Origin of the sequence: Andreprevotia chitinilytica DSM 18519 (genome assembly GCF_000711875.1) — a bacterium.
GTDB classification, from domain to species: domain Bacteria; phylum Pseudomonadota; class Gammaproteobacteria; order Burkholderiales; family Chitinibacteraceae; genus Andreprevotia; species Andreprevotia chitinilytica.
In genome coordinates, this window is record NZ_JONM01000029.1 from 1 (window position 1) to 41,113 (window position 41,113).

General features: G+C 60.4%; 44 protein-coding genes and 2 tRNA genes. 29 read left to right on the forward strand and 17 right to left on the reverse strand.

Going from position 1 to position 41,113, the window contains the following annotated elements; translation table 11 throughout:
- Positions 1-439: 439 nt before the first annotated feature.
- Both BR41_RS19720 and BR41_RS19725 read right to left on the reverse strand, forming a co-directional pair.
- Positions 440-2,359, reverse strand: a complete 1,920-nt coding sequence (locus BR41_RS19720; protein ID WP_035060554.1) for a bifunctional diguanylate cyclase/phosphodiesterase — start codon at positions 2,357-2,359, stop codon at positions 440-442.
- Positions 2,360-2,411: 52 nt separating this feature from the next.
- Positions 2,412-3,086 carry a transglutaminase-like cysteine peptidase gene (locus BR41_RS19725; RefSeq protein WP_051711421.1) on the reverse strand — a complete coding sequence of 225 codons (675 nt, stop codon included), beginning with the start codon at positions 3,084-3,086 and terminating at the stop codon, positions 2,412-2,414.
- Positions 3,087-3,263: 177 nt separating this feature from the next.
- Here BR41_RS19725 and BR41_RS19730 point away from each other — a divergent pair, with 177 nt between their 5' ends.
- Complete coding sequence (locus BR41_RS19730; RefSeq protein WP_169741336.1) at positions 3,264-4,820, forward strand: TolC family outer membrane protein; 1,557 nt, start codon at positions 3,264-3,266, stop codon at positions 4,818-4,820.
- Between the two features lie 90 nt (positions 4,821-4,910).
- On the opposite strand, the gene BR41_RS19735 is transcribed toward BR41_RS19730, so the two are convergent.
- Entirely contained in the window at positions 4,911-5,708 is a 798-nt protein-coding gene (locus BR41_RS19735) for an inositol monophosphatase family protein (protein ID WP_051711426.1), read from the reverse strand.
- A gap of 304 nt (positions 5,709-6,012) precedes the next feature.
- On the opposite strand from BR41_RS19735, the gene BR41_RS19740 reads away from it, so the two are divergent.
- Positions 6,013-7,068 (forward strand): SGNH/GDSL hydrolase family protein, encoded by a 1,056-nt coding sequence (locus BR41_RS19740; protein WP_051711428.1) that lies wholly within the window; start codon positions 6,013-6,015, stop codon positions 7,066-7,068.
- Between the two features lie 144 nt (positions 7,069-7,212).
- Here BR41_RS19740 and BR41_RS19745 read toward each other — a convergent pair whose 3' ends face one another.
- From BR41_RS19745 to gloA, 3 genes are all read right to left on the reverse strand, one after another.
- A complete protein-coding gene (locus tag BR41_RS19745; protein ID WP_035060557.1) occupies positions 7,213-9,612 on the reverse strand; it encodes a phosphoketolase family protein in 2,400 nt (799 codons plus the stop codon).
- A 279-nt stretch (positions 9,613-9,891) separates the two neighbouring features.
- Complete coding sequence (locus tag BR41_RS19750; protein ID WP_035060560.1) at positions 9,892-11,286, reverse strand: sodium:proton antiporter; 1,395 nt, start codon at positions 11,284-11,286, stop codon at positions 9,892-9,894.
- A 48-nt stretch (positions 11,287-11,334) separates the two neighbouring features.
- Positions 11,335-11,724 (reverse strand): lactoylglutathione lyase, encoded by a 390-nt coding sequence (gene gloA / locus BR41_RS19755; protein WP_035060569.1) that lies wholly within the window; start codon positions 11,722-11,724, stop codon positions 11,335-11,337.
- A 154-nt stretch (positions 11,725-11,878) separates the two neighbouring features.
- On the opposite strand from gloA, the gene BR41_RS19760 reads away from it, so the two are divergent.
- A tRNA-Lys gene (locus tag BR41_RS19760) sits at positions 11,879-11,954 on the forward strand.
- Positions 11,955-11,987: 33 nt separating this feature from the next.
- Positions 11,988-12,063 (forward strand) — tRNA-Lys (locus tag BR41_RS19765).
- Between the two features lie 73 nt (positions 12,064-12,136).
- Here BR41_RS19765 and BR41_RS19770 read toward each other — a convergent pair.
- The 10 genes from BR41_RS19770 to BR41_RS19815 form a co-directional block, all read right to left on the reverse strand.
- Positions 12,137-13,207: a tyrosine-type recombinase/integrase gene (locus tag BR41_RS19770; RefSeq protein WP_035060571.1), complete on the reverse strand. Its 1,071-nt coding sequence runs from the start codon at positions 13,205-13,207 to the stop codon at positions 12,137-12,139.
- Between the two features lie 3 nt (positions 13,208-13,210).
- Positions 13,211-13,477, reverse strand: a complete 267-nt coding sequence (locus tag BR41_RS19775) for a hypothetical protein (RefSeq protein WP_035060573.1) — start codon at positions 13,475-13,477, stop codon at positions 13,211-13,213.
- A gap of 17 nt (positions 13,478-13,494) precedes the next feature.
- Positions 13,495-14,637 carry a DNA cytosine methyltransferase gene (locus BR41_RS19780; RefSeq protein ID WP_035060574.1) on the reverse strand — a complete coding sequence of 381 codons (1,143 nt, stop codon included), beginning with the start codon at positions 14,635-14,637 and terminating at the stop codon, positions 13,495-13,497.
- A complete protein-coding gene (locus tag BR41_RS19785) occupies positions 14,634-14,936 on the reverse strand; it encodes a hypothetical protein (RefSeq protein WP_035060576.1) in 303 nt (100 codons plus the stop codon). Before BR41_RS19785 ends, BR41_RS19780 begins: the two co-directional genes overlap by 4 nt.
- Positions 14,937-14,950: 14 nt before the next feature.
- Positions 14,951-15,208: a hypothetical protein gene (locus tag BR41_RS19790; protein WP_035060578.1), complete on the reverse strand. Its 258-nt coding sequence runs from the start codon at positions 15,206-15,208 to the stop codon at positions 14,951-14,953.
- On the reverse strand, positions 15,205-15,387 hold the full coding sequence (locus BR41_RS19795; RefSeq protein WP_035060580.1) for a hypothetical protein: 183 nt from the start codon (positions 15,385-15,387) through the stop codon (positions 15,205-15,207). The genes BR41_RS19790 and BR41_RS19795 overlap by 4 nt, the downstream gene beginning before the upstream one ends.
- Entirely contained in the window at positions 15,384-15,572 is a 189-nt protein-coding gene (locus BR41_RS19800) for a hypothetical protein (protein WP_156970811.1), read from the reverse strand. Before BR41_RS19800 ends, BR41_RS19795 begins: the two co-directional genes overlap by 4 nt.
- Positions 15,556-16,002, reverse strand: coding sequence for a hypothetical protein (locus BR41_RS19805; RefSeq protein ID WP_156970812.1), 447 nt, complete (start codon positions 16,000-16,002; stop codon positions 15,556-15,558). The genes BR41_RS19800 and BR41_RS19805 overlap by 17 nt, the downstream gene beginning before the upstream one ends.
- Positions 15,995-16,378, reverse strand: a complete 384-nt coding sequence (locus tag BR41_RS19810) for a hypothetical protein (protein WP_156970813.1) — start codon at positions 16,376-16,378, stop codon at positions 15,995-15,997. Before BR41_RS19810 ends, BR41_RS19805 begins: the two co-directional genes overlap by 8 nt.
- Positions 16,379-16,509: 131 nt before the next feature.
- Positions 16,510-17,184, reverse strand: coding sequence for an XRE family transcriptional regulator (locus tag BR41_RS19815; protein WP_035060589.1), 675 nt, complete (start codon positions 17,182-17,184; stop codon positions 16,510-16,512).
- Positions 17,185-17,259: 75 nt separating this feature from the next.
- On the opposite strand from BR41_RS19815, the gene BR41_RS19820 reads away from it, so the two are divergent.
- From BR41_RS19820 to BR41_RS24380, 20 genes are all read left to right on the forward strand, one after another.
- On the forward strand, positions 17,260-17,499 hold the full coding sequence (locus tag BR41_RS19820; protein WP_169741337.1) for a helix-turn-helix domain-containing protein: 240 nt from the start codon (positions 17,260-17,262) through the stop codon (positions 17,497-17,499).
- Positions 17,500-17,628: 129 nt separating this feature from the next.
- Positions 17,629-18,075 (forward strand): phage regulatory CII family protein, encoded by a 447-nt coding sequence (locus BR41_RS19825; protein ID WP_051711430.1) that lies wholly within the window; start codon positions 17,629-17,631, stop codon positions 18,073-18,075.
- Positions 18,076-18,078: 3 nt separating this feature from the next.
- Positions 18,079-18,288, forward strand: a complete 210-nt coding sequence (locus BR41_RS19830) for a hypothetical protein (protein WP_035060594.1) — start codon at positions 18,079-18,081, stop codon at positions 18,286-18,288.
- Positions 18,269-19,132, forward strand: coding sequence for a hypothetical protein (locus BR41_RS19835; protein ID WP_035060595.1), 864 nt, complete (start codon positions 18,269-18,271; stop codon positions 19,130-19,132). Before BR41_RS19830 ends, BR41_RS19835 begins: the two co-directional genes overlap by 20 nt.
- Complete coding sequence (locus BR41_RS19840) at positions 19,086-19,751, forward strand: HK97 family phage prohead protease (RefSeq protein WP_035060597.1); 666 nt, start codon at positions 19,086-19,088, stop codon at positions 19,749-19,751. The genes BR41_RS19835 and BR41_RS19840 overlap by 47 nt, the downstream gene beginning before the upstream one ends.
- A 15-nt stretch (positions 19,752-19,766) precedes the next feature.
- Complete coding sequence (locus BR41_RS19845; protein WP_035060599.1) at positions 19,767-20,957, forward strand: phage major capsid protein; 1,191 nt, start codon at positions 19,767-19,769, stop codon at positions 20,955-20,957.
- 64 nt (positions 20,958-21,021) lie between these two features.
- The gene (locus tag BR41_RS19850) at positions 21,022-21,426 is read left to right on the forward strand and encodes a hypothetical protein (protein ID WP_035060601.1); all 405 of its coding nucleotides are present in this window, start codon (positions 21,022-21,024) and stop codon (positions 21,424-21,426) included.
- Positions 21,427-21,516: 90 nt separating this feature from the next.
- Positions 21,517-22,065: a head-tail connector protein gene (locus tag BR41_RS19855; RefSeq protein WP_051711432.1), complete on the forward strand. Its 549-nt coding sequence runs from the start codon at positions 21,517-21,519 to the stop codon at positions 22,063-22,065.
- Positions 22,065-22,394 (forward strand): phage head closure protein, encoded by a 330-nt coding sequence (locus tag BR41_RS19860; RefSeq protein WP_035060603.1) that lies wholly within the window; start codon positions 22,065-22,067, stop codon positions 22,392-22,394. Before BR41_RS19855 ends, BR41_RS19860 begins: the two co-directional genes overlap by 1 nt.
- On the forward strand, positions 22,391-22,846 hold the full coding sequence (locus BR41_RS19865) for an HK97-gp10 family putative phage morphogenesis protein (protein ID WP_035060605.1): 456 nt from the start codon (positions 22,391-22,393) through the stop codon (positions 22,844-22,846). Before BR41_RS19860 ends, BR41_RS19865 begins: the two co-directional genes overlap by 4 nt.
- Positions 22,843-23,178, forward strand: coding sequence for a tail completion protein gp17 (gene gp17, locus BR41_RS23230; protein ID WP_051711434.1), 336 nt, complete (start codon positions 22,843-22,845; stop codon positions 23,176-23,178). The genes BR41_RS19865 and gp17 overlap by 4 nt, the downstream gene beginning before the upstream one ends.
- 85 nt (positions 23,179-23,263) lie before the next feature.
- On the forward strand, positions 23,264-24,064 hold the full coding sequence (locus BR41_RS19875; RefSeq protein ID WP_035060607.1) for a hypothetical protein: 801 nt from the start codon (positions 23,264-23,266) through the stop codon (positions 24,062-24,064).
- A gap of 72 nt (positions 24,065-24,136) precedes the next feature.
- Entirely contained in the window at positions 24,137-24,775 is a 639-nt protein-coding gene (locus tag BR41_RS19880; RefSeq protein WP_035060609.1) for a ubiquitin-activating E1 FCCH domain-containing protein, read from the forward strand.
- A gap of 9 nt (positions 24,776-24,784) precedes the next feature.
- A complete protein-coding gene (locus BR41_RS19885) occupies positions 24,785-25,183 on the forward strand; it encodes a hypothetical protein (protein ID WP_035060611.1) in 399 nt (132 codons plus the stop codon).
- A gap of 86 nt (positions 25,184-25,269) precedes the next feature.
- Positions 25,270-25,512: a phage tail assembly protein T gene (locus tag BR41_RS25670; protein ID WP_444541693.1), complete on the forward strand. Its 243-nt coding sequence runs from the start codon at positions 25,270-25,272 to the stop codon at positions 25,510-25,512.
- A complete protein-coding gene (locus BR41_RS19890) occupies positions 25,484-28,297 on the forward strand; it encodes a tape measure protein (RefSeq protein WP_035060613.1) in 2,814 nt (937 codons plus the stop codon). Before BR41_RS25670 ends, BR41_RS19890 begins: the two co-directional genes overlap by 29 nt.
- Positions 28,294-28,641, forward strand: a complete 348-nt coding sequence (locus BR41_RS19895; protein WP_035060615.1) for a phage tail protein — start codon at positions 28,294-28,296, stop codon at positions 28,639-28,641. Before BR41_RS19890 ends, BR41_RS19895 begins: the two co-directional genes overlap by 4 nt.
- On the forward strand, positions 28,638-29,339 hold the full coding sequence (locus BR41_RS19900) for a phage minor tail protein L (protein ID WP_035060616.1): 702 nt from the start codon (positions 28,638-28,640) through the stop codon (positions 29,337-29,339). The genes BR41_RS19895 and BR41_RS19900 overlap by 4 nt, the downstream gene beginning before the upstream one ends.
- Position 29,340: 1 nt before the next feature.
- Positions 29,341-30,114: a C40 family peptidase gene (locus BR41_RS19905; protein ID WP_051711438.1), complete on the forward strand. Its 774-nt coding sequence runs from the start codon at positions 29,341-29,343 to the stop codon at positions 30,112-30,114.
- A 115-nt stretch (positions 30,115-30,229) separates the two neighbouring features.
- Positions 30,230-31,042, forward strand: coding sequence for a hypothetical protein (locus BR41_RS24380; RefSeq protein ID WP_156970816.1), 813 nt, complete (start codon positions 30,230-30,232; stop codon positions 31,040-31,042).
- A 309-nt stretch (positions 31,043-31,351) separates the two neighbouring features.
- On the opposite strand, the gene BR41_RS19915 is transcribed toward BR41_RS24380, so the two are convergent.
- Positions 31,352-32,173 carry a DUF5677 domain-containing protein gene (locus tag BR41_RS19915; RefSeq protein ID WP_035060620.1) on the reverse strand — a complete coding sequence of 274 codons (822 nt, stop codon included), beginning with the start codon at positions 32,171-32,173 and terminating at the stop codon, positions 31,352-31,354.
- A 302-nt stretch (positions 32,174-32,475) separates the two neighbouring features.
- Between BR41_RS19915 and BR41_RS19920 the strand changes: the two genes are divergently transcribed.
- The 5 genes from BR41_RS19920 to BR41_RS19940 are packed head-to-tail and all read left to right on the forward strand — an operon-like array spanning position 32,476 to position 40,984.
- On the forward strand, positions 32,476-33,066 hold the full coding sequence (locus tag BR41_RS19920) for a tail assembly protein (RefSeq protein ID WP_035060622.1): 591 nt from the start codon (positions 32,476-32,478) through the stop codon (positions 33,064-33,066).
- Positions 33,066-36,887, forward strand: coding sequence for a TipJ family phage tail tip protein (locus BR41_RS19925; protein WP_051711440.1), 3,822 nt, complete (start codon positions 33,066-33,068; stop codon positions 36,885-36,887). Before BR41_RS19920 ends, BR41_RS19925 begins: the two co-directional genes overlap by 1 nt.
- 15 nt (positions 36,888-36,902) lie before the next feature.
- Positions 36,903-37,112: a hypothetical protein gene (locus BR41_RS19930; protein ID WP_035060626.1), complete on the forward strand. Its 210-nt coding sequence runs from the start codon at positions 36,903-36,905 to the stop codon at positions 37,110-37,112.
- Positions 37,109-38,092 (forward strand): collagen-like triple helix repeat-containing protein, encoded by a 984-nt coding sequence (locus tag BR41_RS23240; protein ID WP_051711442.1) that lies wholly within the window; start codon positions 37,109-37,111, stop codon positions 38,090-38,092. The genes BR41_RS19930 and BR41_RS23240 overlap by 4 nt, the downstream gene beginning before the upstream one ends.
- The gene (locus BR41_RS19940) at positions 38,093-40,984 is read left to right on the forward strand and encodes a hypothetical protein (RefSeq protein WP_035060627.1); all 2,892 of its coding nucleotides are present in this window, start codon (positions 38,093-38,095) and stop codon (positions 40,982-40,984) included.
- Positions 40,985-41,113 lie beyond the last annotated feature (129 nt).

The window sequence follows — 41,113 nt, forward strand, 5'->3', positions numbered from 1 at the left end:
GCCCGCGATGCCGGCCTTGGTGTTGTCGATGACTTTGGTCTTGCGTTTGCCGGCTGCTACGTCAACGAGCAGGCAGCAGTCGAGTTTGGCTTTGGAAACGTCGATACCGAGAAAGTGCATGATGAGAAAAGATCGAGAAGATGAAGAAAGTGCCACGTCGCCCACTTGCCTTGTGCATACAGGGTCGCGCCCTTGGCTACCGTTCAGTGTCTAATTGGCGAGGAAGGTGAGGCAGCGGGCTTGATCTACGTCGCAAGGTCCAGGCCTTCAGGGTGGGTCCAAGCTGCCGCTGCCTCGTGTGATGGGAGCTAACCATCACGGGAAGCAAGATACAAGGATGGGTCGAGCGTAGCGATACCCATCGGCCACACGTACGAAAGCAGCATGGGTATCGCTTTGTGCTCAACCCACATCCTATGAGCGCTGTTTCAACGTCCCCTCACCCCGGCCATTTCGCCGCCGGCCCTGTATACCCCGTCACCCCCAATCCGTTGAGCGTGACCCATTCCGCTTCGGTTTGCACCCGCTCGGCGATCACTTGCAGGCCGTGGCCGCTGGCGATGCCGGCGATGGCTTTCACGAGGTCCTGGTTGCCCTTGTTCTGGTCGATGTCCTGGATGAAGCTGCCGTCGATTTTCAGGTAGTCGAGCTGCAGTTCGTACAGCTGCGGCAGGCTGCCGAAGTAGCGGCCGAAGTGTTCGATGCCGAGTTTGCAGCCGAACGGGTGGACGCGCAGGGTGAAGGCGGCCAGCGTTTCCAGTTGGTCGCGGAAGCCGAATTCGTTGACTTCGAGCCACAGCCGGCTGGCGTTGGCGCGGTTCTTTTCCAGCAGGGCGAGCAGGCCGCTGACGAAGACGGCATCGCCGAGCGAGCCGGGCGAGAGGTTGACGGCGAGGGCGTGCTCGGTCTTGGTGAGCGCCTCGAAGGCGAGCCGGACGGCGGCCAGATCCACCTGGCCGGCGAGGTTGAAGCGGCTCACGTAGGGCATGAATGCCCCGGCGGTGAGGAGTTCGTTGCTGTCCGGCCGGCGCAGGCGCAGTACCACTTCGTGGTGCAGGAGTTGCTGCTTGGCATCCAGCGCCGGGAAGCTCGCGAGTTCGAAGCGATTGTTGGCGAGGCTGTCGCGCAGCAGTTGCTGCCAGTCTTGCGCCGGCATGCTTTGCACGCTGTCGCCGCCGAGGATGCCGACGCCGTTCTCGTTGCTGCCTTCTGCTTGTGCCAGTGCGCTGTCGCAGCGCGAGAGCAGGGCGCCGATCTTGTCGCCTTTCTGGTAGCTGGCGATACCCAGCGCGGCGAAGTCGTTGGTGTCGACATGGCCGCTTTGGCGCAAATCGGCCAGGCGGCCCTGTAGGGCTTGGCCCACTGCCGGGGCGTCCGCCAGTGTCTTGTTGGGCATCAGCAGCGCGTAGTCCGGCCCGTTCATGCGGGCGGCCAGCCAATCGGTTTCGTGGCTGGCCATGGTGGTGAGGTGGCCGGCGATCATTTGCAGCAGCCGGTCGGTGCCTTCGCGCCCGAGTCGCTGGTTGATGCCGCCGAGGTCTTTAAGCCGCAGCAGCAGCAGCAGGCCGTTGGGCGCGGCTTCTTCTTCCTCCAGCGCCTGGGCCAGCCGGCCCATGAAGAAGCCGCGGTTGGGCAGCTGGGTGAGCGCATCGCGGCTGGCTTCGCTGCGCAGGGCGTCGATGCGGGCAGATTGCTCGGCGAACATGGTCTTCACGCGGTCGACCATGGTGTTCATTGCGCGTACCACGGGTTTGAGTTCGAGGATGCGCGGCTCGGGCAGGGTGAAGAATCGCCGCTCCGAGATGGCTTCGGCCTGACTGACCATCTGCATCATCGGCCGCTTGATCCAGCCCAGCACCAGTTGCAGCAACAGTCCGCCCGTTATGCCGCCGGCCACGATCCAGGCGGCGAGCGCGAGCGCGTTGTGCCACAGCGATTGATAGGCGAACTTGGAGTGGGCAATCACTGACACGCTGCCGGCCTGTTTCCAGCCATCGGTGACCAGCGCGTGGCCGGTGGCGATTTCGATCGGGAAGGCGCGCATGAACCAGCCCGGTACGTTCTCCGGCGCTTGGGTGTTTTCACGGTCGACGACGGTTTTGCCGTGCACATCGGCATAGCGCACCAGCGCGAAGTGGCCGGTATCGAACAGCGCGGAGACTTCCAGCTCGACCACGGCGCGGTCCTTGGTCTGCTGCGACATCGAGAGCGCGAGCGAGGCGGCGTTGTCGTTGCTTTGCGTGTAGAGCTGCTGTTCCAGATAGTGGCGCGCGGTGTACATGCTGATGAGGAAACAGCCGAGGAAAGCCAGCAAGGTGGCGATCACGGTCATCAACCAGAGTTGGCGGAAGAGTGACATTGGTTTTCCTCTCCTTCATGTGCCCCGATCCGTGCACGGATCAGGACACGGGTCAGAACTTGAAGCCCTCGGCGCGTGCGCGCTCCAGCAGGTCTTTCCAGCGTGAGAGCCGGTCGATCGAGGCGGTGGCCTGGTTGGTGCCGGTATAGACACCAGCGGTGTTGAAGCTGAATACCGGCAGCAGATCGGGCCGGCGCGATGCGGGGCGGATTTCGGTCAGCAGGTTGTCCAGCACCAGCGGTTCGGCATCCGGCGTCGGGTAATAGGCCAGCACCATATGCGCTTGCGTGACATTGCTATCCGCGCCGCCCAGCTTGGCCCGCACATAAGTCAGCCGCATTTTTTCCTCGGGCACGCCCATTTCCTTGAGCGTGAAGAACTTGATCAGGGTGAAGCCTTTGCAATCGGCCGCATTCTTGCCCAGCGTTTCCATCGGTGTCGCCCAGTAATCATCCTTGCCCCAGACCGCCAGGTTGGTATCGAAGGTGATGCGGCGATTGATGTATTCGTTGACGCGCTTGAGCTTGTCGGCTTCTGCCCACGTTTTGCCCGCCGCCACCAGCGTTTGCCATCCTTGCAGGGCTTGGGCGCTGCCCGCGCCGAAGCGCTGGGTAATCGTCTGCAGCAGTTTGTCCTGATCAACCTCGGACCTGACCGGCCATGCCAGCGCTGCCAGCAACAGGGCTGCCAGTGCGTATGCGCTTGCCGGAGAAGATCTGAACGTCATCGGTATGCGTTCCGGATTTGCAAAAGCCGGACGTAACAAGGCCGCTCCACGCCGTCAGCCAACGGGAGTGACACTCGTCGGGTGGACCGGCGATTTGAAGGTTTCTTTCCAGCATAAGACTGCTTAAACGGTATGCAGATGACATCACTGACCATTCGTCAGATCGAGGAGGAAGCAATGACCCATATCCATCTAACTGCATACCGTTTACCAACATGCTTTACCACGCGGCATGTCGTGCAGGCCGTGCTGCTGGCGTTGTGCGGTGCGGCGGTTGCAGGGAGTGCTCAGGCGTTGACGCTGAACGAGGCGGTCGGGCAGGCGGTGACGCATCAGCCGGATACGCGTTCGCGGATGTATGACTATCTGGCAGCGGGTCATGAGGAGGCGGCCGCCAAGGCCCGTTACTTGCCCCGTGTCGATCTGCAGGGGGCGGTGGGGCATGAATGGCAGCGCTCACCCATTACCGATCCGGTGAGCTTCAATCACCCCAGCGTGGGTATCCAGCTGCGCGAAACCGTGTTTGACGGTTTCTTCCGCGAAGGCGAAATCCGCCGCCTGGGCTACGCCCGTCAGACCCGGTTGTACGAGGCGCTGGCTGTCAGTGATCAGACCGCCAGTGACGCGGCCAAGGCGTATTACGACGTGCTGCGTTACCGCAAGCTGGTGAGTCTGGCGCAGGATAACTACGCCACGCACAAGGAAATCCACGACCAGATCCAGGAGCGGGTGAAGGCCGGCGTGGGCCGGCGCGTGGATCTGGAACAAGCGGCCGGTCGTCTGGCCTTGGCGGAGTCGAACTGGTTGATCGAGGTCTCGAATGCGGATGATGTGTCGGCACGTTACGCCCGCATCATCGGCAGCGAACCGGTGCCGGACATGCTGGAGCCGGAGAACCTTGAGGCATCCATGCCCAAGCCGGATGACTTGCTGGCGAATGCGATCAAGAACAATCCGTCATTCCTGGCGGCGATTGCGAATATCCGCTCGGCGCGGGCCAAGATCGAAACGCAGAAAGCCAACAATTATCCGGTGATCGAATTCCAGGCCAGCAAAGCCATCGACGACAACCGCAATGGCATCAATGGCCGCTATCACGATGCGATCGTGCAACTGACGCTGAACTGGAATCTCTACAACGGCGGCGCTGATCTGGCGCGGACCCGGCAAAGCGGCGAGGAATACAACAAGGCGCTCGAACAGCGCGATGTGGTGTGCCGCGACGTGCGCCAGACCACGCAGATCGCCTTCAACGACGTGAACCGGTTGCGCGAGCAGTACAAATACATGGATCAGCATCAACTCTCGACCGAGAAAGCACGCGATGCTTATCGCAAGCAGTTCGATATCGGCCAGCGCACCTTGCTCGATGTGCTCGACAGCGAAAACGAGTTGTTCGATGCCAAGCGCACGCTGGTCAATGCCGACTACGACCAGCGCATCGCCGTGGTGCGCTTGCTGGCGCAGACGCACACCCTGTTGCCGACCTTGAAGCTCAATTCACTGGTAGATGGCGAGCAGCCGGAGCAGCTGAAAGACGTGAAGATGGAGGATGAGCAGATCGGCTGTTCCACCGCGCTGCCGGCCGCCGGCAAGCTCGACCGCGAAGCCGCCATGATCGGCCGCGCACCGGTAGCGCCGTTGCCGGCCAAGGTGGAAGAGCCTGCGCCTGCGGTGAAGGCCGCGCCGGCGCCAGCCAAGCCGATGCGGAAGAAAAGCCAAAGCGGGTGGTGATGGCGGTAACGTTATTCCCCCTTCAAAAAGGGGGAAGTAACACCTTGAAGCGCTTCGAATACGCGGTTTTGCAAGATCGTAAACAGACTCTTACCGGTTCTGCTCCACCCAATGAAACCAGGGCTCGAACAGCGCTTCATTGCGTGCGGCGACTGCCGAGCGTGCCCAGATGGTATCGCCCCAGTAATCCCGGCCATGCAGGGTGCCCAGTGCGCAGCCGGCTTCCTGAGCGATGAGCGCGCCGGCGGCGTAGTCCCACAGCCGCTGCGCGCCGTGCAGCATCAGATCAAAGCGGCCGGCGGCGAGGTAGCACCAGTCGATGGTGGATGCGCCGTAATTGCGCAGGCTGCCAAATGGCGCAACACAGACCACGCGGGTTGGCAGGCGGCCACCGAGGTATTTGGGTTCGACGACGGCAACGGTATCGGCCAACGCGGCAGGGGCTTCGCCGTGGCCGATCTTTTCGCCATTCAGCCATGCGCCTTCCCCGGCCGCCGCAGCGAACATTTCGTCCAGCACCGGCAAATAGACCGCGCCCAATACCGAGCGGCCCTGGCGCATCAATGCGACCGAAACGGCGAAATACGGCAGGCCGTGCACGAAATTGGTGGTGCCATCGATGGGGTCGACCACCCATAGGCCATCCGGATTGGCATCCCACAACGCTTGTTGTTCGGCCACGGTCATTTCCTCGCCCAGCACCGGGTAGGGCGCGATTTGCGGTAGTTGCGCGGCGAGGGCGGCTTGGGAGGCCAGATCGGCTTCGGTGAACAGGCTGCCGTCGAGTTTCTTGCCAGCCGTCACGCGCTTGAAACGGGGCATGACTTCCTCACGGGCGATGGCGCGGGTAAGGGCTTGCAGGCGGGTGAGGGTATCGAGATTGGACATGGCGGCAAGGCTGGACAGGGCAGCAGCTGGTAAGCAATACGGATGATTCTATCGTGCGATGGCTTGGCCGTTGCGGCTAAAACGATTGTTTTTTAAGCTCAAATTCATACGGGCGAAATCCAACGGCATTCCTAGGGAAATCCCCCGTTATGTGTAACTGAAAACTCCACACTACAATCAACTCACTTTGTGCCATTGACAAAGTTTGGTGCAGCGTTCGCACCAAGCTTGAAGCAAGCGACCCGGGAGATGGGCAAGAGTGGTCTGGCACATGGCGTCGATAACCGAATAACGAGGTTCCGGAATGAAGAATCAAGTCTGGCAAAAGTGGGTCGCGGTCAGTGCATTGAGCGTGTTGCTGGCTGCTTGTGGTGGTGGCGGTGGATCAGATACACCCGCGCCGATATCGAGTAAGGCATCGATCAGCAGCGTGGTCTCGTTCGGGGATAGCCTGAGCGACGCAGGCACCTATGTGGCGGCCAAGGCGGCGGGCGGTGGCAAGTTCACCACCAATCCCGGCAAAGTGTGGGTTGAAAATGTAGCTGCCTACTATGGCATTACGATTGTGCCGGCTGAGACCAGTGGTTTCGGCGTGCCAACCACCACCAACCCGAACGGTTATGCCTATGGCCAGGGTGGTTCGCGGGTCAGTGATCCGAACGGGATCAATCATGCAGGCGGCGCGACCACGCTGCCAATCACGTCACAAATGGCCAACTACCTGACCAACCACACCGCATTCAATGCCAAGCAGCTGGTGTTGATTCAGGGCGGGCCGAACGACATCTTCACGCATTTGGCGATTCTGGGTGCTGGCGGTGAAACGCAGAATGCCGCGCAAACTGCCATCATCACTGCCGCAACCCAGTTGGTTGGCGTCGTACAGACGGCGGCCACCAAGGGGGCACAATACATCGTGGTTGCTGGCGTACCCGATATGGGCTCCGCGCCACTATTTGCTGGTAATCCAACTGGGGCGGCCGGTGCAACCAGTCTCTCGCTGGTGTTCAATACCGCTCTGCAAACGGGGTTGGGTCAGCTGAAAGCTGCGCTGCCTAGCACGATCAAGATCATCTATATCGATGCCTTCACCTACATTGATTACGTGGCGGCACACAGCGCAGACCCGGCATTTGGCTTCAAGCATTCGCTTGATGCCGTGGCATGCGATGCAGCCAAGATCAATGCGATCGCACCGACTGCTGGCGGCAGCTCGCTGTTCTGCTCGGCCAATACCTTGACCGAAGCGGGCGCGGATCAGACGTATATGTTCGCCGACGGCATCCACCCGACGACCAGGCTGCATAGCCTGATATCGGACTACGTGATTGGCCGGGTCGAGGCGGCGTTCAATCCGTAGCAACGTTGAGCCCATTGGGCTCCAGTCGGGATTTCCGCTGGAGCCTGATTGGAACAAGTCATCGCAGTAAACAAAATAGCCACCCCAAGGGGTGGCTGTTTTGCTTTGGTGGCGGCGGGTTAGCCGCCAACCAAGCTGGCTAAATCAATACGGCCAGCTCCAGTTCTTCACTTCCGGCATGTCATCGCCATACTCATTGATGTAGTGCTTGTGCTCAATGAGTTTGTCCTCGAACTTCTGGCGCACGTGGGCACCGATCTTCTTGAGGTGCGGCACGCGGTCGATGACGTCGATGGCGAGGTTGTAGCGGTCCACCTGATTCATCACCACCATGTCGAACGGCGTGGAGGTGGTGCCGTTCTCGATGTAGCCGCGCACGTGCAGGTTGTCGTGACCGTTGCGGCGGTAGGTGAGGCGGTGGATCAACCACGGGTAGCCGTGGAAGGCGAACACGATCGGTTTGTCGGTGGTGAACACGGCATCGAATTCGTGATCGTCCAGCCCGTGCGGGTGTTCGCTCTTCGATTGCAGCGTCATCAGATCGATCACGTTGACGAAGCGGATCTTGATATCCGGGAAGTGCTGGCGGATCAGATCGGTCGCGGCCAGTGCTTCCATCGTCGGCACGTCGCCGGCGCAGGCGATGACCACATCCGGCTCGCCACCTTCATCGTTACTCGCCCAATCCCAGATGCCCAAGCCCTTGGTGCAATGCTTGATGGCCTGATCCATGGTCAGGTATTGCAGCGCAGGCTGTTTGCCGGCCACGACGACGTTGACGTAATGACGGCTGCGCAGGCAGTGGTCGGTGACCGACAGCAGCGTGTTGGCATCAGGCGGCAAGTAGACGCGGATCACCTCGGCCTTCTTGTTCACCACGTGATCGAGGAAGCCGGGATCCTGGTGCGAGAAGCCGTTGTGATCCTGCCGCCAGACGTGGCTGGTGAGCAGGTAGTTGAGCGACGGAATCTGGCGACGCCACGGGATGTCCTTGGTCGTCTTCAGCCACTTGGCATGCTGGTTGAACATCGAATCGATGACGTGGATGAAGGCTTCATAGCAGCTGAAGAAGCCGTGGCGGCCCGTCAGCAGGTAGCCTTCCAGCCAGCCTTGGCAGGTGTGCTCGGAGAGGATTTCCATCACGCGGCCGTTCTGCGAGAGGTGGTCGTTCTCTTTGTCTTCCGGCAGGTAATCCGCCTGCCACTGCTTGCCGGATTCATCGAACACGTCGGCCCAGCGGTTGGATGCGGTTTCATCCGGCCCGAAGATGCGGAAGTTCTGGGCGCTGTCGTTTTCCTTCATCACGTCGCGCAGCAGCTTGCCCATCACGCGGGTGGCCTCGGCGACGACGGTGCCGGGCTTGTCGAGCTTGACCGCGTATTTGCGGAAGTCCGGCATCTTCAGATCGCGGCTTACCAAACCATGCACGAGCGGGTTGGCGCTCATGCGCAGCGCGCCAGCCGGGGCGAGTGCGGCCAGCTCTGGCTTGAGTGCGCCGTCCTCGGTGAACAATTCCTTGGGCTTGTAGCTCTTCAGCCATTTTTCCAGCGCGGCGATGTGGTCTGGCGTCATGTCCGAGAACGGCACCTGATGGCTGCGCCAGTAGCCTTCGACCTTCTTGCCGTCGATTTCCTTCGGCCCGGTCCAGCCTTTGGGCGAGCGCAAGATGATCATCGGCCAATGCGGACGGGTGATCGGCTTGCCGGCCTTCTCTTCCTTTGCCGCCTTGGCGCGCAGGTCGCGGATTTCGTCGAGCACGGTATCGAGGGTACTGGCGAAGGCTTGGTGCATCGTCGCGTAGTCATCGACATCCGCGCCGGTTTCGACGTAATGCACCTTGTGGCCATAGCCCTCGAACAGCTTGGTCAGCTCGTCCTTCGGCAGGCGGGACAGCACGGTCGGGTTGGCGATCTTGTAGCCATTCAGATGCAGGATCGGCAGCACGCTGCCGTCGTGCACCGGATTGATGAATTTGTTGGAGTGCCAGCTGGTCGCCAGCGGGCCGGTTTCCGCCTCGCCATCGCCCACCACGGCCACGACGACCTGATTTGGGTGATCGAAAGCCGCGCCATAGGCATGCGACAGCGAATAGCCCAGCTCACCGCCTTCATGCATCGAGCCCGGTGTTTCCGGCGCTACGTGCGAGGGAATGCCGCCGGGGAAGGAAAACTGCTTGAACAGCTTTTGGAGGCCGTCTGCGGTCTGATCGATGTTCGGGTAGGTCTCGGTATAGGTGCCTTCCAGCCAGCTGTTCGCCACCAGACCCGGGCCGCCGTGGCCAGGGCCGGTGATGTAGATCATCGGCTGCTGGCGTTCCTTGATGGCGCGGTTGAGGTGCACATAGATGAAATTCAGGCCCGGCGTGGTGCCCCAGTGGCCCAGCAGGCGCGGCTTCACGTGTTCGCGTTTGAGCGCTTTCTTGAGCAGGGGGTTGTCCAGCAGGTAAATCTGGCCGACGGAAAGGTAATTCGCGGCGCGCCAGTAGGCGTGCATCTTGTTGAGCAGATCTTTGGAGAGCGGTTGGGATGCTTTGGATTGAGCCATGTTTCACCTCTGTCAGGATGCGATTCGATGGAAGCTCGGTAGAGCTGGTGCTGCTTTGGTCTTCAGTATGTGACAACGAATTTGCGCAAGTGCTGACGCAAATCAAGGCCAGTCTGATCGGTTACTGATGTGTGAATATTTTCTGCGCACCAGAATCTGGCAGCCTGATGCAAGCTTTGAAAAAAAACAAGTCGGTACATATGTGTTTTTGATAAAGCATCGGGAAAGAAAAAACCGCCAGAGGGCCGGCGGTTTCGTTGGGACCAAGCTGCAGGCGGGTTAGAAGAACACCAGCGTCACCAAAACAAACAGCGGGATCAGGATTACTCCTGACCACGCCATATAGCCAAAGAAGCTCGGCATTTGCACGCCGCGTTGCTCGGCAATCGCCTTGACCATGAAGTTGGGCGCGTTGCCGATATACGTGTTCGCACCCATGAACACCGCGCCCATCGAGATTGCCAGCAGGGTCGAGGCCAGCGGCCCCATCATGTGCACCGGATCGCCGTGGGCAAGGTTGAAGAACACGAGGTAGGTCGGTGCGTTATCGAGGAAGCTGGAGAGTATCCCCGTGGTCCAGAAATACATGATGTCCATCGGCCGGCCATCCGGGTGGCTGACGCTTTTGACCAACGCGGCCAGCTGTCCGGCCTCCCCGGCGCGCAGGATGGCAATGGCCGGCGCGATGGTGATGAAAATGCCGGCGAACAGCTTGGCGACTTCCAGGATCGGTTCCCAGTTGAATTCGTTGCCGGCACGCACCTGCTTGGGCGTGATCAACAAGGAGACGATGCCGATGCCCAGCAGCAATACATCGCGCGCCACGCTTTCCAGGCCCACGTGCGTACCCCAGATGTCGAAGGTGATGCCGGGTTTCCACAGGCCGGACAGCAACACCGCGCCGACGATGCCGCCAATCAGCCAGAAATTGCGCTTGCCGGTGAGCTTGAGCGGCACGTCGTATTGAGGCTCCGGGCGGGGCGGCAGGTCTTCGTGGCGGAAGAAGTAACTGTCGATCACGTAGAACAGGACCAACAGCACTGCGCTGCAGAACAGCACCGATGGCAGCATGTGTTTCAGCGTCCAGAAGAAATCGACGCCCTTCAGAAAGCCAAGGAACAGCGGCGGATCGCCCAGCGGGGTCAGACCGCCGCCGATATTGGCGACGAGGAAGATAAAGAACACCACCACGTGCACGTTATGGCTGCGGTGTTCATTGGCCTTCAGCAATGGCCGGATCAACAGCATCGCCGCACCGGTGGTGCCCATGATCGATGCCAGCAGCGTTCCAAGCGCCAGCAGACCGGTATTCAGCTTGGCCGAGCCGTGTAGCGTACCTGTCAGCAGAATGCCGCCGCTGGCTGTATAGAGCGCAAACAACAGCAGGATGAAGGGAATGTACTCAGCCAGCAGCGCATGTACGACGACTTGCCCCGCCAGCGCCGGCCCGAAAGTCGCGCCAAGCGGAAGCAGGAACACCACCGTCCACGCGGCGATGACCTTGCCGTAGTGGCTATGCCAGACGTTCGGCGCCACGAGCGGAAACACGGCGATGGAGAGCAGAATGCCGGCAAACGGCAGCGCCCAGGCCAAGCTGAGCTGAGCGCCATCAAAGTCTGCTGCCTGTGCCAATGCTGGCAGCAGCAACAAGAGAAGTGGGAGGAATTTCTTCATCGGACCTCGCGGTGAGCGACGCAATCACGCCGCAGGAGAAGAGGGGAGTTACTGCGCGTGTTTCTGGATGAACTCGATCTTGTAGCCATCCGGGTCTTCTACAAACGCGATGACTGTCGAGCCATGCTTCATCGGCCCCGGTTCACGCGTCACACGACCGCCCTTGGCGCGGACTGCTTCACAGGTGGCGTAGATATTGTCGGTCTCGATCGCGATATGGCCGTAACCACTGCCGAGATCGTAGTGATCGGTATCCCAGTTGTGGGTGAGTTCGATCACCGCTGTACTGCTCTCTTCGCCGTAACCCACAAAAGCCAAGGTAAAGCGGCCCTCTGGATAATCGTGCCGGCGCAGCAGTTTCATGCCCAGAACTTCGGTGTAGAAAGCGATCGCGCGGTCGAGATGGCCGACGCGCAACATGGTGTGCAAGATGCGCATGGAACGTGCTCCTTTGTGGGGTGTGGGCAGTTTACCCAGCTGTCGCCGACTTGACAGTGACATGTTGCCGATTGGCAAGCCAATTTCTTGTACATTTTCGCGCAAATGGTGTTGACAGCCTCGCAGGCTAGGCCCTAATATTGCGCCCTCTCTTGGGTCGTTAGCTCAGTTGGTAGAGCAGCGGACTCTTAATCCGTAGGTCGAGTGTTCGAGCCACTCACGACCCACCAAGATTGCTTAAGCTGATGTGCAAACGACAGCTTGGGTCGTTAGCTCAGTTGGTAGAGCAGCGGACTTTTAATCCGTTGGTCGCAGGTTCGAGTCCCGCACGACCCACCAGTAAAATCAAGGGCTTAGCTGATGCTAGGCCCTTTTGCTTTTCTGCGTTTTAGACAGAATTCTAGACAGTTGTCTAAAATCCAGAGCAGTTTACGTCCACTTTGTTCGGCTCCACCGTCCCTCGCCAGCGGCTTTTCACGTAAATTTCGGTTGTCTTGACCGACTCGTGACCGCACAGCACTTGGATCACTTCCAGCGGAATTCCCGAAAGCCACATATCCGTTGCGCCTTTGCCTTTCAGGTCGTAAAAGCCGAAGTTTGTTACTTTGGATTTCTTGAGATATCGGGTCAGCATTGAGCAAAGTCCGCTGTATGTATAAGGCTCGCCTTTGCCGGTGTGAATCAGCGTCATCTGATGACGGCTCGGTGTGGCCGTTACCCCAAGCTCAACGAGAATTTCATCAATCTCCGCTGTGATCGCAATGTCGATAGTCGCGCCGGTCTTTCCTTGTTTGGTGCGGATGATTCGGCGGCGCGAACCGTCTGGCTCGACCTTGGTAATCAGGTTGGCTGCTGTCCAGATGATGATGTCCTCGGGGCGCTGCAGTGTGCGGTAAATGAGCGCCATGAGGCACTGCACTTGGCGCACCGCAACGGCACGTACTGCGTGATATTCAGCGTGTTCAACGTAGCGCTCACGCTTGGTTTCCTTGTTGCGGCGGACGCCTTTGCACGGGTTGCCGTTAATTCCCCCTTCGCCTTTCCGAATCATCCAGGAGAAGCATGCCGACAAGCAGGCCTTCTCGCGGTTGCCGCGTACCGGCCGATCCAGCTCGACGCACATATCTAAATAAGCGCCGATGTGTTTGGCTTCGACGGCGGCGGGTAGCATGCGCCCGAAATATGCCTTGAGCGGTTCGATGTCGCGCTTGTAATCCTCGTAGGTCCGTGGCGCCATGCCGCCTTTTTCGCGTGGGAGCAGCGTGCGCTGTGCGCAGTGCACTACGAAGGCATCGAGGAAGTAGGTCATCGTGCCGAACGTGTTGTCGGGATCGTTGTAGAGCTGCGCCTTCCGTTTGGCTTCGCGGACATCGGTGCCCAGCCGCTCCCATTTCCCCGAGCGGTGGACGTAGTAGAACGCGCTGTGTTTTGCATAGACATTCAGGGGCAACCCAAGTGGGTTGTCATTTCGTTTTCGGGCCATCGGTTATTTGTGCTTCGAGAAAATGGCGCGCAGGGCTGCGCTGTCCGGTTCGCTGTCGGCGCTTCCATGCGTGGGATCGTTCGCGGCTTGCCGGCCGGACATGACCGCCTCGAAGTTCTGGCGGGAAATCAGCGGCATGCCATTCGGTTTGCGGCGCGTCTCGAAGCCCGAGCGTTGAAACCAGCGCGTGATCGCGGCGGGCTGCTGCAGCGGGGCGGCGATTTCCCGCAATTCGACGTCGGATAGAAACGGCAGGGCGTGAGCGTTCATCTCAGGCTGCCTCCAGCTCAATACCGAGCGGCGCGGCGCATAAGCTCGACAGATGCGACTGCAGCCTGCAGCGCCACAACGCCATTTCCGATCTGGCGGAGCTGGTGATTGCGGGATTCGTCCACCAGACAGGCCATCCCATTAACCAGCATCCGAATGCCGGGTTCAGTCGCGGGCGCAAGGTGCGGGTGGTCGGCGACAAGTCCCGACCATCGGTCGTCGAGCGGACCGGGTGCGAACAAATCGAATTCACCGTCTGCACGAGCGTTTGGCCGGTCATGCGGTCCGTTTGGCGACCGCCACTGCTTGCGTCGCTCGCTGCTGGTGTTGGCCATTGCGCGATCAGGTGCTCCGCCTGCCAATCCAGCATATCCAGGCGGCTCTTCCCATCCTTCCTCGTTACTGCATTGCCGCCACCTTTCCAGCAACGTGATGTGGGGCTGGCCCACATCGATGTCGGCTGCGCCACCTTTTCTGCCGGTTGCCACAAGGCCGCATCGCGGTTCAGATTTGTTCGTTGCGTGCTGGCCAAGTCGGCGCCCGGGCGGCGGCCGTCGTGGGCTGTTGGCGTGGCCCAGGTCGCGCCATGCGAGGCAGAACCATCGCGCCCGACCGTGCGCAGCACCAACGTCGGCCGCTGCCAGAGTGATCCATTCCGCACGCCACCCGCGGTCGGCCAACTCCCCCAAGACGCGGGAGGCCGCCCTTTCGGTGAGTTCCTCGGCTTCGTCCAGAGTGGAGGCTCCGGCAGAAGCGATGCCTGCGACGTTCTCCAGAAAGAGCCACTGCGCACCGCAAGCGTCGGCGATGTCGAGCACGTTGAAGAAGAGCCCGCTGCGTACGCCATCGAGGCCAGCACGTAGGCCGGCGATGCTGAGGTCTTGGCACGGAAAGCCGGCGACGATGAAATCCACGCGTCCACGCCAGCGTCGGCCGTTGAAGGTGACAAGGTCAGACCAGACAGGCGCCGGATCGAGCGCTCCCGCTTCCATAAGCGCGACAAGTTGCGCGGCTGCAGGGGCTTCCCGCTCCACGTAGCAAACGGTGCGGTAGTCGAGGCCAAGAAATGCGAGTCCGGCACGCAGTCCTTCGCCGAGCATGCCGACGCCGGCGCAGAGTTCGATGCCGAAGAATTCGGGATGTAGAGCCAGGCCATTCACAGTGACTCCCGCAGCGTGTGGCGAGGCCGTTGCCAAACTTCGTCATTTGCCGCGCGGTCTTTGCGGCGATCTTCGAGTTCGTGGCGTGCTTGCCGGCGACGTGCAAGGCGCGGGGCATTGGCGATCATCAGGGCCATGTCTTGCGCCCGTAGGTCGCGCTCGCGGGTGACATCGAGCACGGCGGCCGACGGGAACAGCGGCATCGTGATGCGGGCTACTTGGCCGTTGATGCCGGTTTGGCCAGATTGCGGCCGTAGGGAGTCAAAAGACTGCCCGGAATGGGTCAGCATCAAGCTCATGATTTTCTCGGTAGTTAGACGGTGACGTGCCAGCAGGCGAACTGCCAGGCTTTGGGTCGGTGTGCGGTGTTGAATTGGCCGAGTCGGCGGCGCTCGCCGGTTTCGGTTTGCCATGCGTAGTTGGTGATGTTCGGGCGTGGCTCGCTGGTGTAGGCGTGCACCGTGCCATCCCGATCAACCGCAACGCAGGTCACGACTTCGTCTTGCAGCTTTGCCGGGAAATAGAACGGCTGGCGGTTGATGCGAATGCAGTGCGGTACGAACGGGGTCATTTCGCGCACCAGCGTTCGAGCCAGCCTTCCACGGCGATATACAGGCCAAGGGCGAGCGCATCGCCGAAACCCGAAACAACCAGCCGGGTGGGTTCCGGTAGGGCAAGCGCAGTGGTGCCGACTGCAATCGCGAGCACGATGCACAGTAGGGCGACGAGGGCTTTCAGGGCTTCGATCATGCCGCCCGCCTTTCGGCAGATTCGCCGGGGCCGGACGATTCAACAATCCGGCGTGCCTGATAGCGAACCCCGCGACGATCCATGCTGTGGATCGTGTAGCCGCGCTCAAGAAAGGGGCGCACCAGATCCTCGAACAAGCCTTCGCCAACGCTGATCACATCCACGATTTCAATGCGCTTGTTCATCGTCATACCCCGCTGCAAGCGCAACTGTTGATCGAACGTGAACCGAGAAATACACCTTGGGTTCTCGCGCTGTTGCGCTGTACAGGCCAGCGTGTTGATTGCCGCATTTGTGGAACATGAGCCCGTGCGCGGCCAGGGTGGTTTCGATCTGGGAGACGTCTTCTTGCGCGTTCAGAGCGACATGCAGTTGCACTTGGCCGACGTATTCGCAGACGCGTGCTGTGGCCTCCCAGCCTTTCGCCGCGATCTCGTCGGCAATGTGCTCGACCACATCGAGCAAGGGCCGTTGTGCTTCGATTTCATCGATCAGTGCGGCGAAGCGTTGCGCTGCTTGCACAGCCGCCGCCGCGATCTTGTCGCGCTTGGGCGTGGTGAGGGAAAGACCAGCCGGGCGGCTGGTTCCCATTCCTTGGTGTGCCGGCTTAGACATGGGCCGGCTCTTCGAGGTAGTTGGTGTAGATCAGGAAGGCGATGGCATCACGGCCGACCAGGTAGAAGGACGGCAGGATGCGACCTTCGTACTCCATCGCGTCGGTGAATTTGAAATCCCAGCCTTGGGCGCCGAGTGTCAGGCACGCATCGGTGAACTGCTTTTCTGTGCCGCCTGCGTGAATCTTGCAGCAGCAATGCGATGGGTAGGTATCAACTGCCAACCGGGCGATCAAGCCCATCTCCTGTAGGCGGGCGGCAAAATGCTCGGCCGCAACGATTTCGGCTTTGCTGGCGTCTATCGCTGCTAGCGTGTCTTCGTATTCCTTCTTTGCATCCAGCTTCGCCAGTTCGAAGCCACTTCTCTTGCTGACCATCATCTGCTCCGCTTCATCAAACAATGCAGCAACTATACGAAAACGGATTGAATTAAGTCAATGCGTATTTGCATAATAAAGTGGAGGGACGAAAAAAAGCCCGCCGAAGCGGGCCATTGATCAGTTATGGCTCAGAACATGCTGCCGCCTCTCCAGACAACGCGCCCAATGATTTCCAGCTCAATGCCAGGTGGGACAGTGATGGTGGGGTATCGAGACTTGTCGGGGTTGTCGCTGTGTAACGCGACCGTTCCAAACTGACGTTGCAGGCGCTTGATAACGGTTTCGCCATCTTTGATGAGCGCATAAATCTGCCCATCAACAGGCTTCGCGCGGCGCGTATCTAGAAGGACGACATCTCCATCGTTGATGTTGCTACTCATGCTGTCGCCGTGCGCGTAAATGACACATGCTTGCCCTTCATCGACGCCCAGGCGTTGCAGCCAAGTGCGTTTGAAGGCCAAGCCCCCTGTCACTTCTACATGATCGTTTAGGTAACCATCCCCGCAAGCTCCACGGGTGCTGTACTGGGGGATTAGCGCGTATTCGGCGGATGTGGGAGTGCGCGGACCGATTCCGGGGTCGCTTGTGCTATCGCTGTTTTCGGATGGGCCGGCGAGTAATTCGTTCATCGTGATGCCCAACGCAATTGCCAGTTTTACAAGCGTCGCGCTTCTTGGTGATCCCGTTTCCCCGCTCAACATCCGTTGAATGGTTGGCTGGGGTACGCCGGCCTTTGTTCCAAGGGCATTTTGGGATAGCTGTCGGCGCTGCATCCATGCAGCCAAACTGTCTTTGAGTTCCATAGCGCAATTATGCGTAAGCGTATCGCCTTGAGATAATACGATTTCTGATTGATTGTTATGCGAATGCACATTAGCATGCGCGGCATGGACACTCTTTCAGTTAGGCAAAAGCTGGTGCTGCTCATTCAGGCGGGGTTAAGCGAAACCGTTATCGCCGCTAAGACCCGCATTCCCCAGCCAACGATCAACCGCATCAAGAACGGCCAAGAACCGCGTGAGCGCTACGTTCGCGCTATCGACACCTTCTTTTCTGCGAATGACCCCCGTGCTGGTTTGCCTAGCGACGGGGATTCAGCTTCCTCGTCCGCCACCTGATCGGCCCGGTGGCGGTTTTTCTCCGGGTGCTGCTTGCCCGGCTTTTTTATGCCTGCTGTCTCTCGGCTGTTCGCATAGTAGGTGCGGGCGAGTCGGGGTGCAGCGTTTGATTTGGTCGAGGACATACGTATGGCGATGCCACTTCTGGACGCAATCTATAAAACGGCGCACGAGCATTCTGGCGGTGTGGAGGCCTTGGCGGCACGCATGGGGGTGAATGCCCAGGTGCTCCGCAACAAGGTGAATCCGAACGCCGCCAGCCATCACCTGACCGCCCGCGAGGCGGACTTGATGATGGCCCTGACCGGTGACTTCGGCGTGCTCCACGCGCTGGCCGCGAACCACGGCTTCGTCTGCGTCAAGGCGCCGGACGACGTCAGCGCGGGCGATCTGGCGGTGTTGGACATCATCACGTTGATCTGGGCGCGTACCGGTGACGTAGGGCGTGCGGTCTACGAAACGCTCGCCGATGGCCGTGTCGAAAAGCACGAACTGAGCAATGTGCGGCAGCTGGCGTACACGCTGCAGCAAGGGCTGATCGAAATGCTTGGTCGGCTCGAAAGCATGGCGGACTGACACATGGCCGAGCGTGCATACAAAGACCCGGTATTCGACGAGGTGGCGCGGCGCGAAGAGGCCGAGCGGCGTAGGGCCGAGCGCATGGCCAAACAGGCGGCGAACGATGCCGAGCGGCGCAGCAGTCCCGATTACCGGCTGCGACGGCGGCGGCGCATTTTGGGGCTGGTGGCGATTGCAAAGCGGGGTAGCGATGATCGTTCTGGACGATGACGAAATGACCGCCGTGTTCCAGGGCGGCCCGCTGGCGATTGCGGTGTACCTGCTGCTGCGCCGCTGGATGGATTACGCGACCGGCACGGTAGGTGTTGAGCGCTCGGTGGCGGTGGCGAAGCTGTGCGACCACCTCGGTCACGACATCCCGCGTGGGAAGGGTTTCGAGCACAAGAAACCATCGGTGCAGAACGTGCGCACGGCCCTGGAATGGCTGAAGAAAAACAACGTGATCCAGCAGGTGGCCAGTGGGGAGCGCGTCGTTTTTTTCCTGCGTTTGGCGATGACACGTTCAGTGCGTCCAAAACAAACCCAACACGAACTCAACAAGAACCTAACAAGCCCTTCCCAACAAGCACAAAGCAAGGCGTGGCAAGGGTTTGGCGGGGATTCCCCACAAGCGGATTCATTTGTTGGCAATACCCATTCCCAACAAGCATCAACGTATCAAGAAACATCTGCACTCTCTGGCGCGCACATGCGCGAGAGCGTCATCCCCGAAGATTTCAGTCCCAGCGACTTGAACCAGCATGAAGCCAAACGACTGGGGCTGGATGGTGAGCTGGAAGCCTCGGCGTTCGTCGCCTTTTACCAATCCAACGGCGTGACCCGTGCCAATTGGCAAGCAGCGTTCAAGAAGTGGCTGCTGGATGCGCACCGCTACCGCACGATGCACGAAACCGGCGTGATGAACGCCAATGAAATCCGCGCCCTGGAAGAGCAAGACGCCTATGAGGGCGGCGATGCGTTCTGGGCGCCCCTCAACTTTGGAACTGTCGGCAAGGATGGGCAAATCAATGGACCGGCTGCACTGCACTCTGGAACTCAAAACAGCCAGCAATGACGGCGGCGCGATGACGTTTGCCGGTTACGGCAGCGTCTTCGGCAATGTCGATCTCGGCGGCGATGTGGTCGTGCCGGGCGCGTTCGCCAAGGCGATCGAGTCTGCCACCGACAACGGCATCTGGCCGTCGATGCTGATGCAACACGGCTTCGATGCTGGCGGCGATACGCCTGTCGGCATCTACACCGCCATGAAGGAAGACGCGGTCGGCTTGTGGCTGGAAGGCAAGCTCGCGCCCACCCCGCGCGGGCAGGAAGCCTACCAGCTGATGAAGATGGAACCCCGGCCCGCGATCAGCGGGCTTTCTATTGGCTACCTCCCCAAAAGCTGGGAGCACCAGGACAAGGACGGCAAGCGGATACGGCTGTTGAAGTCGGTGGATTTGCTCGAAGTGTCGCTGGTGACCTTCCCGATGAACACGCAGGCCCGCGTCACCCACGTCAAATCCGACCTCACCATTCGCGCCGCCGAACGCGCCCTGCGGGATGCAGGGTTTTCGGCGAAGGAAGCCAAGTCGATCCTGGCGCATGGCTTCCACACCCTCCCTCCGCGAGATGCCGAGGAGACGGGCGAACTTCTCGCGCAGCTCAAGCGCAACATCCATACCCTCACACACTGACCCCCGGAGCATGCAATGGACCTGAGCGAAATCAAAACCCTGATCGAAGGCCAAGGCCAGGCCTTCGAAGAATTCAAAAAAACCAATGACCAGCGCATTGCCGCGCTGGCCAAGGGCGACGCCGTGGCCGAGCTGGAAGCCAAGCTCGCCAAGATCAACGACGCCCTCACCACCAACCAAAAAACCATCGAAGAAGTGGCCAAGAAAGCCAACCGCCCGGCCACCGGCAGCGATACCGATCCGCTCGCCGCCGAACACAAGAATGCGTTCATCAGCTGGGCACGCACCGGCGAGCAGGAAGCCGAACTCAAGGGCATTCAGCGCAAGGCATTCCAGTCCGGCATCGATGCGCAGGGCGGCTTCTTCCTGCCGACCGAAGTCGAAGCCGGCATCGACCGGCTGGTGCGCAAATCCGGCTCCATCGCCGCGCTGGCGACCACGGTCACCGGCTCCGCACCCGAATACAAACGCTTCGTGAAGGTCGGCGGCTCCAAAGCCCGCTGGGTGGGTGAAACCGACAAGCGCCAGAAAACCGGCAACGGCAGCTACGAAGAACTGGCGTTCGCACCGGGCAAGATGATGGCCGAGCCGATGATCTTCCGCGACGTGCTCGACGACGCCAGCATCGACCTGGCCGCCGAGCTGCAGCTCGAAATCGTCGAAGCCTTCGAAGATGCCGAAAGCGAATCCTTCATCACCGGCGACGGCATCAAGAAACCCAAGGGCATCCTGTCCTACGACATGGTGGACAACAAAAACGTCGCCTGGGGCAAGCTCGGCTACATCACCAACGGCGGCGCGGCACTGAGCAACCCCGACAAGTTCATCGACGTGATCCATGCGCTGCCGCGTGCCTTCCGCAACAGCGCGAACTGGCTGATGAACGACCTGACCACCGCCGAAGTGCGCAAGCTCAAGGATGCCGAAGGGAATTACCTGTGGGTGCCAGGCTTGCAAGCCGGCGCCACCGGCACGCTGCTCGGCTACGGCATCACCAACGACGATTACATGCCGGACATTGCCGCCAATGCCTTCCCGATTGCCTTCGGTGACTTCGGCCGAAGCTATCTGATCTACCGCCGCAAGGGCATCGCCGTCATGCGCGAGTACGACAGCGACTACGACGCCTACACCTTCCCGACCACGGCCCGTGTCGGTGGCGGCATCCGCAACTTCCAGGCGCTCAAGTTCCTGAAAATGGGCTGATCCGCCCCGCTTTCCCAACACCCAGACGCCCCGCCTGCCGGGGCGTCGTCACGTGGAGATTCCCATGCGGGACACCCTCAGTAAACTGCGTTTCATTCCGGCGCTGGCACTGGCCAACAGCGTGGCCGACAACACCCCCGTCACTAGCCTCTGGATCGACCGGCAAGGCTTCGAATCGGTCGGTTTCGTGATCCAGACCGGCACGCTGGTCGATGCCGATGCGACCTTCACGGTGCAGATCCAGCACGCCGATCTGGCCGACCAATCCGATGCTGGCCTGGCCGGCGAATTCGACACGGTGGGCTCGGCCAGCTTCAAGTTCGACGACGACAACACCACCAAGAAGATCGGCTACATCGGCAACAAGCGCTATGCGCGCTTCATCGTCACACCGGCCAACAACACAGGGGCAGCGCCGTTCACCGCCCTGGCAGTACTCAGCTACGCCGCGCGCCGGCCGGTCGCATAACCAACCAAACCCAACCCTACAGCCCGCTCGGCGGGCTGTTTCCCCGATGCCGTTGCCGCAGCGGTATCCGGCAAACACAGGAATTCCCTCATGCTCGAATGCGTGACCCCGCCCAATGAGGCGCTGCTGACGCTGGCCGAAGCGCGCCTGCAATGCCGGATCGATGACGACGACACTGTGCAAGACAGCCTGCTGCAGATCCTGATCGCTGCTGCCCTGACGCAAGCCGAAGCGATCACCGACCGGCCGTTGTTACCGCAGACGTGGCGCCACAGCGCCGAGGTCTTCCCGGCCGGCGACATTCGCCTCAAGCCCGACGTGACAGCGGTCGCCAGCGTGCGTTACACCGACGCGGCCGGCATCACGCAAACCCTGCCGAGCACCGCCTACCGAATCGTCGAACGCCGTTTCCTGCGCCCCGCCAACAGCTGGCCGGACGGAACGCAACCCACCGTCGAATTCGACTGCGGCTGCTTCACCGCCGCCACCTTGTCGCCGGCCCTGAAAGCCTGGGCGCAGGTGTTCGTCGCCACGCTATTCGCCAACCGCGAAGCGATCAACCCCGGCGTGCTGACCGAACTGCCACGCACCTACGTCGATGGCTTGCTGGATTACCTGCGTCTGGGCGAGGTGGGCTGATGCGGGCTGGCAAGCTGAACAAGCGCATCACCCTGCAGCGGCGCAGTGCCGGCAAAGACGAATACGGCGCACCGCTCAACCGCTGGGAATCCCTTCCCCCCATCTGGGCCGATATCCGCTTCACCAGCGGCAAAGAAGCCATTACGGCCGGCGCAGAAGCCAGCACGGCCGCCGCCAGTATCCGCATCCGCTATCGCACCGGTATCACCGCCGCCATGCGGGTGGTACACGGCACGATGATCCTCAACATCAAGGCCGTGCTGCCCGATCTGGCGCGCAAGGAATACATCGACTTGGTGTGCGAAACCGACCCGAAGGCCACCTTATGAGCAAGATCCACGGCCTCGCCGAACTGACTGCCAAGCTCAACAGCTTGAGCGACAAAGCCGGCAAAAAAGCCGTCCAGAAAGCGCTCGGCGCAGGCGCCAAACCCATCGTGAAGGAAATCCGCCGCCGCGTACCCAAAGACACCGGTTTCCTGAGAAAGCAGATCAACGCCCGCAAATCGCGCAGCAAGCTGCTGGTGCAGATCGGCGTGCGCCTGGCGCTGAAACCCGTGCGCGGCGACAAAGGCGCATACCGCATCCACCAGCGCGCCAAGATCAGCCCGGCTGGCCGGCTGCAGAACGCCAATGCCTTCTATTGGTATTACCTGGAATTTGGCACCAGCAAGATGGCGGCGCAGCCGTTCATGCAGCCCGGTTTCGATGCCAAGAAAGACGATGCGCTCGACGCCATTGTCGACAGCCTGCGCCGTGACGTGAATGAGGCTATCCGATGAATCGGCTGACGGAATTGGTGACGATGCTGCAGGCGGTGGTCGGGGAGCATGTTTACCCGGAGGTCGCGCCGGAAGGGACGCCCACGCCGTATGCGACGTGGCAGGTGATTTCAGAAATTCCCGAGAATCGGCTAGCGGGTGGGGCGAGTGCGTGGACGTTTCGGATTCAGGTCAATATCTGGGCGGGTGAATATGCCCAGGCGCGTAGTTTGATAGATGAATTCATAGGGGCACTACCACCAGCCTGGATGATTGAGTTCCGTAGTGCGTCGCCGGCTGGAGACGCTACATTGTATGGACAGCTGGTGGCAGTAGCTGCCTTGGATATTTAAAAAAATCATGTCAAAGATGCGCTCTTAATCGTGTGCTGCTAGCTCTTCTACTAATATGCCGGAGTGATGTATTGGAGGTGCGACTATGTTTGTATTCGAATTAACTATCCCCGGTACGTGGCTAGATTCTGAAGATCAGGACTGGAAGCATAAGATTGAGAATCTGATAAGGCATCTGGAATCTCAGTTCATTGAAGCTAACGTAGCCCTCAATCTGTTTAATCAAGCACAAACTGATATTCAAGATTCGATTCCCTTGCATCTAGTCGCTGAAAGTTGGCAGCGCGATCAAGATCGCCGCGCGGAAATTCGGCGTGATGTTGAGCGCGAGATGGAAGGCCCGGTGCTAGCTGAGAATTGGCACAAAATCTCCTTTGAAACAGAAATAAGATTCAAGCGTGAGCAATGGATGAATGGCCAAGTGCCTCGGCGCTTCACGCATGTAGAGCCCTTCATTTTTGCGCGAGCGTTTCTCTATGCGCTTGATGCATTCGACAAATTCCTTGGTGTTTTAGCGAAGGAAAATGGAGTGCCAGCTGAAATTGCCACATTTCATCAGCAGGTGTCCGACGCATTTCCTGATCTACGCGGTGTACGGAATAGCGCCCAGCATCTTGAAGATCGTGCGCGCGGACTGGGCGCGGGGAGAAACCCCAAGCCGATGGAGCTTCAACCTATACAGAACGCTGCAATTTACGCTCCTCAAGGCGGTGTGCTGGCGCTTAACAACCTTAATGGGTCGCGCTATGGGTCGACGACTGCAGATGGTCATTATGGAGAAGTTGATGTTTCTCCTGAGTCGCTAGCCCATTTGCAGCGTATTTTTGAGGGAGCGTTGAATAGTTTCAAATGGTGTGGCCCACAAAGGCACATACCGGATGTGTGAATTAAATATCTAACAACTTCATGTATTTATTCAAACCCGCAATCGCGGGTTTTTTATTTATAGGAGCAATCAATGGCTTCCAAAGCAGTCAGCGCCCAGGGCGCCAAAATCAAGGTTTCCACCGGCAGCGGTGGTCCCAAGCCGATCACCGGGATCAGCAAGGGCAATCCGTGCGTGATCACCTCGAACGGCCACGGCTTCAAGCCGGGTAACGTGGTGGCGCTGGCCGCTATCGTCGGCATGGTCGAGTTGAACGGTAAAACCCCGGCCGTGCAGTACGTGACGGCGAATACCTACTCGCTGGCCGGGGTGGATTCGTCCGGTTTCGGCGACTACACCAACGGCGGCGCAGCAACGCCGGTGGCGTTTTCGGAGGTGGGCGAAGTGACTGACTTCGACGGGTTCGACGGGCAAGCCTCCGAAGAAGACGTGTCGACGCTGGCCAGCGAAGCGGTCGAGAAGCGGCTCGGCCTGGTTGATTACGGTGGTTTGTCGCTCAGCCTCAAGTTCGTCAAATCCGACGTCGGCCAGGCCGCATTGCGGTCTGCGCAAGTCACACGCGAGGTGCTCGATTTCATGATCGAGCTGAGTAATGGCGATGTCGCATCGTTCTCCGCGCTAGTGAAGCAGTTCTCCATCGGTGGCGCGGTGAACAAGGTGCTGACCGGCAAGGTCCAGCTCACCATCAGCGGCCCGGTTGTCTGGGCTTAAGGAGTGGATATGTCCAAGCTCAACCGCGAAAGCATTCTCGCCGCCCAGGATTGCGTCACCGAAACCGTACCGGTGCCGGAGTGGGGCGGTGACATCACCGTCACCGAAATGACCGGTGAGCAGTCCAGCCGCTTCTGGGATGAAGCCTTCACCAACGAAGGCGGCAAGCTGATCCGTAAAGGCACGTCGGCCGAATTCGCCGCCGCGCTGATCGTCGCCACCACGCAGGATGACGACGGCCTGCCGTTGTTCCTGCCCAGCGATATCCCGGCCCTGGTGCGCAAGTCCGACCGCGCGCTGAATCGCGTTTCCGATGTCGCCCTGCGGCTGAACAAGATGGGCCGTTACGCGAACGACACCGTAAAAAACTCCGCCGCGCCAGCGCCAGACGGTTCGCTTACCGCCTAGCGCTGGCGCTCGGTCGCCACGATGTCGATGGGCTGCTCGGCGAGCTGACCGCCAGCCAGTTCGCCGAGTGGCAAGCCTATTTCGCCATCGAACCGTGGGACGAAGAACGCGCCGATCTGCGCGCGGGCATCGTCGCCAGCACCCTCGCCAACTGCCACCGCGCGGAAGGCATCGACCCCTTCACCCCGCTCGACTTCATGCCGCTGGCCGAGCGCGATCAGCCCGAATCTGAAGCCATTGACCCGAATCAAGCGATCCGGGCGCTGATCGATCAAGCCGCCCTTAAAGGAATCCAACCCAATGGCCAGTCTGGCGAAACTCACGGTTGATCTCGAAGCCAATATCGCCCGCTTCGAACAAGGGCTGAACCGGGCCGAATCGCTGGCCCGCAAGCAGTCCGAAGCCATCACCCAGCAGCTCGGCAAAGTGGAAAGCACTGCCAGCCTGGCCGGCAAAGGGCTGATCGCGCTGGGCTCCATCCAGCTGGCTGATCACGTGGTCGATTGGGCGGCTGGCTCGGTGCATGCCTTGATCGATGTACAGCGCCAGTTCGAGCGCACCGACTCGGCCCTGCGCTTTGCCAACGGTGGTGATCTGAAGGGTGTGGCCACCGACCTAGCGTGGGTGCGCGAGCTGTCCAAAGAGCTGGGGCTGGAAGTCAGCAGCACCGCCCAAGCCTTTGCGCTGTTCTCCGGCGCCACCCGCGAGACGGTGCTGGAAGGGCAGAACACCAAGGACGTGTTCCGGGCGATCAGCACCGCATCGACCGCAATGGGCCTGAGTCTGGATGACACCAAGGGCGCGCTGCTGGCACTGACGCAGATGGTGGCCAAGGGGACGGTGCAGGCCGAGGAATTCCGCGGCCAGTTGGCGGAACGCTTGCCGATTGCCACCAAGGCGGCAGCCGATGCGCTGGGTGTCACCACCGCCGAATTCACCCGCATGCTGAACAACGGCCAGGTGATCGCTTCCGACTTCCTGCCCAAGTTCGCCGCCGCCCTGCAGCGTGCCACGCAGGACACGGCGCAATACGGCAATCAGACCACCAAGGCGGTCAACGAAGTCAGCAGCGCCTGGACCGCAGCAAAAACCGAGATTGCCCAGACCGGCGCCAGCGACTTCATCAACGGCCAACTGCGCATCCTGTCGGATGGCTTCGAGGATGTCGCGCGCTCGATCCACAAGGCACGCGACGAGGGCGGCGGCTTCTGGTCGCAGATGGCCGCTGGGGCGGGTGGCGCATTGCGCTTCCTCAACCCGAGCAATGCCTTCAGCTACCAGGCGCAAGATCCGCAGGCGCAATACAAGGCGCTGTCCGAGCGGCGGGCCGCACTGAGTCAGACGGCGGGCGCGGATGGCACCGGCAACACGCAGGAGATGATCCGCCAGATCGATCAGCAACTGGCCAAACTGAAATCCTCGACGCCGGCCCTACGCTCCTTCGAGCCGACCACGCTTGGCGCCACGCAGTATGCCGAGCAGCAGCAACAGCACGCCCGCATCCTCAAGCAAGCCCGCGAGCGCGCCACCGACTACCTCAAGACCAGCAAGTATCAGACCCAAGCCGAAAAAGACGCGGCGGCACTGGATGCGCTGGACAAGGAATTCAAGGGCGCGACGGCCGAGCTGAAGCCGGGCGATGCCGCCTATGACAAGGCGAGCCAGACCTACCAGACGCGCCGGGCGGAACTGCTCAAGACCCAAGCCAAGCACGACGCCCCGAAGAACGATCCGCTGCAGAACGCCTATTTGTCGCAAACGCTGCAGCTGTCGAAGGACATCGCCACCAGCCGCACCCATGTCGCCAATCTGGAAAAGGGCATCGCCGAGAGCGACGGCCGCCACACTGCTGCGCTGGAAGAATGGCTCAAGTACGACCGGGAAGGGCAGAAGCTTGGTGACACCAAAAAGGCCACCTTGGCGGCACTGGCCCGCGATGCCGATGCAATGGCGCGCAAGGAACGTGAAGCCGTGCAGTACTACGGCTTCATGCACGATTCGGCGCAGGCGCTGGGCAAGGTGCTGCGCGAGAACGCCAGTATCGCCCTGCATGGTCAGGCCAATCCGTACACCAGCGCGCAGGATCTGGAAGACCAGTTCGCACCGGGCGGCAAATATGCCGATGTGCAAGACCCCGCGCGTCAAACGGCGATGCGGGCGGCAGCGGCGGCAATGGATCAGGCCGCCATGCAGCGCACCGTCGCCCAGGCTGGCTACGACGATGGCAAGGCGCTGGAATCAGTCCGGCGCCAGATCGATCTGATCGGCCAATCCGCGCGCGAGCAGGAACGGCTGAATGCGCAGTACCAGATTCAGGACGAATACGAGAAACGCGCGGTCGGCCTATCGGGTGAGCAGCTGCAAGCCCTGCAGGCGCAGACCGAGGAATACCAGACGCGGCTGCTGGATGCCATCGAGGCCCGCAACCAGAAGGAACGCGACTGGCAGACCGGCGCACAAGACGGCTTGCAGACCTACCTGGACAACGCCAGCAACATGGCGTCGCAAACCCGGTCGCTGGTTACGGATGGCATGCAGGGCTTCGAGAACGCGTTTACCAACGCTGCCGAGAGCGGCAAGTTGTCCTTCCATGATCTGACCCGCTCGATCCTGCTCGATCTGGCCAAGATCGCCGAACGCCGCGCCATCGTCGGCCTGATGAATTACGCCATCGGCGCATTTACCGGGGACTCGGGCGCAGTCGGCACCGGTGGGATTTCCGAAAGCTACAGCAACGACATGACCCGGTCAGTGATTCCGGGCCGCGCCTACGGTGGGCCGACCGAGGCGAACGGCCTCTATCAAGTGGTGGAAAAAGGCGAACCGGAAATGCTGCGCGTCGGTCGCGAGAGCTACTTGATGATGGGCTCACGCGGCGGTCAGGTCACCCCGTTGCGCAGTGGCGATGTGGGCGGGAGTGGTGGCGGTTCGCCCGTCATCAACCTGAATACGCAGATCGTGCTGTCGGATAGCGGCGCGCAAAGCAGCACCAGCGGCGACCAGAACGCCGCCCCGCGCCAACTGGCGGAGATGGTCAATCAGCAGATCACGCAGCAGCTGCAGCGGGAAAGCCGCCAAGGCGGTCTGCTCTGGAAAATGCGAGTGGGCGCATGACGACCGAACCAATCGAAACCTTCACCTGGTCGCCGCGCCTCGGGCCGAGCGGGCAAATCAAGCTGCGCGTGAAATCGGCCCGCTTCGGCGATGGCTACCAACAGGACGTCGGCGACGGCCTGAACAACATCGAGCAGTCCTGGCCGCTGGCGTTTACCGGTGATGAATCCTATGTCCGGCCGATCAAGGCGTTTCTCGAACGGCATCAAGGCTACAAGGCATTCAACTGGACGCCGCCGCTCGGCACGCCCGGCCGCTACAAGGTCGTTGAATTCAACCTCACCCCAGGCAGCGGCGGGCTGTACACCGTCACCGCCACTTTGACCCAGAGCTTTGCACCATGACCATCACTGCCGACATGCAACTGCTGCAGCCGGGCGCCGAAGTGTTCCTGTACCAACTGGATGCAACCGCCATCGGCGGCGATCTGCTGCGCTTCCACGGCCACCTGCAGGCCGGGCCGATCTGGTGGCAAGGCCAGCAGTACGACCCGTGGCCGATCGAGGCGGAAGGGTTCGCCCGCACCAGCGAAGGCAAGCAACCCGCACCGACGCTGTCGGTCGGCAACGTCTCCGGCACGATTTCGGCGATGGTCATCTATCTGGATGACCTGGTCGGCGCCAGGCTCATCCGGCATCGCACGCTGACCAAGTTTCTGGATGCGGCCAACTTCCCCGACGGCAACCCGACTGCCAACCCGAACGAAGAATTCCCGCCTGAGCTGTGGTTCATTGACCAGAAAACCGCCGAGACCTCGGCAGTGGTTACCTTCGAGCTGGCCAGCGCGGTGGATTTCAACGGCCAGCAGATTCCGGCTCGCCCCATCATTGCCAACGTGTGCTGGTGGCTGAGTCGCGGCGGTTATCGCGGCCCGTACTGCGGTTACACCGGCACCGCCTATTTCGACCGGGACGACCAGCCAGTGGTCGACCCGTCGCGGGATCGGTGTGGCGGCCGGCTGACCTCGTGCAAGTGCCGCCACGGCGAGCACGCCGAACTACCGTTCGGCTCGTTCCCTGCGGCTGATTTAATTCGGAGTTGAGATGCAAACCAAGACCGAAAGCGCCATCCGACATCACGCGATGGCGGAATACCCGCGCGAGTGCTGCGGCCTGGTGATCATCGAGCGCGGGCGCGAACGCTACGTGCCGTGTACCAACGAGGCAGCGAGTAGCGAGCACTTCCGGTTGCCGGCGAGTGAATACGCCGATGCGGAAACCCGAGGCGAAATCATCGCCGTGGTGCACTCGCACCCGGATATGCCAGCCCGGCCGAGCGAAGCCGACAAGGTCGCCTGCGAAGCTTCCGGCCTGCCCTGGATCATCGTTCGGGTGGATGGCCCGGAGCCGGTCACCCAAGAAATCGTCACTATCGAACCCTGCGGCTACCAGGCGCCGCTGGTGGGTCGCAGCTTCGCGCATGGCGTGCTCGATTGTTACACCCTGATTCGGGATTGGTATCAGCGCGAGCGGCATATCACGCTGCTCGACTTCGAGCGCGAGGATGAATGGTGGAACAAGGGCCAAGACCTCTACATGCAACACTTCGCCGAGGCGGGTTTTACCCGGTTGCCAGACACCGCGCCGTTACAGGTGGGCGACGTGATCCTGATGCAGATTCGCGCCGATGCCACCAATCACGGCGCGGTCTATATCGGTGATGGGCTGATGCTGCATCACCTGTATGGGCGGCTGTCGACGCGGGATGTGTATGGGGGGTATTGGCGGGAGGTGACGCGGATGTTGTTGCGACGCCTATCGTCGTCAGGCACATGTGCGCTCACCGTGATCGACGAAGAGCAACTCTACCGATCCTGACATGATGATTGGTGTTGCCTCGATTTTTCTGGCTAGTACTATTTTGTAGATTTTCTGCAATAAAACTCTAAGCTGACGATTGTTTAACAAGTTATGGTCAGTCTTGGAGAGAGAAATGAAATCATATTCGTGCATAGCATTTGGCGTTGTTGTTTTGTATCTATTGAATGGATGTGCCGTGGTGCCCCCAAAGGAAGCCGCCCAAAATGTTCCCAAGCTTAATACTGTCAACCCCCTTCAAGCCGGCTTTTCCAACGTAGTCGACGTTGGATTCTTAAGTGAAAAATCTCCTTTCTCTTGCAATGGAGATATTACGTACATTCCGCTCCCCGCAATTGATGTTCCGAATTACAGTAAAAATACGTTAGTCAACGGAGTGCCTACGCAGAGTCCTGATAGCTGGCCTGACAAGACTGACGACGTTAACAACTTGCTTCCTAATATTGCAATGCAAGTTGTGATGGGGGATGCAAATGCTGCGGTGTCTGTCGATTCAATAGCAGGTGTAAAAGCATCCCATAAACATATATTGATTGATTTTACAAAATATCGTACCGAACCAATTAAGGACGGTAACGATAATACCCTGGCATATAGCAGAATTGGTGCTGGTTTGCGCGTGGATATCAAGTTCGATACTGTTGATGCCAATATCGGAAGTGGCCTATTTGCTCTGGCCGCAAGTGCAAAGGCTGGAAAAACATTGGGTACAGTTAGCGCCGAAATTATAGGGATGAATTCAAATGATGCAACGGTGTCAATGCCATTTACCTTGGATCTTTCCGATGCATCCATTCAGAAAGTGATTGAGGCTATGGCTATCGTAAGGACAAAGTTGACGGATGAAAAAACAAAGCTGAAGCCTCAATATATTGCGAGACTAAGTTGTACACAGCCTGCGGCTCAAGTGGCCCAAAAAGCTAACTAGAATCGCAACTCCAAGCGTGATCATTAAGCAAGAAATACAGAATGCTAAATAAATCATCCGGGGAAGATGCTAAACGTACGAGCCTGACTCGCAAGTAATATAAAGCCACACTATTGGCGGCAAACTTGCTATTAAGTTGCTTCCGCTCTAAGCTTGGCAGCATTACTTCTGTACCTACAGCCCCGCTTCGTGCGGGGTTTTTTTACGCCCATCGATTCCCATGACCCACTTACTCTGCACCGTCCGCTTGTACGGACAACTCAGCGGCTGTTGCTGGGCCTGCGCTGTTGAAGTGTAATTGTCTGGGGGTTATGTGGACTCGGTAGTAAAGATTTCTTTGGCATATTGATGCCCATCAGGATTGATGCTTTCAAGTGATAAAAGTGCAGTTTGTGAAAGAATTATGCGGCTAAGGTACTGGTTAAGTAATTGCAGCATCCACTCCAAATACATTTTCTCTGCATCATTCTCCGTTCCACGTCCACGCTCATTGGACTGTGAGTAGGTTGCCAAGGGAGTGCCGTGAGACTGATTGGACAGCAGCCTATATATGAACTTGAAATGGCCTCCGATTAGAGAAAATTGTGTGGCAATTTCATCATCGGTCATGTGCATGTCGGCGTTGCCATTTCTTACTTTGTCTGCCTGTTTCTTTTGTAACGTGGCAAATATTGGTGACGTAGTTATTGCTAGTTTTGCCCGAGGAAGATTTTTTTCGAAGCTATCTAAATTCTCTTGATTTTCTTTAAATTCTTTATAAAGCCGATACTTCTCGGAGTTCATGTGAAAGTAGTACAGATTCAAGCGAAATGTACTTTCCGCGTCACTTATGTTGAGCTGGCTTAGATAAAGATGGCGATGACAGGTTTCAATAAGTGTCCGGGTTAAAGTGGCGACGGATGGGAAATCCCAAAGGCGGGTTTTGTTAATTTTGTTCTCTGGAAGAATTGCATTGATTGTCATGGCGCTGAGAGTTAGTCGTGTATAAATTTTAGTGCTTTCAATTCCTAAATTGGTTGTATGAATTCCGCCGGAAGCATCGGAGAAACTGATGGCAATGAGAACGAGTTGTTCGAATATACGAAGTTCTTTGAAATAGCCTGAATCTACCTGGGGAGTGTCCGAATTCATGTAAATGCACCTTGTAGCTGGTCGGATGATGTACTTTGTCTGCAACGAAAATACTTCGAGTGAAGGTTAAGTTGTTTTAATTGCAGTGGCGATTTTGTTGAATGCTAGCCCATTTTATTCCAGGTATATCAATTTTGAGAGCAGCTTGATAAGTGGCGTCTGAATACTAAGGTTGCAGTCAATGCAGATATCAGTAGAGGTTGTTCCTTACCACCACTCGTGAATCTCAGCGCCATGTTCAACAATATGGTTACGTTATCCACAAACCCGCCCCGGCGGGTTTTTTTACGCCCATCGATTCTATGACCCACACCCTCCGCACCGTCCGCCTGTACGGGCAACTTGGCGCGCGCTTCGGGCGCGTGCATCGCTTGGCCGTGGCTTCTGCCGCCGAAGCCGTTCGCGCCCTGGGCAAGCTCTTGCCCGGCTTCGAGGCCGAGCTGATGGGCAGCCGCGACCGGGGCGTCGTGTATTCGGTGTTCCTCGGTCGCGACAACCTCAACGCGGATCGGCTGCGTGAGCCGGCCGGTGAGGCCGACATCCGCATCGCGCCGGTGCTGGCCGGTTCCAAACGCGGCGGCCTGCTGCAGACCGTGGCCGGGGTGGTGCTGATCGTGGTTGGCGCCATCGCCACGGCCTGGGGTTACGGCGTGATCGGCCAGCCGCTGATGAACATGGGCATCGCGATGGCCATCGGTGGCGTGGTGCAGATGCTGGTGCCGCAGCAGCAAGGGCTCTCGACCAAGGACGGGCCGAACAACGGTGCGTCGTACAACTTCAACGGGCCGGTCAACACCACCGCCCAGGGCAACCCGGTGCCGGTGCTGTACGGCGAAATGATCGTCGGCAGCGCGGTGATTTCCGGGGGCATTTACGCCGAGGACCAGCTCTGATGGGCGCACGTGACTTGATTGGTTTTGGTGGCGGCAAGAGCGGCGATGGGGGCCATACGCCGGTCGAGGCCAACGACAACCTGCACAGCATCGCTTATGCGCGGGTGCTCGATCTGGTGTCCGAAGGCGACATTGTTGGCCCGGTCAACGGCCTGCGCAGTGTGCTGCTCGATGGCACGCCGCTGCAGAACGCCGATGGTTCGTTCAACTTTACCGGCGTGTCGGTCGACTTCCGCGCCGGTACGCAGGATCAGGGCTACATCCCCGGCTTCCCGGCCGTCGAGAATGAATCGGCGGTGGGGGTCGAACTCAAGAGCGATCAGCCGTGGGTGCGTGCCATCAATAATCTGGCGCTGTCGGCGGTGCGCATCCGCCTGTCCTTCCCCGCACTCTCGAAGGCCAATACCGACAACGGCGATATCGGTGGCTATCGGATCGAGTACGCCATCGACCTGGCCACCGATGGCGGCACGTTTAAAACCGTGCTGAGCGAGGCGGTCGATGGCAAGACCACCAGCAAGTACGAACGCAGCCGGCGCATCGAGCTGCCGCGTGCCCAAGTCGGTTGGACCCTTCGCGTGCGCCGCATCACGCCGAATGCGCACAGCAGCTTGGTGGCCGATACCTCGATCATCGAATCGATGACCGAGCTGGTCGACGCCAAGCTGCGTTACCCGATGAGCGCGCTGATGGCGGTGCGGGTCGATGCGCGCCAGTTCCAGAGCGTGCCGACCCGCTCGTATCACCTGCGCGGCCGCATCATTCGCGTGCCCTCGAACTACAACCCGGATCAGCGCAGCTATGCCGGCGTGTGGGATGGCACCTTCAAGCTGGCGTATTCCAATAATCCGGCCTGGGTTTACTACGACCTGTTGCTCAACGAGCGCTACGGCCTGGGCGACCGCATCGACGCCAGCCAGGTCGACAAGTGGTCGCTGTACCAGATCGCCCAGTATTGCGATGTGCCGGTATCGGATGGCCGGGGCGGTCTGGAACCGCGCTTTACCTGCAATGTGTATTTGCAGGTGGCCGCCGATGCGGCCAAGGTGCTGCAGGATCTGGCCAGCGTATTCCGCGGCATTTCGTTCTGGGCCGCCAGCAGCGTGTTCGTGTCGGCCGATATGCCGACCGACCCGGTCTACACCTACACCAACGCCAACGTGATCGATGGCGAGTTTGGCTATCCCGGCAGCGGCCGGCGTACCCGCTACACGGTGGCGCTGGTGAGCTGGAACGATCCGGCCGACCAGTTCCGGCAGAAGGTCGAGTACGTCGACGACGAAGCCGGCCTCGCCCGTTATGGCGTGCAGAAGGTCGACATCAGCGCCTTCGGCTGCACCTCGCAAGCGCAGGCTCGGCGGGTGGGCAAATGGGCGTTGCTGTCGTCGCAGCTGGCGGGCGGGATTGCGTTTGCGGTCGGGCTGGATGGCGCCATCGCCATGCCGGGCCAGATCATCCGCATCGCGGATGCCCACCGCGCCGGCCGGCGCATCGGCGGCCGGATCAAATCCGCAGCCGGGCGCGTGGTGACCTTGGACAAGGCGCCGCAGATTGCCATTGGCGACCGGCTGGTGTGCACCTTGCCCAGCGGCACCGCTGAAACCCGTACCGTCTCAGCGATCAATGGTGACGCCATCACCGTGGGCAGCGCGTGGAGCACGCTGCCGCAGGCGCAGTCGGTGTGGGCGGTCGACAGCGACACGCTGGCCGCGCCGACCTATCGCGTGGTGTCGGTCACCGAAGGCGACGGGCTGACCTTCAAGATTTCTGCCGTCCAGCACGAGCCGGGTTTGTTCGATGCCGTCGACAACGGCGCGCGGCTGGAAACACGGCCGATCACGGTCATTCCGCCGTCCGTGCAACCGCCGCCGAGCAATGTCGTGATCACCGCCTATTCGGTGATCGAGCAGGGCATCGCCAAGACCAACGCGCATATCGCCTGGAACGCCGCCGACAAGGCCACCAGCTACGAGGTGCGCTGGCGGCGGGATAACGGCGAATGGATGAACGCCGGCACCACCGCTTCGCTCGGCGTCGATCTGCCGGGGGTGTATGCCGGCACCTACGTCGCCCAGGTGCGGGCACGCAATGCGCTGGGGGTGTTTTCCCAAGTGGCGCTGAGCGCGCCGACCACGCTGCAAGGCAAGACCACGCCGCCACCCGTCGTCACCAGCCTGACCACCGCACCCCAAGTATTCGCCATCGGCCTGCATTGGTCGTTCCCGACCGGGCCGCTCGATGTCGAACGCACCGAACTCTGGTACGGCCAGACAGCCAATCGGGCCGATGCGATCAAGCTCGGCGACTTCGCGTACCCGCAGAACACGCACACGCTGCTGGGCGCACCGCTGGGTAAAACGGTCTGGTTCTGGGCGCGGCTGGTCGACAAGAGCGGCAACGTCGGGGACTGGTATCCGACCGGCAACGGCATCCCCGGTGCAGCATCGAGCAACCCGGATGAGATTGTCGCGGTCATGGGCAAGATCGGCCCGGAGCGGCTGACGCCCGCGCTGCTGAACCAGCTCGATGCCAGCGACCGGCTGGATGGCTTGCGCGACGAAATGACCCAGCTCGCCGAAGCGCAACGCGATGCCATTCTGGATGCCGAGCACACCGGGGGCACGGCCCGTTCCGCGCAGTCCGGCGTGGCGGTGGCGCTGCAGCAGATCAGCCAGCAAGCGGATGAGCTGCACGCCGAAGCCAAAGCGCGCTTGCTGCTGCAAGCCTTGCTCCATGACGTGCAGGCTGGCCTGCTGGTCGAACAATCGGTGCAAGCCGATGACATCGAGGCCATCAGCACCAGCCTCACCACGCTGATCAGCCATGTGGCGGCCAACGATGCAGCGATCATTCAGGAAGCCACCACCCGTACCACGCACGAGTCGGCGCAGGCGTCGACCCTGCAGCAGGTGCAGACCAAGGTGGGCGACCTGTCGGCCAGCATCACCCAGCTGGCGCAAAGCCTGGACGGGCTGGATGCAACCTACATCCTCAAGGTCACCGCCAACGGCAAGATCGCCGGTATGAAGCTGCAGGCCAACCAGCAGGGCGCGGCCATCGACTTTTTGTGCGATGCCTTCCGCATCAGCCTGCCGGATGGATCGAGCAGTACGGCGGTCTTTGTGGTGACCTCGGTCAACGGCCAGCCGGCCGTGGGCATCAATGGTGGCCTGATCGTCACCGGCTCCATCGCGGCCGATGCCTTGAGCGTGCAACGGCTGTCTGCCATCTCGGCCAACATCGGCATCGTCACGGCCGGTCTGCTGCGCAACAGCGCCAATACCAGCTTCATCAATCTGGATGCCGTGAAGGGTGCGCCGTTCCTGTCGGCCGGTAATGGCAACGTGGTGCTGTATGAAGACGGCCGGGCCTACTTCAACAACGTGGTGATCAGCCGGCCGATGCAGGTGGCATCGGGCACGTGGAATGGCTCGCTGGTGGCGTGGGCCTGGCACAGCGCGCAGAACCAGGGCGATACCAGCTATGCCCTAACCGGGCCGTATTCGATGCTGATCGACACCGGTTATGAAGACCCGGACGCCATGTATGGCCTGCCGCCGAATTTCTCGCTGGTGGCCGCCGCCGTGGCCAACAAGGGCACGCATTCCCCGGCGCTCGATCTGCAGTACCGCATCGCCATTTCGCCGACGCTGGTGTACGCGCCGCTGCTCTACACCACCACCGGTGTGCAGGGGAATGCCTCCGGCCGCGTCTACATCAATGTCGCGGTGCAGGTGCTGAACATCACCGGGGCGACGCCCGCGCAAATCACCAACATCGTCGTCAACACCATCAACTGGAAGCTCTACAAGGTCACCTAGGAGGCACCGCCCAGCATGGAACTCCCCCGCATTCCGCTCTATGTCTTCGACCCGGCCACGGGTGCGCTGATTTCGCAAATTCTCGTTAAGGAAAACGACGCCATCAGCCCGACACGCGGCGACGTTACGCCGCTGGCACCGCCACCCGAGACGGTCGAGCAGCAGGCGTTTTTTAAGCAAGGGGCGTGGGTATTGCAGCCCCGCCCAACCGGGGCAAACGGATGAGCTACGCAGCGTGGTATCGCGTCGGCACCGTCTCGGTCGAGGCCGGTAACGTGTTCGTCACCGGCAGCGGCACGTTCTGGTCCGATCAGCTCAAGGCTGGTGATATTTTCATGCTCGGCAACGTGCTGGGCGAGATCCAGTCCGTGACCGATGATGAACACCTGGCACTGGTCGAACCGTGGGAAGGTCTGACACGCAGCAACGCGACCTACAAGGTGATTCGCAACTTTGATGCGACCCCGGTTGGTTTCTTTACCGCCCGGCTGGCGGCGTTCTTCGGGCGCTTCCAGACCGCGCTGGCGCAGATCCTGGCCGTGTTCACCAGCACCGCGCCCACGGTGTCCGTGACGGACATCGCCGACCGGTTGGTGGCCGTGCCGACCTGGCGTTCGCTGGCTGATGCCGCCGCGAACGGCACCGGTACGGTTGGCCCGCCCGGTGCAACCGGTCAGCCTGGTCCAAAGGGCGACACCGGGCCACGGGGTTTTCCGGGGCTGCCGGGTATGCCGGGCGTCAACGGCCTGAACGGTAAAAGCGCCTTCGAGCTGGCGCAGCTGCACGGTTTTACCGGCAGCGAAGCGCAATGGCTGGATTCGCTCAAAGGCAGCGGCGGCGGTGGCGGCGCAGCATTGGCGTGGACCAACCTGACCGGCTTCCCGGTGCTGGCGGCCGGCGAGTTTGCCGAGCGGCCCCTGGCCGGTGGGGCGTGGGATAAGGACGCGATTCTCATTGCGGCCGTCTCGATGGCGCCGAGCGCACCGACCGACCGCTACCGCATCGAGATCATCCAGCACGTGCTCGATGCCGACACGGTGATCTATGCCACCGCGCCGCTGGATGGCCCGTTTATCGATGCCGCACCGGTCACCTTGTTGCGTGCACCGACCAGCACCTTGCGGCTACGCCTCACCGCCGTTACGGCCATGAATACCGGTGGCAGCAACTATGCCGCCATCAAGTTCCTCGCAACCGGAGTGTAAATGCGTCCCCCGTTCCCCTCGCTTGGCGACTATCTGCAGCTCTACCCAGCCACGCCAAGGATCGGCCTCGATCCCTTCAACCTGCGCGACACCTACTACCCGCGTAGCGCCTTCACCTTGGCCGACACGTTCACCAATCCGTACACCGGCACCGTGCGTAATGGCGCGTGGTCGGTCGATGCCGGCGACCTCACCTTGCCCGACAGCGCCAAGGAACCGCGTGCGTATTGCACGCAGGGTATGGCGTCGCTGACCTTTGCCGGCACGTCCTGCATCCTGCGTGTGCAACTGAACAGCAGCTGGGGCACCGGCAAAATCCGCATCGACGGCAAAGTGCCGAGCACGCTCGGCTTGGTGGCCGCCCTCGATGTGGTCGATTGCAACGCCGACAGCTACACCGGCATCGATGGCACGCAGTACGTCGACGTCGTGGTCGCCGATGGTCTGGCGGCCGGCAATCACACCCTGGAGATCGTCGTCGATAACGCGGCGAACAAGTGGTTTTGCATTGCGGCGGTGAAGTCGCGTAGCTTCTACACGCTGCAGCCTTATGCCTTTAGTGGCTGGCATGCCGGCATCGATACCCGCCTGAACGATGGCGCGCTGACCTTGCATAACAACGGCGGCAAGACGATCAAGAACGTCGCCGTCACCGTGCCGGCACAGCTCAAGCAGCAGAACGGCACCGCTTTCGCCAATCCGCTGCCGGTGGGCGACCTCGCGCCCGGCGCCAAGTACGTGCTGCACTACGCGATCGATGCCAGCGCCGAAGCCGATAGCGCGACCTATACCGTGGGGCTGCAGGGCTATTACGACGACCCGGCCGGCACGGCCACCTTCACCAGTGACGTGCTGCTCGGCGTGGCCAATGCCGCGCTGACCTTTAGCAGCGGCTGGACCAAAGACACCGCGACACCGGGCAATGTAATGCGTGCATTCAGCGGTGGCACCGGCAAGACCGTGACGTTTCAGACCGACGCCACCAGCTTCGTCGTTACGCTGCAGAAGGAATACGGCTGGGGTAGGGCGTCGGTGCTGGTTGGCACCACCAGCTACGCCACCTTGACCAGTGCCGATGCGGTTGGCGGCGGTTTTCTCACTGATGTGACCGTCACCGGCCTGCCGGCCGGCAGCAAGACCATCACACTGAAGACGCTCGACGGGGCCGCGAAACCGTTCGTCTTCACGCAGGTGAAGTTCAGCAAGTCGGCCACGTTCAGCCTGGTGACTGAACAGATCCCGCTGCACTACACCTTCCAGCACATCCCGCCGTTCGCTCCAGCCAATCCGCGCCTGCAGGCCGGGCAGATCGCGTGGGATGTACAGAGCGGTGCGCAGCAAGACCTCGCCATTCCACGCAGCAATGCCGGCCTCACCGCGACGCAGGTGTACACCCGCTTCCCGACCTATGCCGTCTATTACGGTGCTGGCCAACTCGACATCCTGAGCCAGTATGATCTGGTGGTGATCGAACCCAAGGCCATGACGCGCCAGCAGGTGGCGCAACTGCAGGCCAAGGGCGTGATCGTGCTGGGCTACATCAGCTTCGGCGAAGAAGACGGCATCAAGACCGACCCGTTCGACGACCAGTCGCCGCAAGGCCCGTGGTTCGACGATGCGGGCGGTCCCGGTGGCTACGCCAGCTATTACAACAAGGGCGGCAATGGCTTCGGCGAGGCCAGTGAATGCGGCCACGACCAGCAGCGCGTCGAGGGCCGCAAAGCCTGCGCGGTGGGCAACGCCAAATACTTTACGGGCACCGGTCGCTGCAGCTGCGCGTGCACCCTCGACAGCCGCGACGGTTACGCCAAACAATCGACCGGGGGAGTTTGCGGCGGCGGTTATACCTCGGCCAACAATTGGCACCGCGATGCGATGACCGCGTGCGCCAACACCGCTTGCCCGAAGTACGCCCCGGTGAATCAGAAGTGCAGTCAGTACACGCCGGGCGAGGTGCGCTGGGGGCAGGATTTCAGCATGGCCACGCCCAGCTACCCGGATCAGAACGGCATCTGGGGCTCGTCCTTTATCAACCCGCTCGCACCGCGCTGGCAGCAAAAAATCAGCCAATCACTGTTTCCGATGGTGTTCGATCCACCGGCACCGCACACCGAGACGATCACGCTGCAAAGCCACGCTACGGCGGGCGGTGACACCAAACTGGTGTTCCGGGTGACGCATTGGCCGATTGATGATGGCGAACCGCTGACCATCACCAACGTGGCCGGCACGTACACCTACCAGCGCAATGTCGATTACAGCTACGACAAGGACGTCGGCACCTTTACGGTGGATGCGAACGCGGGTGTCGATGCCGGCCAGACCGCTCCGGTCGTAGGAACGCCACTGGTGATCCACTACAGCCGCAAGGGGCTGCAGTGCGATGGCGTGTTCATGGATACGGTCGACACCGTCGATGTGTACCCGAGTAACCCCTTCCAGACCGCGTTCGCGACGATGATCAACGCCCTGAAGGCGGAGCGGCCGACCAAGCTGTTCTGCTCAAACCGGGGGTTTACGATCCTCGACCGGATCATCGGCAGCTGCGCCTTTGTAATGTTCGAGAGCTTCCTCGTCGACTACAACTGGTCGACCGGGACGTATTCGAAGATCACGGATGCCGACAGTGTGGCCTTCAATAACGGCATCAAGCAGCAGCTCAAAAACCTAAGACGAAAGCACACCTTCGACGTGCTGGCGCTCAACTACTGCGACAACGGCCCGGCCGGTGACGAGTTACGCCAGTACATCGCCGAGCAATGCGCGCAAGAGGGTTATATGAGCTGGTCGACCACCATCCTGCTCAACGATCCGCTCCCCAACAACCCGCTACAGATGAACCCCTACGGCATGATCCGGGGCAACGGCTGGCGACTTCTAAAGCAGGTATGACATGACGAACGAAGCGAATCCATTCCTGACCGACATCCCGATGGTGGCGCAGGTGCGCGCACTGCGGAATGTGGCCGGGGTGCTGGTCGAGACACCGGTCGGGGATTGCCAACGGGTGTGGTTCCGCAT

Coding starts and splice junctions, on each gene's coding strand:
- BR41_RS19720 (WP_035060554.1), bottom strand. CDS start 2,359: ATGTCACTCTTCCGCCAACTCTGGTTGATGACCGTGATCGCCACCTTG.
- BR41_RS19725 (WP_051711421.1), bottom strand. CDS start 3,086: ATGACGTTCAGATCTTCTCCGGCAAGCGCATACGCACTGGCAGCCCTG.
- BR41_RS19730 (WP_169741336.1), top strand. CDS start 3,264: ATGACCCATATCCATCTAACTGCATACCGTTTACCAACATGCTTTACC.
- BR41_RS19735 (WP_051711426.1), bottom strand. CDS start 5,708: ATGTCCAATCTCGATACCCTCACCCGCCTGCAAGCCCTTACCCGCGCC.
- BR41_RS19740 (WP_051711428.1), top strand. CDS start 6,013: ATGAAGAATCAAGTCTGGCAAAAGTGGGTCGCGGTCAGTGCATTGAGC.
- BR41_RS19745 (WP_035060557.1), bottom strand. CDS start 9,612: ATGGCTCAATCCAAAGCATCCCAACCGCTCTCCAAAGATCTGCTCAAC.
- BR41_RS19750 (WP_035060560.1), bottom strand. CDS start 11,286: ATGAAGAAATTCCTCCCACTTCTCTTGTTGCTGCTGCCAGCATTGGCA.
- gloA (WP_035060569.1), bottom strand. CDS start 11,724: ATGCGCATCTTGCACACCATGTTGCGCGTCGGCCATCTCGACCGCGCG.
- BR41_RS19770 (WP_035060571.1), bottom strand. CDS start 13,207: ATGGCCCGAAAACGAAATGACAACCCACTTGGGTTGCCCCTGAATGTC.
- BR41_RS19775 (WP_035060573.1), bottom strand. CDS start 13,477: ATGAACGCTCACGCCCTGCCGTTTCTATCCGACGTCGAATTGCGGGAA.
- BR41_RS19785 (WP_035060576.1), bottom strand. CDS start 14,936: ATGAGCTTGATGCTGACCCATTCCGGGCAGTCTTTTGACTCCCTACGG.
- BR41_RS19790 (WP_035060578.1), bottom strand. CDS start 15,208: ATGACCCCGTTCGTACCGCACTGCATTCGCATCAACCGCCAGCCGTTC.
- BR41_RS19795 (WP_035060580.1), bottom strand. CDS start 15,387: ATGATCGAAGCCCTGAAAGCCCTCGTCGCCCTACTGTGCATCGTGCTC.
- BR41_RS19800 (WP_156970811.1), bottom strand. CDS start 15,572: ATGAACAAGCGCATTGAAATCGTGGATGTGATCAGCGTTGGCGAAGGC.
- BR41_RS19805 (WP_156970812.1), bottom strand. CDS start 16,002: ATGTCTAAGCCGGCACACCAAGGAATGGGAACCAGCCGCCCGGCTGGT.
- BR41_RS19810 (WP_156970813.1), bottom strand. CDS start 16,378: ATGGTCAGCAAGAGAAGTGGCTTCGAACTGGCGAAGCTGGATGCAAAG.
- BR41_RS19815 (WP_035060589.1), bottom strand. CDS start 17,184: ATGGAACTCAAAGACAGTTTGGCTGCATGGATGCAGCGCCGACAGCTA.
- BR41_RS19820 (WP_169741337.1), top strand. CDS start 17,260: ATGCGCGGCATGGACACTCTTTCAGTTAGGCAAAAGCTGGTGCTGCTC.
- BR41_RS19825 (WP_051711430.1), top strand. CDS start 17,629: ATGGCGATGCCACTTCTGGACGCAATCTATAAAACGGCGCACGAGCAT.
- BR41_RS19830 (WP_035060594.1), top strand. CDS start 18,079: ATGGCCGAGCGTGCATACAAAGACCCGGTATTCGACGAGGTGGCGCGG.
- BR41_RS19835 (WP_035060595.1), top strand. CDS start 18,269: ATGATCGTTCTGGACGATGACGAAATGACCGCCGTGTTCCAGGGCGGC.
- BR41_RS19840 (WP_035060597.1), top strand. CDS start 19,086: ATGGACCGGCTGCACTGCACTCTGGAACTCAAAACAGCCAGCAATGAC.
- BR41_RS19845 (WP_035060599.1), top strand. CDS start 19,767: ATGGACCTGAGCGAAATCAAAACCCTGATCGAAGGCCAAGGCCAGGCC.
- BR41_RS19850 (WP_035060601.1), top strand. CDS start 21,022: ATGCGGGACACCCTCAGTAAACTGCGTTTCATTCCGGCGCTGGCACTG.
- BR41_RS19855 (WP_051711432.1), top strand. CDS start 21,517: ATGCTCGAATGCGTGACCCCGCCCAATGAGGCGCTGCTGACGCTGGCC.
- BR41_RS19860 (WP_035060603.1), top strand. CDS start 22,065: ATGCGGGCTGGCAAGCTGAACAAGCGCATCACCCTGCAGCGGCGCAGT.
- BR41_RS19865 (WP_035060605.1), top strand. CDS start 22,391: ATGAGCAAGATCCACGGCCTCGCCGAACTGACTGCCAAGCTCAACAGC.
- gp17 (WP_051711434.1), top strand. CDS start 22,843: ATGAATCGGCTGACGGAATTGGTGACGATGCTGCAGGCGGTGGTCGGG.
- BR41_RS19875 (WP_035060607.1), top strand. CDS start 23,264: ATGTTTGTATTCGAATTAACTATCCCCGGTACGTGGCTAGATTCTGAA.
- BR41_RS19880 (WP_035060609.1), top strand. CDS start 24,137: ATGGCTTCCAAAGCAGTCAGCGCCCAGGGCGCCAAAATCAAGGTTTCC.
- BR41_RS19885 (WP_035060611.1), top strand. CDS start 24,785: ATGTCCAAGCTCAACCGCGAAAGCATTCTCGCCGCCCAGGATTGCGTC.
- BR41_RS19890 (WP_035060613.1), top strand. CDS start 25,484: ATGGCCAGTCTGGCGAAACTCACGGTTGATCTCGAAGCCAATATCGCC.
- BR41_RS19895 (WP_035060615.1), top strand. CDS start 28,294: ATGACGACCGAACCAATCGAAACCTTCACCTGGTCGCCGCGCCTCGGG.
- BR41_RS19900 (WP_035060616.1), top strand. CDS start 28,638: ATGACCATCACTGCCGACATGCAACTGCTGCAGCCGGGCGCCGAAGTG.
- BR41_RS19905 (WP_051711438.1), top strand. CDS start 29,341: ATGCAAACCAAGACCGAAAGCGCCATCCGACATCACGCGATGGCGGAA.
- BR41_RS24380 (WP_156970816.1), top strand. CDS start 30,230: ATGAAATCATATTCGTGCATAGCATTTGGCGTTGTTGTTTTGTATCTA.
- BR41_RS19915 (WP_035060620.1), bottom strand. CDS start 32,173: ATGAATTCGGACACTCCCCAGGTAGATTCAGGCTATTTCAAAGAACTT.
- BR41_RS19920 (WP_035060622.1), top strand. CDS start 32,476: ATGACCCACACCCTCCGCACCGTCCGCCTGTACGGGCAACTTGGCGCG.
- BR41_RS19925 (WP_051711440.1), top strand. CDS start 33,066: ATGGGCGCACGTGACTTGATTGGTTTTGGTGGCGGCAAGAGCGGCGAT.
- BR41_RS19930 (WP_035060626.1), top strand. CDS start 36,903: ATGGAACTCCCCCGCATTCCGCTCTATGTCTTCGACCCGGCCACGGGT.
- BR41_RS23240 (WP_051711442.1), top strand. CDS start 37,109: ATGAGCTACGCAGCGTGGTATCGCGTCGGCACCGTCTCGGTCGAGGCC.
- BR41_RS19940 (WP_035060627.1), top strand. CDS start 38,093: ATGCGTCCCCCGTTCCCCTCGCTTGGCGACTATCTGCAGCTCTACCCA.